This is a genomic window from Bacillus cereus group sp. BfR-BA-01355, from assembly GCF_022663675.1.
Classification (GTDB): domain Bacteria; phylum Bacillota; class Bacilli; order Bacillales; family Bacillaceae_G; genus Bacillus_A; species Bacillus_A thuringiensis_S.
In genome coordinates this window covers 57,672-100,742 of record NZ_JAKUFY010000005.1, presented here as the reverse complement: position 1 = coordinate 100,742, position 43,071 = coordinate 57,672, and the positions used below count along the sequence as shown (strand labels likewise).

Here is a 43,071-nt window from a genome sequence, read left to right as displayed (position 1 = left end):
TGTTACATAAAAGCCAACCCAATTAACGCGATCTAAAAATTGGTTTAATAATGCGGACGCATTTGATAAGTTTGCGACTACGTTTGATTCGCCAGTTAATAACGCATCCAGTTGTTTAATTACTGTCTCATATTGCTGCACGCGAGATCCTGCATAACTTTCTTTAGTAAACATGGAAACAGCTCCTTTTTTATCGAGATGTGTAAAATATTAGCAAAATACGATGTATTTCACATGACTTTGTCGATAGAAAATTAAAGGAATTTGTCTTAAAAGTCAAGAAATTTAAACTATAGCTGTTCATTGAGAGGAAGTGAGCGCATGAAGCAGACGAAACAAAAAGTAATTGATGCGGCAATATCGTTGTTTAATACGAAAGGTTATGATGGAACGTCGGTGCGAGACATTGCAAAGCGAGCGGATGTGAATGTAGCGAATATTTCATATTATTTTGCTGGGAAGCAAGGTTTATTAGAACAGCTTATTACTGATTTTTTAGAAGGGTATATTCATGTGATTGAAATTTCGTTTGAACAGAGAGAGTATTTGTCGGCTAAAGATGTGATGGTGCAAATGGTGCGTGGGATGTTACGATATCAATTTGAAAATAGAGAACTAACACGTTTCTTCTACCGAGAGCTTTCGCTTGATACGACATTAATTCGTGAAGTGATGACCGTTTATTTTTCTAAAGAAAGATATTATATAGAGCAAATTATTAGGCAAGGACAAATAAAACAAGAATTTCAGAAAGTATCATTTACAATGTTTATGACGCAATTAAAAGGCATGATAAATATGCCGTTTTTATATCCACAATATATATCAGAAGTACTGCATTCTTTCCCGTCTGAGACATTTTTCATAGAAATGTACACGAAAGAGATTGAGCAATGGATGGAACAAGCATTATGTAAAGCGAATATGTACCGTGAATGGCCAAGAGCTGTTCATATGTGAAGAATCCCCACCTAACGAACTGAGGTGGGGAGTTTTATGTTTATTTTTCTTTGCCATAAATTGTTACATAATAGCGCGATAATTGTTAACGTTGCTCCAGCGATTTCAATTTTATCGACTGTATAACCTCGAAAGATAGAACCGATCAGTGCAAGAATAGGAACTAAATTCATAAATAATATGCCGTTAATAGATGAAATATAGCGATTTCCCATATTCCAGCAAAATACAGCGATAACTCCTGCGATAATCGACATATAAAAGAGCTCAAAACGAACGCTCACAACTTTACGCAGTGACGGCATAGTAACTATATTTGTGTACGTTAAGAAAGTAACAATAACGATGAGTGAAATGGAGCCAAATAAACAAGTTAATGTCGTGTACCTAAGTGGTGACCAGGATTGAAAACGAGCACCTCCGTTTGTATAAATGACCCAGCAAGTAACGCCGCATAGCATTAATATGTTTGTCGATAAGTGGCTTGCAGCTCCAAATAATAAGTGAATATTTCCTTTTGAAATGACAAGCATAACACCAAGTAATGCAACGAACATACAAAGAAATGTGTAGTTTTGTGGGCGACGATTTTTCGTTACCCATTGCAGTGATAAGGCGATCAGTGGCATAAGAGACTGAATCATAGCTGCATGAATTGCTCCGGAAGGTCCAGCAAGTTGTTGTCCGTAGAAAACGAGAAAACCATATCCTGCGAAACCGACTGTCCCGTAAAAGAACAGAGAAAGTGTTCTTTTTTCTAAGCGGAGTGAAGTCTTCCCTTCAGTAATTAATAGCAAAATAAGAAAAATAATAGCTGCTGATCCATAGCGAATCGTTGTGAAGAAGAACGGATCGATAAATTGCAGAGCATTTGCCATTACAGGAAACATAAATCCCCAGGCAGTGACGGCGAGTAAGCATAGAAAGGATCCGAGTAGCATTTGTTTTTTGTTCAAGAGTATCTTTCCCCTTTGCATTTCGTTATAGTAAGTTGATGAAATAAGTATAAAGAGTAATTGTTTATAGGAGGAAATATCGATTTCTTATAACGGTTATAACTTTTTGTTAGAGGTGTGTACGATGGATTTGGAGACAGTACGATCGTTTATCGAAGTGAAGCATACGCGAAGTTTATCAAAGGCAAGTAAAATTTTACATATATCTCAACCAGCGCTTAGTAAGCAAATTCAAAAGTTAGAAGCGGATTTAGAGGTTACTTTACTTAAGCGTTCTGCGCAAGGAGTGGAGTTAACGGAGGCAGGAGAGTTATTTATAAAAAGAATGCTACCGATTTTGGAACAAATAAATGAAGTGAAAACAGAAATGAGGGGGTATCAAGAGAACCGAAAGTTTTCAATTGGTATACTACCGAGTTTAGCAGAGCATTACATATTAGAATGTAAAGATGTATTAGGTGATGAGTTCGAAGTAGAGTGGCAAATTGGACATACGGAAGTATTAAGAGATTTATTTAAAGCGCGGGAGATTGACGCGATGTTCATCGATTCCGTAGTAGAAGGTGCTACGTATATAAAAGAAGTGCAACAAGAGAAAATTGTTTGTGCCGTTTCAAATAATCATCCGTATAAAGAGAAGAAAGCCATTCAAATAGAAGAGCTGCAAAATGAAAAATTAATTGTATATCCAGAAATATGCGATGTAAGGAAAATGATTATGAACATGTTTCATGAGATAGGTGTAAAGCCAACTATAGCTGTGGAAACATCTTACGCACAACCGATGCTTACAATGGTAAAAGCCGGACTTGGTATCACGTTACTTCCAGAAAGGGCAGTAGAGCAGTCTGTAAGGCAGGGAAATGTACATGTAATTTCTGTTGAACCACCACTCATGCGGAAAATTTATTTCGTATCTCATACGAAAGATTGTTTGTTATTACAATCATTTGAGGATAGGTATTGAGGTAGGCGGAATATTGAGAAAGATTACAATCGCATTGAAAGAAACATGAAATTTTAAAAAAAACTAGGTCAAAAACAAGCCATTACATGGTATGATTAGTACATTGTTAGTTGTTAAATATAGGGGAATTCCCTTTTTATACATAATGCCTTCCATTTCATAAACGGAACGGACAAAAAAAGAGATATAACTAGGAGGCTTTTTTGCATGGATTCTATCCTGACGATCGTTATCATTGTAGTAAGCTCTATTCTAGTGCTGCTCATGATAGAGCTTGTGATAAGAAATCGTTCATATAAAGATATTGAAGCACTGGAGCAGTGGAAACAAGAGATAAAAGATAAACCTGTGGCAGATGAACTAAAACGGGTAAAAGATTTAAACATGACGGGTCAAACAGAAGAACTGTTTGGTAAATGGCGTGAAGAATGGGATGAAATTGTATCAACAACCCTTCCGAAAGCGGACAAAGATTTAGCGCAAGCGCGAAAATTCGCCTCGCAATTCTCCTTCCGAAAAGCAAAGCATGCGATGAACGAATCCATAAGTGGTTTAGATGACGCTGATAATCGTATTACAGGTGTTTTAAATGAATTACAGCAATTGTTAGAAAGCCATGAGAAAAATAGCTCGGAAATTGAAGGATTACGTGATACATATCGTAGTATGAAAAAGAGTGTTCTTGCTCATAGACATATGTATGGAGCAGCAGAGCAGAAAATCGAAGAGATGCTAGACGCTGAATCTAATAAATTTAAAAGCTTTGAAGAAGCAACAGATAATGGTGACTACTTAAAAGCGAGAGAAATTGTTATTAGTTTAGAAGAAGGTTTAGCAAGTTTAGAAATCATTATTCACCAAATTCCAGATTTATTAGTAGAATGTCAAGCGACGCTACCAGTTCAACTGGAAGATTTATTACAGGGTCATAATGATATGGTAAGACAAGGTTATGTATTAGAGTATTTGGAAATCCCTAAAGAAGTTCGTGATATGACGACACAACTAAACACATGTTTAATGGATATACAGGAGCTTCATATAACAGAAGCGGCTGAAAAAGTGGAAGACTTAAAAACTCGTTTAGATGGTTTCTATGATCAACTTGAGCAAGAGGTACATGCGAGACATTATGTGGAGCAAAAAACACTTTCTGTTTATGAAGACTTAGAAGAAATGCGTATCGAAACGATTGAAACGAAAACAGAAACACAACTTGTTAAACAAAGCTATCAATTGCAAGATAAGGATATTGAGTCTCAAAAAGTAATTGAAAAGCAAATGCACATTTTAACGAAACGTTTTGAAATGCTACAATTACGCGTTGCTGAACAAGATATTGCCTTCTCTATTATTCGTGAGGAATTAGAAGAGGTTTATGAGCAATGTGAAACGTTAAAAATACTTCATGCAGAATATAAAGAAATGCTGCAAACGATGCGTAAAGAAGAATTTGAAGCGCGTGAGAAGTTACAAGAAATGCGAAATACTATTTTCGAAACGAAACGCTTTATGCAAAAGTCGAATTTGCCAGGTCTTCCAGAGAGTATTATGGAAGATTTAAAAAGAGGGCAAATGGCAATGCAAGCTGTATATGAACAATTAGAAGTGAAGCCGTTAAATATGAACGCTGTAAATAGCAGTTTAGAAGAAGCATACACAACTGTGAACGGTGTAGCTGAAATGACAGAAGAGTTAATTGGACAAGCGTATTTAGTTGAAAAATTAATTCAATACGGTAACCGTTACCGCAGTCATGATGAGAGCCTTGCAGAAAGCTTAAATTATGCGGAGAAATTATTCCGTGAATATCAATACGATGCAGCTTTAGAACAAGCGGCTTCTGTACTAGAGCAACTTGAACCTGGTGTTGTTCAAAAAATAGCTGAATATGTAGACAATGAACAAACCCTTTCATAAAGGGTTTGTTTTTTTGTGTAATTTTGCAGGCGATGTTGCTATAATGAATAGCGGAATACAGTAAGGTTATTCGTTTCAAAATAAAGTGAAACTGTAATCAGTGGGGGGGATTCATCCTCCACTGATTACTAGTTGAACCAATCGGGCATTTACGGGCAGTTGATCTCCTACCTAACTTCTTTGCTCTAGTTGAACTTTGAGGTGAGAGCCTTACTGCCCGTTAATGCGGGGTAAAGTGAAACTGTAATCAGTGGGGGGATCTCACTAATTATTATTATTCACTAATCGGGATAAAACGGAACCTTTGCGTAGTCTTAGCGTAATGACACGTATTTATGATATGATTATATGATGTGATAGCGCTGAAAGGGGAAGAACCATGATCTATTTTGATAATAGTGCGACGACGAAGCCATATCCAGAAGCCCTTCAATCGTACGTGACGGTTGCTGGGAAATATTTTGGTAATCCTTCTTCTATTCATTCGCTTGGAGGAGAGGCAGAGCGTCTATTAACACAATCAAGAACGATTGCAGCGCAGCTTCTTCACGTTAAACCTTCTGAAATTATTTTCACATCAGGTGGAACGGAAGGAAACAACCTTGCGATTAAAGGTATAGCAATGAGGAATCGTTCGCGCGGCAAACATATCATTACAACAAATATTGAACACGCGTCTGTGTTTGAGGCATATAAGCAATTAGAAGAACTCGGATTTGATGTAACATATTTACCGGTTAACGAGCACGGTGTTGTATCGGTAGAGGATGTAAAACGAGCAATTCGTGAAGACACGATTCTTGTATCAATTATTCATGTGAACAACGAAACTGGAGCAATTCAGCCCGTTGCTGAAATTGGAACTTTATTATCGAATCATCCGAAAATAAGATTCCATGTAGATCATGTACAAGGGATAGGAAAAGTACCGCTTGATTTATATGCTTCTCATATTGATCTTTGCTCAATATCTGGACATAAATTCCACAGTGTAAAAGGAACGGGTCTTCTTTATATACGTGATGGCGTAAGATTAGATCCGATTTTATCAGGTGGTCAACAAGAGCTTAAGTATCGCTCTGGTACAGAGAATTTACCTGGCATTGTAGCGATGGTGAAAGCACTTCGCATGACAATGGAACAAGTGAAAGAAAAGGTAGCTCATTTGCAAGGTTTACAAGCGGAGCTTGTCAGCTTCTTTAAAGAGATGGAAGATGTGACGATTAATACATCGCTTGCATATGCAGCACCGCACATTTTAAATGTATCATTTGTTGGTTTAAAACCAGAAGTAGTCGTTCATGCTTTAGAAGAACACGGTGTATATGTGTCAACGAAATCAGCTTGTTCTTCAAAAGCAAATGAAGTAAGCAGAGTGTTAGTGTCGATGGGAGTGCCGCATGCAGCAGCTGCAAGCGCTATTCGTATTAGTTTGGCACCAGATAACACGATGGAAGAAGTAAAACAATTTGAAGGTATTGTAAAAGAGACAATGCCAAAATTATATGAAGTGATGAGGTAAAGAAATATGATGACATATGAATATATTTTAGTGCGTTACGGAGAAATGACGACAAAAGGTAAGAACCGTTCTAAATTTGTAAGCACATTAAAAGATAACGTGAAGTTCAAACTGAAAAAGTTCCCAAACATTAAAATTGATGCAACGCATGACCGTATGTACATCCAGTTAAACGGTGAAGATCATGAGGCAATCTCTGAAAGATTGAAAGACGTATTTGGTATTCATAAGTTTAACTTAGCGATGAAAGTACCATCAGAATTAGAAGACATTAAAAAAGGTGCATTAGCAGCTTTCTTACAAGTAAAAGATGATGTGAAAACATTTAAAATTACAGTGCATCGTTCTGATAAGCGCTTCCCAATGAAGACGATGGAGTTACTTCCAGAAATCGGTGGGCACATTTTAGAAAATACAGAGGATATAACAGTAGATGTTCATAATCCAGATGTGAATGTACGTATAGAAATTCGCAGTGGTTATAGTTATATTATGTGTGGTGAGCACATGGGAGCTGGCGGTTTACCAGTTGGCGTTGGTGGAAAAGTAATGGTACTTCTTTCTGGTGGTATTGATAGCCCGGTAGCAGCGTACTTAACGATGAAACGCGGCGTATCTGTGGAAGCAGTTCACTTCCATAGCCCACCTTTCACAAGTGAGCGTGCAAAACAAAAAGTAATCGATTTAGCACAAGGGTTAACGAAATACTGTAAACGTGTAACGCTGCACCTTGTTCCGTTTACAGAAGTGCAAAAAACGATTAATAAAGAAATCCCATCTAGCTATTCAATGACGGTTATGCGCCGTATGATGATGCGTATTACAGAGCAGATTGCTGAGGAGCGTAACGCACTTGCAATTACGACTGGTGAAAGTCTTGGACAAGTAGCAAGCCAAACATTAGATAGCATGCATACGATTAACGAAGTAACAAACTACCCAGTTATTCGTCCGCTTATTACGATGGATAAATTAGAAATTATTAAAATTGCTGAAGAAATCGGCACGTATGATATTTCAATTCGTCCATACGAAGATTGCTGTACAGTATTCACACCAGCTAGCCCGGCGACGAAGCCGAAGCGTGAAAAAGCAAATCGATTTGAAGCGAAATACGATTTCACACCGTTAATCGAAGAAGCTGTAGCGAACAAAGAAACAATGGTATTACAAACGGTTGAAGTAGTGGCGGAAGAAGAAAAATTTGAAGAACTTTTCTAAAACCATAAATTACCATATCTAAAACGTGTATGAAGTCATGTTGTTTATCACACTCTATACTCACAAGGAGGTGATACAACATGTCACGTAGCACAAATAAATTAGCGGTTCCTGGTGCTGAATCAGCATTAGACCAAATGAAATACGAAATCGCTCAAGAGTTTGGTGTTCAACTTGGAGCTGATGCAACAGCTCGCGCTAACGGTTCTGTTGGTGGTGAAATCACTAAACGTCTAGTTTCACTAGCTGAGCAACAATTAGGCGGTTACCAAAAATAATCCCATATGATGGCTTAGAAAGAGCGGGTTCTCTCGCTCTTTCTTTTTGTTGTTCATATTAGTATAAATTCATTTCGACAAAAGCATAAAAAAATTGTCAAAAGAAGAGGGTTCAAAATTTACTGAAAATTCTTTATTATATAAGGGAGGCATAAAGAAAAAGGAGGATGTTTATGAAGAGAGAGGAATTGTTGGCACCACCATCTTATAATTTAGTTTCAGAAATAGAGAAATATACAGACGATAAAGAGAAGCTTGCTTTAATTTGGCAAGATGATAAAGGGAATAGACGAGAAGTTACATATTTTGAATTAATGCAAGGTGCAAATAAAATTGGAAACGCTTTTATAAAAAGTGGCTTACAAAAAGGGGACAAGCTCCTTATTATGATGCCGCGTTTAATTGAAGCGTACATGACGTATATCGCTGCGATTAAAGCAGGATTTGTCGTAATTCCAAGTTCGGAAATGTTGCGTAAAAAAGATATCGAATATCGAATTGGACATGGCGAAGTAAAAGCGATAGTAAGCTATGAGCCGTACATTGGACAGTTTGATGATATAGAAGCAATGGAATCTCTTCAAAAATTCGTCCTGAGCGAGCAGTCAGTAGACGGATGGATCAATTTAAAAACAGCATTAGAAACAGAAAGTGACATGTTAGAAATGGCGAAAACAGATAAAGAAGATATGGTCTTTTTATCTTACACGTCAGGGACGACAGGAAACCCGAAAGGTGTCGTTCATACTCACGCGTGGGCATACGCTCATTTACGTACAAGCGCCCCGAATTGGCTCGGAATTGAAGAGAATGATGTTGTATGGGCAACGGCTAGTCCAGGGTGGCAAAAGTGGATTTGGAGCCCGTTTTTAGCAACTCTCGGTTCAGGGGCAACAGGATTTGTGTACAACGGCAAGTTTGAACCGAAAACGTATTTAAATTTATTAGACGATAATAAGGTGAATGTGCTTTGTTGTACACCGACTGAGTATAGATTAATGGCAAAGGTAGAAGATTTAAGCCAGTACAATTTAGAGGCGTTACATAGCGCTGTATCCGCAGGTGAGCCGTTAAATAGAGAAGTTATTGGAACGTTCCAAAAGCACTTTGATATTACAGTAAGAGACGGCTATGGGCAAACGGAAAATACACTACTTGTTGGTGTAATGAAAGGGATGGATATTAGACCAGGATCAATGGGGAAACCAACGCCAGGTAACCACGTCGATATCGTAAATGAGGAAGGTATTCCAGTTAAAGTAGGCGAAGTTGGTGATATTGCAGTTCACATTGAAACGCCGGCACTCTTTAAACAATATTATAAAGACGATGAGCGTACAGCGATGCAATTCCGCGGTGATTATTATATTACAGGTGATAAAGCGAAGAAAGATGAAGATGGCTACTTCTGGTTTGAAGGGCGTGGTGATGATATCATTATTAGCTCTGGTTATACAATCGGGCCGTTTGAAGTAGAGGATGCGCTTGTAAAACATCCTTACGTAAGAGAATGTGCGGTTGTCGCAAGTCCTGATGAAATTCGCGGAAGTGTCGTGAAGGCATTTATCGTATTAAGAGAGAATATAGAAAAGAACGAAGAAACATTAATTCCAACACTCCAACAACACGTCAAAGAACTCACTGCACCATATAAATACCCTCGCAAAATTGAATTTGTAGATGAACTACCAAAAACGATTTCTGGAAAAATTCGCCGTATTGAACTTAGAAGACAAGAGATGGAGATTCCGTCAAAATAATTTTGAAAACAGTGAAGTAAATAGTTGAATGAAATGCAAAACAATGATAATATAAAAACGAACACAAGTTCGATTTTATAAACTTAAAAAAGAGGTGTCCGTATGATTTTAGGTATTAATCCGTACTTAGTTTTAGATGGTAGTGGGCAAGAAGCTGTACAGTTTTATAAAGAGGTTTTAGATGCAAAAGTAGAAGTCATGCAAACTTTTGGTGACATGCCTGAAAATCCAGAATACCCGATTCCAGCTGAAGCGAAAGAGCGCGTTTTACACGCTACTTTAAAAGTTGGTAATACGGATCTTATGATTTCTGATACATTCCCAGGTCAAGGGCATGCAATCGGATCTCAAGTAACAATCGCAATTCAAATTAGTAATGCAGAAAAAGCAAAAGAAGTATTCGATAAGTTACAAGAAGGTGGAGAGGTTATCATGCCACTTCAAGAAACGTTCTGGAGCCCAGCATACGGACAAGTAAAAGATAAATTTAATATTGAATGGCAAGTTACAACGTCTACTACTGAACAAAAGTAATTTTTAGAAAAGCACCATGTTTTGAAATGGTGCTTTTTTTTATACAATAAAATAAAGGAGATGGGATATATGAGAGAAATTTGGTATGGCGGCACCATTTACACAATGCGAGAAAAGAATGAAAAAGTAGAAGCTATTTATGTTGAAAATGGCATAATCGTTGATGCTGGGAGTAAGGAAGAATTAGAAAGTAGATATTCAAACGTTAAGTTGCAGGACCTAAAAGGAAAAACAATGATTCCGGGTCTCGTTGATAGCCATATGCATCTTATTGGGCATGGGGAGAGATTACTCCGTCTAGATTTATCAAATTGTACATCTTATGGTGAAGTGCTTACTCTTGTTCAGAAGCGAGTGGAAGAAGCACCAAAGGGATCTTGGGTTATTGGAGAAGGATGGAATGAAAATAACTTTACAGATACGAAAGATGTTCATGCGCGTGATTTAGATGAAATTTCGAAAGAACATCCCATTTTATTAAAGCGAGTTTGTCGTCACGTTACATGGGTGAATTCATACATATTGCAAGAAGCGAACATAACAGAAGCGACGCAAAATCCAAAAGGCGGGAAAATTGGCAGGGATTCATCAAATAAGTTAACAGGACTTTTATATGAACAAGGGCAAGAATTAATTAAACACGTTCAGCCAGAAATTGATGAAGCTTATTTACAAAGAGCTCTGCAAACAGCGATTAAAGATTGTTGGCAATATGGACTTGTTGGCGGGCATACGGAAGATTTAAATTACTATGGTGGCTTTAGAAAAACGCATAATGCGTTTTCTCACGTTATAAAAGAAATGCCATTTAAAGCACATTTGCTCGTTCATCATGAAGTAGCACAAGAACGAAAAGAATATGAAAATGAACATTATATTGAATTTGGGGCAATGAAAATTTTTTCTGACGGTTCTTTTGGCGGAAGAACAGCATTATTAAGTGAACCGTATGAAGATGCGAAGGAAACGAATGGGGTTGCAATTTTCTCACGTGAAGAACTTGCAGAATTAGTGAAGAAAGCACGAGACTTACATATGCCAGTTGCGATTCATACTATCGGTGACTTATCGCTTGAATATGTCATTAATGCACTCGAATTATATCCACCAGCAAAAGGGTTACGTGACCGTATTATTCATTGTCAGCTTGCTCGTGAAGAGTTGATTGAAAGAATGAAAAACTTGTCGGCTATTATCGATATACAGCCGGTCTTTCTTTCCTCAGATTTCCCGTCAGTCATTGAAAAACTAGGCGAGCGTCGTCTTCGTTATGCATACGCTTGGAAGACGTTACTGGAAGCAGGATTACGCTGCAACGGTGGGTCTGACGCACCAATTGAACAAGTGAATCCATTTTTAGGCATATATAGCGCTGTTACACGTAGAAGTTTTATTGACGATGTATGCTATATGCCTGAGGAAAGATTAACGGTATATGAGGCTGTTTCTCTATTTACAACAGGAAGTGCCTATGCAATCGGAAAAGAAGCGAAGCGGGGGCAAATTATAAAAGGATATGAAGCAGACTTTACGATATTAGACCGTAATATTTTTGAAATTGAGGCAGAAGAAATGAAAGAAGTACAAGCAGAAATGACCGTAATAGATGGCAGGGTAGTCTATAGAAAAGATGCGTAAAATATATCGACTTACCGACAAAAACTGACAAGAATAATGGCCGGATAGTAAGAGATTATGGTTCGCGTCAATCGGGGTAAATAAACAACCGCAGAATTATGGAATTCCATAATTCTGCGGTTATTTTAATTCTATAAAAACGTTCTTTGTACTTTTTCCCAGAAAGAGTTGTTTTTTAATTTAACTGTTTTAATTTGTTTATCGCTTAAGCGTACAACAGCTTTTTCCACTTGTTTAATGCTAAGCGCTTCGTTATCCATGCCGATAACAGGATAATCGTTACCGTCTGGTCTTAGTTTTAAAGTTAATGTACGTTCGTGATTTAAAATGAACGGTGAACCGAGCGTACGGTAAGTGTTGTTGTTTAAAGATGCTAGTTCGCTTACTTGGAAACATGGAATAAGTGGGTCAACAACTGCACCATGCAATGATTTATTGTAAGCTGTACTTCCTGTTGGGGTAGAAACTACTAAACCGTCCCCTCTAAATGTTTCGAAGTATAAATCATCAACGTGAACATCTACAACGAATGTTTTAATAATGCTAGAACGTAATGAGAACTCATTTAAACAATAGAAAGATGTACCATGATCTACATCTACCTGAATTGTTGGATATTTGCGCACTTCAATTTCATTTTTTGTAATTTCTTGAAGGGCTGTATCAATGTGATCAATGTGAAAATCGCAGTAGAACGAAGTTTCATCTTTCGTAGAAATCCCTGCGTATAAGCAATCTTCTCTAAAACCAGTTTTACGAACGGCTTGTAAGAAGGTTGCATCATCTCCAACACTGACGATAGCGTTTGCATTTTTTGGATGATCTAATATGGTAAATCCATTCTCTTCTAAAATACGATAGATTGGTTTCATTTTTTCAACGAGCGTTGCTTTGTCATCACCATAAAAGAAAAATAAATTGCGACGATCTGCCATTATGTATCCCTCCACTGCAGTTAAATTTTCTGTTTTTCGTGCTGCATATCATTAGAGTCCGTTCCCTGATGATATGTTCAAATAATATATTTCGATATAAATTGTCAAAATACCTTTTTATTTTTAGAAAAATTTTTATATTCAATCTTATAAAACTCTGTTTAACGATGAATAAACTTGTCGATAATGGGTATGGAGTGAAAGGATGATACGTATGAAGTGGCTCGTAATTGGAATAATAATTCTTCTCCTTTTTATTTTGCTTATACTATTGTCGAAAATATCGCTTAAGGTGACATTTTTATATTCAGAAATGGAAAAGCAATGTTTATTTCAAGTGAAAATATGGATGATTCGATATACATTTGATGTGTTGGAAAGAATTGAAAAACAGCAGAAAAAGACAGGACAGAAAATCGAAAAAGCCGAAGAGGACGGCGGACTAGATAATAAAATTATGGCGCAACTTGACAGTATTGGGGAACTGATAAAAAGGCTTCAAAAAGTTCATACTATCGTTAAAGATTTTCTCAAACGAGTGAAAATCAATGGTTGGAAATGGCATACGCAAATTGGAGCAGGCGACGCAGCTAGTACTGGAATTGTCACTGGATATGCATGGGGGACAAAAGGTATGGCTGCTGGAGTTGTCGGACAATATATGCATATTGTCGATGTACCAGAATTTGAAATTACTCCTGTTTTTCAAGGGAAGGGATTTGCATCAAGATGCGAGTTAACAGCATCTTTTCGTATATTCCGCACTATAAAAACAGCGATGAAATTGCTCATATTTATGAGGCAGCAAAAATCTGGTATGACAGAAAAATCTGTTCAAGCATAGGGGGGATATAGAATGGACCATCCAATTCAAGGTTTAATGACAACAGCAATGCAGCATTTAAAACAAATGACTGATGTAAATACAATTGTTGGTGACCCAATTAAAGCGGCAGATGGAAGTGTAATTCTTACTGTTTCGAAAGTAAGTTTCGGATTTGCTGCTGGTGGAAGTGAATTTGGTAGAGTAGAACATTCAGGCCGTCATCCATTTGGCGGGGGAAGTGGTGGAGGAGTTTCTATTAATCCTGTTGCCTTTCTTGTTATAAACGGAGATGGTGTGAAAGTATTGCACTTAGATAAACAAACACACGTCATCGATAAAATAATTGAATTAGCGCCACAAGCTGTTGATAAAGTGAAAGAAATGATGGATAAACGAAAAGAAGATGATCCTGAATTTCAAATTTAACGAATAAAGAAGCTAATCAATAGGTTAGCTTCTTTTATTTTTTTGTAAATAAAGCGATTTTATTTGCATTATCGATAGGGACAAACTATCATTTACATTGTACATATTTTGTTTAAATAAGGGAGGATTTTCAAGTGGCAAACGTAACTTTTAAAGGTAATCCAATGACTTTAGTTGGAACAGAAGTTAAAGTTGGCGATCAAGCGCCAAACTTCCAAGTATTAGCAAACGACTTATCTCCAGTAAGTTTAGAAACATACAAAGGCGAAGTAAAATTAATTAGTGTTGTACCTTCAATCGACACAGGTGTGTGTGATGCACAAACACGTCGTTTTAACCAAGATGCAGCAGGTATTGAAAACGCGAGAGTATTAACAATTAGCGCTGATTTACCATTCGCTCAAAAACGCTGGTGTGCAGCAAACGGTTTAGAAAATGTTGTAACACTTTCTGACCACCGTGACCTTTCATTCGGTGAAGCTTACGGCTTAGTAATGAAAGAACTTCGTTTACTTGCTCGTGCAGTATTCGTAGTAGATAGCAATGACAAAGTAGTTTACGTAGAATACGTAGGCGAAGGTACAAGCCATCCAAACTATGAAGCAGCATTAGAAGCAGCTAAATCTGCAAAGTAATGTGAAGGAAATGACCTCTTATAAAGAGGTCGTTTTTTCTCATATATCGCTGCGTAATGTTGCCGATATATGAGAAAAAACGTTATATCATATATAACTTGAGAGGGAGCTCTTTACAGGAGGTCGCTTTTTCTTTTTGGAAAAAATCACTTTGTGGTATGATATAAGTTATGTGTAAAAGAGAGAAGGAGGAATGTACGTGAGTCAGACAGTGGAAACATTATTTTCTATTTTTGATTCTTCTGCGGTAGTTTTACGTAAAGAATTAGATGTGACATATTTAGAGGCGCTTGTAGAAACAGGTGATAACTTGTTTGAGGGAGCGATTTTACAAGAGGAATTATCCGAATCGGCAATTGAAAGGCTGAATCGTGAATATAGTACGTTTAATGAAGAAACATATAAAGGTGAAGAAATTCGTAAAGCATTTCAGTTAGCCATCTTAAAAGGAATGAAAGAAGGCGTACAAGCGAATCATGAAATGACGCCTGATGCAGTTGGGATGTTCATGAGTTACTTATTCCATAAATTTATGCAAGGTCAAAACGAAATTACAGTTTTAGATCCTGCAATTGGAACAGGAAATTTAATGACTACAGTGTTTAATAGCGCCAAAGAAGGACTAACAATGAGTGGATTTGGTGTAGAAGTGGATGAAGTGCTAATTAAACTTGCTTTAGTAAATGCAAATTTACAGAAGCATGCAATCGAATTCTTCCATCAAGATGGACTAGCACCACTTTATATCGATCCAGTTGATGCAGTCGTTTCAGACTTACCGATTGGTTACTATCCAAACGAAATCGGTGCCAGTGAATATAAATTAAAAGCAGATGAAGGAATGTCGTATGCTCATCACTTATTTATTGAACAAAGTGTGAAACATACGAAAGAGGGCGGGTACTTATTCTTCTTAGTACCAAACTTCATTTTTGAAAGTGACCAGGCACCAAAATTACATGCATTTATTAAAGAAACATGCTTTATTCAAGGGTTATTACAGCTTCCTGTTTCCATGTTTAAAAACGAGAAAAATGCAAAAAGTATATTTGTTCTCCAAAAGAAAGGCTCTAATGTAACAATGCCAAAACAGGCGTTATTAGTGGAGTTGCCTAAATTCTCTAACATGAAGGCGATGGAGAACATTATGGATCAATTAAATACTTGGTTTGCAACACATAAATAAAGCTGGGTATATGTAACAGAGTTAGTGATTCATGTAGTACAGTTTTATATAATATGTCATATTTTTAAATATATACTAGATTTAACTGAATTTTTTTGAAATCTGTAATATATATTTTTTCTTGGTGTTACAATTTTTTCACTTGAAATATATGTCGGACGATGTTTAAATTAAAATCGTGAGTATAAAATTTGCTAATGATGAAACGTTTTCATATTTAGTAAATTTGATTAGATAAAATCGAGCGGTTTGTGGAAACATCCACACAACTACCAAGAGAAAAAGGGGCGAAAGACTAGATGTCAAAAATCATCGCGATTAACGCAGGAAGCTCTTCCTTAAAATTCCAATTATTTGAAATGCCAAGTGAAACAGTATTAACAAAAGGTTTAGTAGAACGTATCGGTTTAGAAGATAGTATCTTCACTATTACTGTAGATGGCGAAAAACAAAAAGAAATTACAAACATCCCAGATCAAGCAGTAGCAGTTAATATGCTTCTTAAAAAATTAACTGAAAACGGAATCGTTAAATCTCTAGATGAGATTGGCGGTATCGGTCACCGTGTTGTTCACGGCGGCGAAAAATTTGCTGACTCTGTTTTAATTACTGATGAAGTATTAGCTGATATCGAAGAATTAAGCGATTTAGCACCACTTCATAACCCAGCAAACGTTGTTGGTATTAAAGCATTCCGAGAAGTATTACCAAACGTACCAGCAGTAGCAGTATTCGATACAGCATTCCACCAAACAATGCCGGAATCTGCATTCCTATACAGCTTACCATATGAGTACTATGAAAAATTCGGCATCCGTAAATACGGTTTCCACGGAACTTCTCATAAATATGTAACTGAGCGTGCGGCTGAATTATTAGGTCGTCCAATTGAAAGCTTAAGCTTACTTTCTTGTCACTTAGGTAACGGTGCAAGTATCGCAGCAGTAGAAGGCGGTAAATCTATCGATACTTCTATGGGCTTCACTCCACTTGCTGGTGTAACAATGGGTACACGTTCTGGTAACCTTGACCCTGCGTTAATTCCATACATCATGGAAAAAACAGGCCAAACAGTAGAAGAAGTAGTTAACGTATTAAACAAGAAGAGTGGTATGTTAGGTCTTACTGGTTACTCTAGTGACCTACGTGACATCATTGCGAAAGAAGAAGAAGGCGACCACCGTGCGAAAGTAGCACTTGATGTATTCGTAAGCCGTATCCACAAATACATCGGTTCTTACACAGCTCGTATGAAAGGTGTAGACGCAATCATCTTTACAGCTGGTGTAGGTGAAAACAGTGCGATTATTCGTGAGCGCGTATTAGAAGGCCTTGAGTACATGGGCGTATACTTCGATGTAAAACGTAATAACGTATTCGGTGAAGAAGCATTCATCAGCTTCCCACACTCTCCAGTAAAAATTATCGTAATTCCAACTGACGAAGAAGTTATGATTGCTCGTGACGTACTACGTCTTGGAGATATTGGTTAATATATAAAAAGAAAGACGAGATCCTATAGGATTTCGTCTTTTTTCTTTTGGATGTATTTTAAAATTCCATCCGGATATAATATTTTTTCTTTCTGAATGAATGCCTTAATAGGAATCCATTTCGCATACGTTACTGCTTGCTCATCTTGTATATTTAATATTTCCATTTCATATAGTGAGGTGTCTAATAAACGCAAAGAATATAGTTGAATGATTTCATGACCAATGCCCCCATCTAGATGAAAGACATTTTCTAAGCAACCTAAATAATTGGTGATTTCTATCTCCGTATGAAGCTCTTCTTTAAACTCCCGAATAACAGTATGTGCTGATTTTTCACCAAGTTCAATGGAACCGCCAAGAGGACGATAATATGTTTCGCCTTCTGTATAATATTCTTGTACGAGAAGGCGATCTTGATGTACAGCAAGACCGAAAGCTTTTGCACGTGGATACATAATAGAATCACTCCTTATTTGTTTTGTATAAGGAAGATTATAATGTATGGTGTGATAAAAGTATTCTGTATTTAAGTGTGCGGTCTAACTGTAATTCCATCAAATAAGTCTTTCCAAAATGCTTCATTGTATTGGTATACATCCATAATCGGGCATTTCATAACGCAAGTATGTTGTAATCCCCAATCTTCTTGAGTGATAGTTGGTATATCGGCAGGAATTAGTAACAGGACAGAGAATGTATGTGTAATTATTTGAGATGAAATTTGTTCTAGGGAACATGCTTCTTCGTATGTTCCTCCAGTTCGAATAAATAATATGGATTCTGCCGTTTCAATTGTAGTTAGAAAACGATTAGTTCGATGTTCGTAGTTTAACTTAATTTCTGTATAAGAAGGCCAAGTAGTTGGTGTGTTTACATCTGTTTTAAAGTCATGACAGGAGTCAATTTCATAAAGGTTGCCCCTTCATCTTAATTTTGCATCATCATCCCAAAATGAGATGAAGGATAAATTTTCTTAATTTAAAAAGCGGTCAAATCGATTTTGGAATAATAAATTTACTTTCGCTAATGAAGGACTTAGCATAAAATCAATAACGCCAAAAAATGGTGATAATTCTAATTGATATAATGCCCAAGTAGGCCAGCAGTTTTTTCCTAAGCTGAATTCTGCGTTATAATTTTGTTTTAGATTGGATAGATTCATGTGAAGCATCTCATCCTTTTTGCTATTATTTTATGTCACTCATAAAGGGTATATAAAAAGAGATATACAAGCATATTTGTAAAGAATAAGCAGAAATATGTTACAATAGAAAAAAATCGAACGAGGTGGTTGTTACGATGCGATCGAAGCGAGAACAAGCCATTTTAGACAATATAAAAGAATGGGAAGCGCAATTAGTTGAGCAAGAAGCGACCGATTTTCAAAAAGTGTTTGATAAATGGTTACATACTACAGTTGCGAAATTACCTGAGAAAAAGCGAAAAGAATTCTTCACGAAAGCAGATGGATGGCTCTTTCATTTGCATGCATTTATTCAAAGTTCACAAGCACAGTTAGATGCACGTAATCGGATTTTAGGAACATCGAGATTATTTGATGAATCGATTGAACAGCTTGAAGATTTGAAAGCATTATCTATTGATCAGTTAACATACATAGCAGAGCAGCAAACAGCACGTCATCGTCTATATTCGTTTGTGCAAGGCGGGGCGACAGGTGCTGGAGGTTTATTATTATTAACGGCAGATTTTCCGGTTATGATCGCGTTAAATGTGAAGGCAGTCCAACTTATTGCAACATCATTTGGGCATGATGTGAACAAGCCTTATGAAATGATGCTTGCGTTAAAGGTGTTTCATGCGTCATTACTACCAGGAAGACTTCAGCAATACGCATGGTACAATTTATTGCAAGAGCTGGAGCAAGAAGATTCGTTCTTTTATGAAGGAGACGAAGCAGTGTTGCAAACAGCTTCTACTGAAGTTGTGTTAAAACAAATTTTGAAGACATTTTCGATTTATGCTCTTCGTCGTAAATTATTCCAAGGTATTCCGGTAATTGGAATGGCAATTGGATCTACAGTGAACTATCGTTTAACAAGAAACGTTACTGAATTTGCAAATAGATTTTATCAAGTGCGCCATATAGTCGAGAAAGAAAAAAGAGCATAAAAAAAGCGAGAGGCCGAAGCCTTTCGCTTTTTTAATTTGTTGCATGTTTTTTGGACATTGGAACAGATACTGGCTGCTTTTCTGCTGTTTTTTCTGTTTTTGGATAATAAATTAAATCCAATGTTTTTGCCTGTACGGCAATCGAAAGAATAGTAAAAGCAATTTCTGTCCAATTTAAATAATATAATGAAAGCGCAAGAACAATCGCGTCAAAGACGAAGAAAATTTGCCCAATTGTAAAACGAGTTCGTTTACTTAATACAATTGTTAAAATATCGTCTCCACCGGTTGCACCGCCAAATCGCAATATAAAACCGAGTCCAATACCAGCTAACGCACCGCCAACTATTGCAGCTATAAATAAATTATTTGATAAATCTACCGTAAATGGAGAATAATTTTCCATTAAGGAATAAAATAATCCGAATGAAATAGAACCTAAGAATGAATAGCCAACCATTTTTCTACCCAAAAATGAAGCACACAGTAAAATAATTGGGATATCCATTAATACAGTTGAAATAGATGGTGAAATATCATAAAAGTTTTGAATGAATAGTGCAATTCCTACAAAGCCACCTTCTGTTAAGTGGTTTTGGAAGTGAATGTGATATAGCGCTGCTGCTAAAATAAATGAACCGATTAAAACCATAAAAATTTCTTTAATAATTTGCCGACTTTGGATGTTCCTCATCGTTATTCCTTCTTTCCGTAGTTAGTAGTCCTTTTTGTGTTGTAAACTAACTACGAGCTCACATGTAGCTTTCAGTTAGTTTACGAAAAAACTAACTACGCTATATGTCGCTGAAGAAATAACGAATAATCCTCTCGTCCATCAATTCTCCCTACCTTCGTTTTAGTTTAAGTCTTAAAACGACTAAACAAAACGTGGAGTAGGATTCGTCATTTAGCAATCCTGCTCTTCTTTGTTTTGTTTAGTTAGTAACAATTAAGTCCTAAACAAAACGCTATGTGTAAGAAGAGTCTTTTTTTTGCCAAATTATCCTTCGGGCAATCATAATTTCCCCACTCTCGTATTTTTTTCGCTAGACTAAAGTATCTGAGCTGAAAAATACGCTACGTGTATGATTCGTCAATACGATGCCACATGCTCCTTCGAGCGATCATGATATCAAAATCCCTTCCTTCAAGATTTATACTATTATATCATACTTTTAAAAAATGTATGCGGATGGAAACCGACAATAAACGGAGGGAATCTACAAAAAATGTTATGTTTAAATATTTTTGTAGCAAAGCCTAAGTTATTTCAGAGGATTGGACAGTTTGTAACGGTTTGTCCAATAAGCAAGAAAAAAAGGGTTTTATTCCGTTGTGTTCTTTTCATCACTTTTATCTTTAAAAAACGCATCCCAACTAATTACACTTAAAAAAGTTAAAGCGATAATAACGAAAGCACGCATAAGCTTTAGACCTCCTTTTGTACATAGTATATGAATCATTCGATTCGAAATGTGTCATTTTTTTACAACTCTTAACTATTATGAGAGTATATTAATATAGATAGATGAAGGGGAGAGTGAAGATATGCTAAAAGACATGTTCAAAAGAAAAGAATTAATATGCGTTTCATGTCAGAAAAAAATTCAATATGAAGAAGAACTTGTTGCTTTTGTAAAGTTGCCGAAAGAAAGAAGTATATTAGTTGGTCCATTTGATGTGTGTTTGGCGAAAACAGCACAAGAGATATATTGTAAATCATGTTACGACAAAAAAGCATGACCCAAAGTAATTGAGGGGCATGCTTTTTTCATTGGTGTGCTTTCCCCTCAGATACATTTTGAGTGAGTCGATACCAAAGCCAAAGGTCATTAATGATGGAAGCAAGATCGGCAATTTCTGAATTTAGTTTACAAGAAACTTCGAAGTCTTCTTCGTTATTTAAATGATGTTGTTTTGTATTAATATAGTGCTCAAGTTCTTTTATACGATCAGGAATTTTCCCGCGAATTTGTTCCCATTTTAGTAAAATAGCATGCTGCATTTTTTCGGGGATATCTTCCCAATCTTCTTGTAAATGCGGAATTTCAATTCCTAGATGATTATCGTATAAGAAATACTTTTCCATAAGTTCACCCCCGTTTTCCTGCTTATATTGTACAGAAAAACAGAAAAAAGTTCGACGAAATTGTTTGAAAAAATTTGAAAATGACTCTTGATACATTTTGTAAAAGGTGTTAAAGTTTGAATTATTATAAAAGAAAATGAATATTTATTCTTTAGGGGGATGCAAAATGGAGAAGAAAAAAGTTGTATTAGCATATTCCGGAGGTCTTGATACTTCCGTTGCAATTAAATGGTTACAAGAGAAGAATTATGATGTTATCGCACTTTGTTTAGATTTAGGGGAAGGAAAAGACTTAGGGTTTGTGAAAGAAAAGGCACTTTCAGTTGGTGCAATTAAATCATATATGGTGGATGTCCAAGAAGAATTTGCGAATGAATATGCATTGATGGCGATGCAAGCACACACATTATACGAAGGGAAATACCCTCTTGTCTCTGCATTATCTCGTCCGCTTATTGCGAAGAAATTAGTAGAAATCGCAGAACAAGAAGGTGCAACTGCAGTTGCACATGGATGTACAGGAAAGGGAAATGACCAAGTTCGTTTTGAAGTTTCTATCCAAGCATTAAATCCTTACTTAGAAGTGATTGCGCCTGTACGTGAATGGAAGTGGTCACGTGAAGAAGAAATTGCATATGCAAAAGAAAACGATGTACCAATTCCGATTCATTTAGATAGCCCGTTTTCAATCGATCAAAACTTATGGGGACGCAGCAACGAATGTGGAATTTTAGAAGATCCATGGGCAGCACCACCAGAAGAGGCATATGAGATGACATTAGCATTAGAAGATACACCGAATAAACCAGAGTTTGTAGAAATCGGATTTGAAGCAGGTGTACCGACGACTTTGAATGGTACTGCATATTCACTTGCAGAATTAATTAAAACGTTAAATGCACTTGCTGGAAAACATGGCGTTGGACGTATCGATCACGTAGAAAATCGTCTTGTCGGTATTAAATCTCGTGAAGTATACGAATGCCCAGCAGCAATGACGTTAATCACTGCACATAAAGAGTTGGAAGATTTAACACACGTAAAAGAAGTAGCGCATTTTAAACCAGTGATTGAACAGAAAATAACAGAACTTATTTATAACGGTTTATGGTTCTCTCCTTTAAAACAAGCGCTTCATGCATTTTTACAAGAAACGCAAAAGAATGTAACAGGTACAGTGCGTGTAAAATTATTTAAAGGTCATGCGATTGTAGAAGGACGTAAATCTGAATACTCTTTATACGATGAAAAATTAGCAACATATACTGCTCAAGATGAATTTAATCATGATGCAGCAGTTGGATTTATTTCATTATTTGGTTTACCGACGAAAGTATACAGCCAAGTGAATCAAAAGAAGGTGGAAGCGTGAGCAAACTTTGGGGCGGACGTTTTACGGAAGAAGCGGAAGCGTGGGTTGAAGAGTTTGGAGCATCCATCTCCTTCGATCAACAATTAGTAAATCAAGATATAAAAGGGAGTATTGCACACGTAACGATGCTAGCAAAGCAAGGCATCGTTACGAAAGAAGAGGCAGAGAAAATAAAGATAGGTCTTCAATATTTATTAGAAGAGGCGAAACAAAAAAAATTACATTTTTCGATTGAAGCTGAAGATATTCATTTAAATATTGAAAAGATGTTAATTGAAAAAATCGGTGAAGTAGGAGGGAAACTTCATACAGGCCGAAGTCGTAACGATCAAGTGGCGACAGATATGCATTTGTATTTAAAAGAAAAGGTAGAACATATTATAAAGGCTACAAAACAATTGCAAATTGTTCTTGTTCACCAAGCAGAAAATAATATTGAAACTATTATGCCGGGCTATACGCACTTGCAGCGTGCCCAGCCGATTTCATTTGCTCATCATATTCTTGCTTACTTTTGGATGTTAGAGCGTGATGTGAATCGTTATGAAGATTCATTAAAGCGTATTAATATCTCCCCATTAGGAGCAGGAGCGCTAGCTGGGACGACATTCCCGATCGACCGAGAATATAGTGCGGGACTTCTTGGATTTAATGGGATATATGAAAATAGTTTAGATGCGGTAAGTGATCGTGATTTCATACTGGAGTTTTTAAGTAATTCATCTATGCTCATGATGCACTTATCACGTTTTTGTGAAGAACTTATTTTATGGAGTAGCCAAGAGTTTCAATTTATTGAAATGAGCGATCAATATGCGACGGGAAGCAGCATTATGCCGCAAAAGAAAAATCCGGATATGGCGGAACTAATCCGTGGTAAAACAGGCAGAGTATACGGTAATTTATTCAGTTTACTTACAGTAATGAAAGGATTACCACTCGCTTACAATAAAGACTTACAAGAAGATAAAGAAGGAATGTTTGATACAGTTAAAACAGTAGAAGGTTGCCTTCATATTATGGCGGGCATGCTTGAAACGATGACTGTAAACAAAGAAAAAATGGGGCAAGCTGTGACGCAAGATTTCTCCAACGCAACAGAAATTGCCGACTACTTAGCAAACAAAGGACTACCATTCCGTCAAGCTCATGAAATTGTAGGGAAGTTAGTGCTACACTGCACACAAAAAGGAATTTATTTATTAGATGTCCCGCTTGAAACATATAAAGAAATGAGCTCTTTATTTGAAGAAGATTTGTATGAAGTTCTTTCACCATATGAGGCTGTAAAGCGTCGTAATAGTGCTGGTGGGACAGGGTTTGAACAAATCAAAAACGCTTTGGAAAAGGCGAAGGGGTTAACGAAAGAAGTTATTAAGAATTGAGTTGGGAAGTACGCCAGTCTAGTAAAGTCTGGCGTACTTTATTTTTTACTAGCATTTAAGTTACAATGTGGTAAAAAATAACAATTTAGGGGAAGTGTATGAAAAAAATAGTGTTTATCATTGTACTGGTAATTAGTTTAATTGCAAATGCTAAAGTGTTTCTTTTGGACAAATATATGTATGTTGGTGAAAAAGAAAAGCGAGAAGAAGCGATTATCGCAACGATGTGGCATTTGCAAGATAAAGGATATAAAGAAAGTGATATTGCATACATAAAACCGGCCTTTTATAGCAAAATGGATTCGTATGGAATGAATGTGCAGTTTAAAGATGAACCAAATGAATCATATACATATAGAGTTTTAAAAGATGCGAAAACAAATAAACTAACTGTACACCAAGATAGCAATGAGCAAGGTGGTATGGGCGGGAAGCATCAAGAGCTTAAATAAAGAAAGAAAACGACTGATGGCATTCGCCTGCAGTCGTTTTTCTTTTAATCATACTTATGTCGATCTTCTGTAATTCGAATATACTCAATATCCATCAAATCACGAAGCAATGCACCATTACTTAGTTCAACGCCATGTTTTTCTTTAAAATGAGTGCGAATTGTATCTAGCATTTCAATTTCTTTTCCGTTTACGTCTAAAATAATGCGTTCAGAATCATCCATATAGCATCCTCCTTTTTTACACATATATATTTTGTCCGTCTATTTCTAAAAAATGTATGTTAACGTAATGTTAGGAAATAAGAAAGGGATGAAAAATGAGACGTATTTATCCCGCATTAACGGGCAGTAAGACCCCCACCTCAAAATTTAGCGAGAGCAAAGAAGTTAGGTGGGGATCAACTGCCCGTAAAAGCCCGATTGGTTCAACTAATAATCAGTGGGGGATGGACAAAACCCCCCACTGATTAAAGTTTCACTTTATTTTATAGGGCTAATTTTGTACACGCTAATTGTATTGTATGTTGCATTCCCAAACGTATTTTCATTTGGAAATGTAGAAACAGTACACGTTGCGATATTTATTTTTTCTCTATTTCTAGTAGATTGCTGTATTTCAATATGGCTTTCGAAAAGAAAACATGTACAAGATAAAAAAGAAATGGAACGGAAAAAGAGAAAACGTTCATTTTGGATGATGACGTACTGTTTGTCTTTAGTGCTTACTGCTGCTTTTTTTAGTGAGCATATTCCATTAGAAAGATTAAATATTGGGTTTGGAGCGTTCGTATTCGCATACTATTTTTTTATGCACTTTCTTCCTTATATGAAAGAAAAGCGAGGAGAAGAGGAAGACCCGCTTGTAGAAGAAGCGAAAGAACAAGAGCATAAGAGAATAGAAGGGGATATAAAGAAACTTGGAGAACAAAAATGGTATTTAAAATCAAAAATCATATATGTTCTTTGTTTCATTACGCCGCCAATTGGCTATTTGTCCGTCTTCTTACTTCGTAAAAAAATGACAGAAGATGCAAAGCAAGCATACTTAACGGTTGCGACGATTATGATGGCATTATGGTCTTTGAAGTTTCTTCCTCCCTATGTATTAGCAATTACTGTTGTTATTGTGGCTTGTCTTGTATTTATAGTGAAATATGTGAAATGAAAAACACCAAGCCCATTTGGACTTGGTGTTTTATCTATAAATTAAAGATCACCTTGCTCCTCATCACCACGAACAACAAGGACATCGCATTTCGCATAGCGAATAATATGTTCAGAGACGCTACCGATTAGGAAGCGTTCAACAGCATTTAAACCAGTCGCACCACACATAATTAAATCTACTTTATGGTTTGGAGCGATTTCTTTTGAAATTTTAGATTTAGGGTTACCAAATTCTAATACAGTTTCAATTTTTTCAAGACCAGCTTCAAGCGCAGTTTTTTTGTAGTCTTCTAATAAGTCTTCTGCAAATAGATTTGCACGTTCAGCAATTGCGCGGCTATAAGCCTCTACTGCTGAGTACGCTTTTACATCAACGATATGAGCGATTGTTAATGTTGCATTGTTGCGCTTTGCGACTTGAATTGCTTTTTTAAAGGCTTTTTCTGCTTCTTTAGAACCATCCACCGCGATTAAAATATTTGTATATGTATTATTCATAGTAAATTCCTCCCAATCTGTTTTATAACTGTTTACAACTTAATTATAAAACAAATTTTGGTAACGTGCTTGCCAGAAACGTTACAGAATTTTGAAAACTCTGTTTCAATTCATTTTAGTTGTAATTGGAGCGAGAACTTGTTACATATGAAGTATAGCAATTTAAAAGGAGGCATGTTTGTGAGACACGCGCTCATTACAGCCGGTACGAAAGGTTTAGGAAAGCAAGTAACAGAAAAGTTATTGGCTAATGGATATTCAGTAACAGTAACGTATCATAGCGATATCACGGCTATGGAAAAGTTGAAAGAAACATATAAAAATATGGAAGAGCGTCTACAATTCGTGCAAGCGGATGTCACGAAAAAGGGAGATTTACATAAAATGGTAGAAGAAGCGATAAGCCGTTTTGGCAAAATTGATTTCTTAATTAATAATGCTGGTCCATATGTATTTGAACGAAAAAAGTTAGTTGATTATGAAGAAGATGAATGGAATGAAATGATTCAGGGAAATTTAACAGCGGTATTTCATTTATTAAAACTTGTCGTTCCGGTCATGAGAAAACAGAGCTTTGGCCGTATTATTAATTACGGATTTCAAGGGGCGGATAGTGCACCGGGATGGATTTATCGTTCAGCTTTTGCAGCGGCCAAAGTAGGACTTGTTTCATTAACGAAAACAGTTGCTTATGAAGAAGCGGAGTATGGTATTACTGCGAACATGGTATGTCCTGGTGATATTATAGGCGATATGAAAGAGGCAACTATTCAAGAAGCACGTCAGCTGAAAGAGCATAACACACCGATTGGTAGATCTGGAACAGGTGAAGATATTGCAAGAACCATTTCGTTTTTATGTGAGGACGATTCCGATATGATTACCGGTACAATTATTGAAGTGACTGGTGCAGTGGATGTTATTCATAGACATCGATAGAATAAAATAAGATGAAGTTTCAAATAATTGGACAGTTTATCCATTGTGCTGAGAGGTGCGGATAATACTGTCTTTTAATATAAAATTAAATCTATCGGAAAACTTGTATTATTTTTTGTCAAATATTGAGATATTATGTTAAAATATAAGAGCGTAGAAAGCGCTTTAAAAAATGATTCAGGGGTCATTTCATAACTCAAGGGGGAACTAATCATGCGTATCGGTATTCCAACAGAAATTAAAAACAATGAAAACCGTGTGGCAATGACGCCAGCGGGAGCAGTACATTTAGTACAAAATGGTCATGAAGTTTTTGTTCAAAAAGGAGCAGGTTTAGGATCTGGTTTTACGGATGAAGAATACGTACAAGCTGGTGCGAAACTTGTAGAAACTGCTGAAGAAGCATGGAATCAAGATATGGTTATGAAGGTAAAAGAGCCAGTAGCAAGTGAATACGGCTATTTCCGTGAAGGTTTAATTTTATTCACATACTTACACTTAGCTCCAGAACCAGAATTAACGAAAGCATTAATCGATAACAAAGTTGCATCAATCGCATACGAAACAGTACAATTAGACAATCGTTCTTTACCATTACTTGCACCTATGAGTGAAGTAGCTGGTCGTATGTCCGCACAAATCGGTGCACAATTCCTTGAGAAAAACAAAGGCGGTAAAGGTATTTTACTTGCAGGCGTTCCAGGGGTAAAACGCGGCAAAGTAACAATCATCGGCGGTGGTCAAGCTGGTACAAACGCAGCTAAGATTGCAGTAGGTTTAGGTGCGGATGTAACAATCATCGACTTAAGTGCAGAACGTCTTCGTCAACTAGATGACATTTTCGGTAACCAAGTAAAAACGTTAATGTCTAATCCATACAACATTGCAGAAGCTGTAAAAGAATCTGACCTTGTGATTGGTGCGGTATTAATTCCAGGTGCAAAAGCGCCAAAACTTGTAACAGAAGAAATGATTCAATCAATGGAACCAGGTTCTGTCGTTGTAGATATCGCGATTGACCAAGGTGGTATTTTCGAAACAACTGATCGTATTACAACTCACGACAACCCAACTTACGAAAAACATGGCGTTGTTCATTATGCAGTTGCTAATATGCCAGGTGCGGTTCCACGTACGTCAACTCTTGCATTAACAAACGTAACAGTACCATATGCAGTACAAATTGCGAACAAAGGCTATAAAGATGCTTGCCTAGGCAACACTGCACTATTAAAAGGTATTAACACATTAGATGGTTATGTAACATTCGAAGCAGTTGCAGAAGCTCATGGCTTACAATACGCTGATGCGAAAGAGCTACTTGAAAAAGCTCCTGCTTTATCATAATAGAAATACATTTGAGACCTTCCTTTTCGTGAGGAGGGTCTTTTTTATATGGGGAAATAACATGTGAATAATTGTTATTTATCCCGCATTAACGGGCAGTAAGACCCCCACCCAAAAATTCAGCGGAAGCAAAGAAGTTAGGTGGGGGATGAATAAAACCCCCACTGATCAAAGTTTCACTTTATTGGTGTAAATCGATTTTTATTATGATAATTTAGAATTGTATAATAAAAAAAGAGGGGATTCTATGGGGAGCAAAAAGAGAAAGCGAAAGCAAGCTAAAAGACAAAAGTACATAAAGAAAAAACAGGAGCAGAACATACCTTTTTCACAAAAAGTAGTCATTACGATAGAGAAATCATTTCGGTATATTTGTATGGCTCTGTATGTAATTTTGTGTATGTATTCATTTGGAGTGTTTTACAGTTTTGAGATAACTCCTAATATTATTGAGAGTATTTTAGTATTTATCCTTGTTGCAATAGAATTAGTCTTATTCGTTATATTTTTTGATACAGTATGGCCTAGTCATGAAAGTAAAAAAGATAGAAAAAGAAGCAAAAAATCTTCATACACTTCAAGCACATCAAGTGGATTCGGTCACTACAGTAGTAGTGATTGTAGTAGCTCAAGTGATGGTGGAGGAGATTGCGGAGGTGGTGGAGATTAAGTTAATTTTTCAGAAGAACGACTAATGAAAGGATGAGACGAAAGATGGAAACTGTGAACTTAATAGAATTAACAAAAGACATTCAAGATCAACATAAAAACTTCGTCGTTTCAAATATAAACAGTCATTGTTTACGAATCGCTGTATTTACTGGTGAATATGATTGGCACTATCATTCTAATTCGGATGAATTATTTATTGTGCTAGAGGGAGAATTACTTATTGATTTTGAAAATGGAGAAACAGCGGTTTTAAAGCCAAATGATTCTATTTTAATTCCAGCATGTACGATTCATAGAACGAGAGCATTAAAGAGAACGGTAAATCTTTGTTTTGAACATATAGAGGCTGATACGATTAAGGTGGAGCAATTATGAAAAAATTATCTGTAGCTGAGTATGGAAAAGTTCTTCCGGTTTTAGAAGGTAATACAAGAACGACGACGTTTGCTTATGCCGTATGTGATCAAATGATAGATGGTGAGGTTTTTGTAAACGGGCAATTAACAGCAGGATTAATTATTACAGCTAACGGTATCTATTATTTATTTGGTGATACGGATGATCAAAATTATAACGAAGAGTTATTTTCATATTTAAAAACGGCTATTGAAAAAACAGAGAAGAGATTTACACTGTTCACTTCGAGCGAAGAATGGGAAATGATGATAGAAGAGCGTTTTAGTAATGTACTTCGGAACATCCCGCGAATGAAATTTCAAAGCGTAACCTTTGAAGAGAGTCAACGAGATTTTAACAAAAATACATATGAAGTGAAGCGTATTGATAGAAGAGATATAGAGCGCAGCATTGAATTTAAAGAGGAGTACTACAAAGAGTATTGGGGATCAAAAGAAACGTTTTTGAACAGTGGTTTTGGATTTTGTATAGAACAAGATGGGATAATTGTAGCTGAATGCGTCTCAATATTTAGCGGGAATGGTTTTGCTGAAATAGATATTGCAACACATGGAGCGCATCAAGGGAAAGGATTAGCTCAAGCTGTTGCAACAAGGTTCATTGAACATTGCATGCAAAATGACATTATACCGAGCTGGGATTGTTATGTAGACAATATTCCTTCGCGAAAATTAGCTAGTAAATTAAGTTTTTATCATCCAATAGAATATAGTTTGTTTGTACGTAAGAAAACGGGGGAATAAAAATGAATGTAGAATTAACAAGATTTAAAGTTAAGCCTGGTAAGAGTCATCGAGTAGATGAATGGATGCAGCTTCTTAATGACAATTTGAAAGAAGTGCTTTTGACATTAAACGACGAAAAAATGTACGTTGAGACAATTTTCCGGGAAATAAGAGATGGAGAAGAGTACTTATATTGGTATTCTGTGCAAGGAGAAGGTGGTATTTTTGTCGAAAATTCGCATCATGAAATTGATAAAAAGCACTTAGCATTTTGGTATGAATGTATCGATGAAGAAGCACCGTCTATTGATATGAAAACAGAAGTTGTTATGATTCAAGATGTTGTGAAGGAAGCGATGAAATAATAGAATAGTATTTCAGAGAAGCGCATCAAAATGGATGTGCTTTTTATTATGAAACAATTTATAAAAGCTGCATTTGGATGTCTTTAAGTGAAAATAAAGAGGGATACTGAGAATATTTTAGGATAAACTATAAAGTGAAACTTTAATCAGTGTGGGGTTCATCCCCCATCTAACTTCTTGCTTCCGCTGAATTTTGATGTGAGGTCTTACTGCCCGTTAATGCGGGATAAAGAAATAAAAAACACCAAACCAAAAGACTTACCAATATACGGTATAGTCGTAACAGGAAAAACAGAGGATTTACAAATTTTACAAGGGTCACCGTATATTAAGACTGCTGTAAGAGGTGTAACAGTTGAGAAATATTGATCACAAGTAATTAATGTGAATAATCAGAAAATTTATGCTATAATATGGGAAAAGGAGGTTTATATGAGGCAAATACATGGAGCAATTTATATTTACATAACAATGTTTTTCGTGGCGATATCCTATGGGTTGGGGCACGTGTATTCGCATCCTATACTAACTTTTTTAAGTGGAGCATGTATGGCGTTTGCGCTTCTTGTCCACCTTTTCTCAGTTTGGATCGTGAAATTTCAATTAAATATTAGTGAAATAGAAGAAGGCACTTTTTGAGTGGCCTTCTTTTTTAATAATATTTTGGAAGCTCTTGTAGCAATTTTTCAATTTCGAATTCGGTTTCTTCACATATAGAAAGTGTGCGTAGTCTGAAAAATAAGCTACGTAAGAAAGATTTTGTATTTCCATATAAAAACTCGTACGATTCAATAGGTAGTGCTTGTTTTTGGACCAGTAATTGAGCTACTAAGTCACGAAGGGCTAATATGAGTATTTCTTCTTTTAGGCCATTTTGCAGCATTGCGACAATCGGATAAACGAGACGCTCGTCTTCTTCATATTTGTAGTGAATAGAATGGACACAAACTTTGTTTAACAAAGTTTTTAATATCTCTTCGTAATGTAAAGTTTCTAGTTTAGGACTATGAACAAGCGCCTCAAATGTATCGGAAGCATGTGCGATACTATGTGCCCAGCCGTGGTCTTGCACATATCCGCGGAAATCATGTTCATTGTTCATATATAGAATTAATTGATCTTTTACAGTTAAAATATCATTCTGTGATAAGAAATTATGAGTTGTATCTGCATCTATAATGAGCGCAATTAATAAGGTCGTAAATGCACGAGTAAATACAGCATCTTCATCATCTGAATGAATCTTATACAATAAATATTTTTCACCGATGCTTTCTAATAATAGTTTCTGTAATTGTGTGTGTGAAAGGTAGCGATTTTTGATGAGATGATAAAAAGTAGAGTAGATGAGTTTGTCCCTTAAGTAGCTATCAGTAACACCGATATGTTCAAGCATACTGGAACTTAAAGAATCAATATGAAGTGTGTTATCTATGATGTAATTATTATTACGAATTTTTTCTAACTGTTGTTGTAACATATAAACCCCTTGTTTTAGAAAATTCTGTATTTTTATAATATAATAAGAGGAAGAAATAGACAATAAATAAGTGCATTTGAATGGAGGGGGCATTATGAAGAGAGCATTATTCTTTTTTATTAGTATTTTCTTTTTAGGGAGTTGTTCGATTTGGTATGTTACTTTTTCTAGCGAGAGCAAAAGTTGGACGGGACAATATAAGGGCCATATTAAGGACGACAGTGAAGATGGAGTGTTTACGTTTCAGTACAAAGGCGGAGATGGGAATACAGAATTTAAAAATTTAGAGATTGCTATTAATGGAGCCTTTAGCACAATGACACAAACGTCAGAAAATCATAAAGGAGCAAAGATTGAAATGAAATCATCTTGTGTAAGTTGTGCGCCTTTATCTAAAGATGAACCGATAGAGGTTTTGATTAAATGGGATGATAAGTATGAGGAGAAGATGGTGTTAAATTTGAAATAGCCTAGAGTAAGGAGTTAAAAATGAATAGGCATATGAAAAAATTAATGTTTATAAGTGTATTTCTAATCATATTATCAGCGTGCACTACAAAACAAGTAGAGGTAAAAAAAGTACCTAAAGAAGGGTATATCATATTAAGAAATGATACGGTGTTTTTTGCCGATGATAAAACGTTTGAAACAAAAGTAGAGTTGCAACATTATATAGAACAACAAATGAATAAAGAGCATCCATCACATATAGTCTTGAGCTTTAAGGACAAAGACACATATAAACAGTTAAAAACAGGGGATAAAATAAAAGTATGGTTTTCTCAAATACTTGAAAGTTATCCAGCAAAAATGATTGTAGAGAAATTTGAAATAGTAGAGAAATAGAAAAAGGCAGCAACCAAGCTGCCTTTTTTCTTATTTTACAAATTGTAATTCTTTCGGGAACTTCGTTAAAATTTCTGATCCGTCTTTTGTGATGTAAATATCATCTTCAATACGAACGCCACCTACGTTTGGTACGTAAATACCTGGCTCGATTGTGAAGACCATACCTTCTTTTAATGGAGACTCGTTGCCAGCTTTTACATCTGGATATTCGTGTACGCTAATTCCAAGTCCGTGACCAAGGCGGTGCGGGAAGAAGTCACCGTAACCTGCATCTGCGATAACAGAACGAGCAGCGTTGTCGATTGCGCCAAGTGTAACACCTGGTTTACATGCTTCAACTGCTTGTAGTTGTCCAGCAAGTACAGTGTTGTAAATGCGAGTTTGTTCTTCAGAAATCTCGCCGAATGCTACTGTACGTGTAATATCAGAGCAATAACCTTCAATGATTACACCTAAATCAAATAGTACGAAATCACCGCGCTTCATTTTGTTTGCGCCAGGAATACCGTGTGGAAGAGCAGAGTTTGCACCCGCTAATACCATCGTATCAAATGACATTTTATGTATGCCTTTTGTTTTTAATTCGTGTTCAATAATTGCTAATACTTCTAGCTCGCTACGGTTTTCTTTAATTGCATTTACACCAACTTCAACAGCGTAGTCCGCCATTTTAGCTGCTTCGCGTAAAATAGAAAGTTCTTTTTCATCTTTAATTAAACGAAGTTCGCGAACTTTTTCCTCAGCTGATTTGAAAGCTGCATTTGGGAATAATTTCGTTAATTCTTCGTAGCGCTCTACGTTTAAATGTTCTTTTTCAATTGCAACTGCATTTGCATTGATGCCGCGGTCTTTAATTGCTTTTGCAATCATATCCCATGGTCTGTCAGTATCAGTAAATCCGATAATTTCATGTGCCCAGCCAGCGTTACGTGCTTGACCTTCTTCCATTTTAGGACAAATTAAAATAGGTTCTTTTTCTTGGAATACAAACATACCAAGTAATCTTTCATGCGGTTCACAGTAGAAGTTCGTCATGTAGAAGACGTTCGGTGTAGAAGTTAAGAACGCAGCTTCTACGTTTTTTTCTTTTAGCCATTGCATTAAATTTTCTAATCTAGCATTCATCGATTGGCACCCCCGAGATATTTAATTACAAATATAACTTTAACTCGGAAGAAAGCGTTATGACAAGTAAATAGATGTTAGAAAAGACAGGGAATAGAGAAATCATGTAGAATAAAAAGTGAGAATGTGAATAGGGGAGGAATGTAATAATGAAAGTATCTTATCATGGACATTCAGTTGTGAAAATTGAGGCGAATGGAAAAGTTATTTTAATTGACCCGTTTTTAACAGGTAATCCGAAAACAGATTTAAAAGCTGAAGATGTAAAAGTGGATGCAATCCTTTTATCGCATGGACACGGTGATCATGTTGGAGATACAGTAGAACTTGCGAAGAAAAATAATGCAGTTGTTGTAGCGCCATTTGAACTAGCAACATTTTTAAGTTGGCAAGGTGTAAATACACATCCGATGCATATTGGTGGTTCACATGAATTTGACTTTGGAAAAGTGAAGTTTACACAAGCATTCCACGGCTCTAGTTATATTGATGAAGCAAATAAGACGATTACATATACAGGTATGCCAGCAGGTATTTTATTTACAGCAGAAGAGAAAACAGTGTACCACGCAGGAGATACTGCACTATTCTCTGATATGAAGTTAATTGGGGAATTAAATAAAGTTGATCTAGCATTTTTACCAATTGGTGATAATTTCACAATGGGACCAGAAGATGCTGTACTAGCGGCAAAATGGATTAATTCGAAAACTGTTGTACCGATGCATTACAATACGTTCCCAGTTATTGAACAAGATCCATATCAATTTGTAGAAAAGCTACAAAATTGTACAGGGAAAGTATTAGAAGCTGGAGAAAGTATTACACTATAGAAAAGAAATCCTTCATTTGAAAAGAAAAGTGAAGGGTTTTTTACGTGTGTAGGACAGCTTTTAATGCTTGTATTTGTTTTGGTGATTCTTTTCTTTTTGTACGTGGTTGTTCAGGTGTTTCATTCAATTCCATTGCAACTTTTTTCCCATCTACGAAAGCTAAAAATATAGCACCTACAACCTCTAAAAATTTTTTCATCATGTGTACGCTCCTTTGTTTTATTTCTTGTCTTCATTGTATAGGGAATCAAGTGGGCGAACTATCGAATGAGATGACAATAGCATTACATTGTTGTAATAGAATGACTGGTGGAATGTAAGGGTCATTTTGTTATAAAAAAAATAGTACAGGTATGCAAAGAGAGAGTGTAACAGTTTTGAAAATATAGTATACTGAAAGTACAACACATGAAGAATTTAGGGAAAAGAAAGTATGGTGAAACCATTTGGCTACCAAGCATAACCAAATTTTAGAACATATTAATAGCCTGCCAGTAGGCCATAAAATTTCTGTAAGACAAATTGCGAAAGATTTGAGTGTAAGTGAAGGGACAGCTTACCGTGCAATTAAAGATGCAGAAAATAAAGGATATGTTAGTACAATTGAACGTGTCGGAACAATTCGAATTGAACAAAAGAAGAAAGAAAATATCGAAAAACTGACATATGCAGAAGTCGTTAACATTGTCGACGGTCAAGTACTTGGAGGCAGAGAAGGACTACATAAAACATTAAATAAATTTGTAATCGGAGCTATGAAATTAGAAGCGATGATGCGCTATACAGAAGCTGGGAATTTACTCATTATTGGTAACCGTACGAATGCACATCAATTAGCGCTAGAAACTGGAGCCGCTGTATTAATTACGGGTGGATTTGATACGGAAGATCATGTGAAGAAATTAGCAGACGAATTAAAGCTGCCGATTATTTCAAGTAGCTACGATACATTTACGGTCGCAACGTTAATTAACCGTGCAATTTATGATCAACTGATTAAGAAAGAAATTGTACTTGTTGAGGATATTTTAACACCAATTGAAGAAACGTTATATTTAAAGCCACATGATACAGTACAGCAATGGCATGCATATAACGAAGAGACAATGCACGGAAGATATCCAATTGTCGATGAAAATAAAAAAGTGCTAGGAATCGTAACTTCAAAAGACATGATCGGTGTAGCGAAAGAAACACCAATTGATAAAGTAATGACAAAACACCCAATTACAGTGAATGGTAAAATGTCTGTCGCAGCTGCGGCACGTATGATGGTGTGGGAAGGAATTGAATTACTTCCTGTCGTTGAGGAAGGAAATAAACTGCAAGGTATCATTAGCCGTCAAGATGTACTTCAGGCACTGCAAATGATTCAACGTCAGCCACAAGTTGGAGAAACAATTGATGATATCGTAACGAATCAATTTATGACGCCAAAAGAAGCGAAAAATGAGCATCTATATCAATTTTCGGTGACGCCGCAAATGACGAATTCAATCGGAACGTTATCGTACGGTGTATTTGCAACAATTGTGACAGAAGCGACAAATCGCGTCATTCGTGCGCAAAAGAAAAGCGATTTAATTGTTGAAAACTTAACAATTTATTTCGTGAAGCCGGTTCAAATTGATAATGTTGTATCCGTTCATCCGAAAGTATTAGAAATCGGGCGTAAATTTGGTAAGGTCGATGTAGAGGTGCATCATGAAGGTAATGTCGTTGGAAAAGCATTACTTATGGTTCAGTTAATTGATAAATAAAAAGATGGAACAAATCGTTTTGATTTGTTCCATTTTTTTTTGTTGTTTTAAATTTGAAAGGCATGATTTTAGATGAGAGTTTTAGTGAAATATGTATGGGATGGAGTGGAAAAGTAACACGATAAAAGACAGAATAGTAATTTAATTTTGGTATATATTGTGTTATGATTATATTGTAAGAAAATGGATTTCTGGAAGGTGGTATACATTATGTCTTCAGCCGTACTCTTTTTTGGTAGTATCGCACTATTTTACTTTCTTGTAATGATACCGATCCAATATTTATATTTACAAGGTTTACATGAAAAAAAGGAAAAGACAGGATTATCTCAGCGAGAGCTATATGAAAAAATGTCTTTTGGAGAAGAACAATTACATTTTCACGTACAAGGTAACCCATTTAATATACCATCTGCGTTTGTTGCATATATGATTTTGAAAGTTAAGGGTCGTAAAAAAGCATCACAATATTGATGCTTTTTTTATGTTGCTTCATAGACTTCGGCTTCTTTAACTGCTAATGGTAAGAAGTGTTTGTATTGGCGAAACCCATTAAATACACTTGCACTACCAAATAGAACGAATAAAATACCAACGATAATACGAGCGGTTGAAAGTTCTAAAAAGAATTGGTTTACCCCGAAAAATAAAACGAATGAACCGAGTGCCATTGCGGATTTTCCTGAGAGCCAACCTTTTTCCATTGGGCGGTTTGTACGAAAGTATTTTGTTTTGTAAAAGAGGTACAACATAAATGAGACGATAATACAGAAGACTAATACTGGCATAATGAACACTCCCATCGCTTTGTGAAAAATAATAGAAAAGAAAAAGAAATATCTAAACTTTCTAACTTCTATTATAAAGCAATTGTTCGCATGTATGAAATACTTTCCGTTATAATGGAGGATAAAGTGAAGAAGTTGATTAAAAAGGAGATTATACATATGCATGAGCAAATTTTAGGAGCAATTAAAGAGTTTGATACAATTATTATTCATCGCCACGTGCGTCCGGACCCAGATGCATTAGGTTCACAGGGTGGCCTTGGTACAATTCTACAAGAATCGTTTCCAGAGAAAAATATTTATACGGTTGGGTACAATGAACCGTCGTTAGCGTACTTAAGAGTAATGGATGATATTGAAGATAGTGTATACGAAAATGCGCTTGTTATCGTTTGTGATACTGCGAATCAAGAACGTGTTGATGATCAACGCTATACAAAAGGGAAAATGTTAATTAAAATTGATCATCATCCAAATGAAGATCCATATGGAGATATTACGTGGGTAGATACGGCAGCGAGTTCTACAAGTGAAATGATTTATGAGTTTTACACGTATGGAAAAGATAAAGGATTAAAAATAACAAAAGAAGCAGCTCGCCTTATTTTAGCTGGAATTGTTGGGGACACAGGTCGTTTCTTATTCCCGAATACAACAGCAAAAACACTTCGTTACGTAAGTGAGCTTGTTGATATGGGTGTGAAATTCACAGATTTATACAATGAAATGTATAAGACAAAAGAAAAAATTGCTCGTTTAAACGGTTATATTTTACAAAACTTTACGATGGTAGAAGAAGGAGCAGCTTACATTAAATTAACGAAAGAAGTATTAGAAGAGTTTGATGTACTTTCTTCTGAAGCATCTGGTGTTGTTGGAGCACTTGGCAATATTGATGGATTAAAGGCGTGGGTTCTATTTTTAGAGGAAGACGACGTAATTCGTGTTCGTCTTCGTTCAAAAGGACCAGTTATAAACAAATTAGCAATGCAATATAACGGTGGAGGACACCCGATGGCTTCTGGTGCGAAGGCATCTTCTTGGGAAGAAGCGGCTCGTCTTTTTGCTGATTTACGTGAGATTTGTAAATAAGAGATTATATGTTAGAACGAAAAGAAGGAGCGGCGCTAAAGCCCTCCTTCTTTATTTTTCTTTCTCTATAGTAATGCTAATTTCAAGCACTGTATCAAAAGATATTGTATCGACTTTAAAACGGTATAGCCGATCGTAATGTTTGTACGTCTTGTTTTCGATTACCTTTTTGAGTAGGTCTTTATTTTTTGCGATACTTTGAATGTTTTTCGTTAAAAGATGCTGGAGATCATTATGGATAGATGTAGTCATATTTTCGAGTGTAAGATTGTCTAAATCGTATTTTTCTCGATTGATAAGTTTTATTTTAATCTCTTGAATGGTTAAGAGCCGTTTATTTTCAGTGTTCAATTTTTCTTGATCTTCGAGAAGGACGTGGAGTTTTGCTTCTTGTTTTTCTATAATTTCTCTTTGTTCTGCTATTTTACTAGCTTGTTCTTCTTGAAAAACACCGTATATGTACAAAAAAATAAACCAGCTCAACACGCCTCCAACAGCAGCACCAGCTAATACTAAGTACCATCTTTTTGCTGTATTGGCACTTGGTACTCTCATACATGTTCCTGCGTTAGCCATTTAATAATAATGAGACCTGTTTGCATACCACCAGTTGCGAAAAAAATAAGGAGAATTTGTTTTACGATATCTTTCATATCTCCGCCAAAGAAACTTCTTTCAAAGCTATAAAAGGTATCGAATGTTCCGCCGATTGCTGCAACGAGTGCCCAAATTCTTAAATTTTGGGCGAATTGATTAATGTAAGTTAGAGCTGGTTTTCCGATAAGAAACGCACCAAATCCACCAATTAATGAACCGCCAAGTATAACCCCAAAGGCAATAAAATAACTAATAATAAGCAGAGAGAAAAAAGTATGTTCTCTTACATCCATCGTCATTCCCCTTTCTTCTTCATATATATGGACAAAGTATAAGAAGTATGTTTTGATTTCCGCTTTCCTCATCACCTATAATAAAAGTAGTCAAATAGGTAAAGAGAGGGTACAACAGTGAAGTTTGTGCATTTACAATGTCAAACCGTTTTTAGTTTATTAAAAAGTGCTTGTAAAATTGATGAGCTTGTAGTCAGGGCGAAAGAACTTGGTTTCTCATCGCTGGCTATTACGGATGAAAATGTTATGTATGGCGTTATTCCGTTTTATAAAGCATGTAAGAAACATGGTATACAGCCTGTTATTGGATTAACCGCTTCTATTTTTAGTGAAGAAGAAGAAAGGTCTTATCCGCTTGTATTACTTGCTGAGAATGAAATAGGCTACCAAAATTTATTAAAGATTTCTAGCAGTATTATGACAAAGTCCAAAGAAGGTATTCCTAAGAAGTGGCTTGCGCATTATGCGAAAGGATTAATTGCTATTTCACCAGGTAAAGATGGCGAAATTGAGCAATTATTACTAGAAGACAATGAGAGTCAGGCTGAAGAAGTAGCTCGAACATATCAAAATATGTTCGGCCATTTTTATATGAGTTTGCAGCATCATGCAATTCAAGATGAGTTGCTTTTACAAGAGAAGCTACCTGAATTTATTAGTAGGGTTAATATTCCAGTCGTTGCAACAAACGATGTGCGTTATATCAATCAAAGTGACGCACTTGTTCACGAATGTTTACTATCTGTTGAAAGTGGAACGAAAATGACTGATCCAGATAGGCCGAGGCTGAAAACAGATCAATATTATTTAAAATCATCGGATGAAATGGAAGCACTATTTTCCCATGCGCCGGAAGCAATCCAAAATACAATAAAAATTGCAGAGCGTTGCCAAGTAGAAATACCGTTCCATGTAAATCAACTTCCGAAGTTTCCTGTTCCGTCTAACGAAACGAGTGATATATACTTGCGTCGTGTTTGTGAAGAAGGTTTGCGGAAACGATATGGTGCGCCGAAAGAAGTGCATATAAAGCGTTTGGATCATGAATTAAATGTTATTTCTCGTATGGGATTTAGTGATTATTTCCTCATCGTATGGGATTTTATGAAGTATGCACATGAAAATCATATTTTAACAGGACCAGGTCGTGGATCGGCAGCTGGTTCACTCGTCTCATACGTATTAGAAATTACAGATATTGATCCGATTGAATACAATCTATTATTTGAAAGGTTTTTAAATCCTGAACGTGTGACGCTTCCAGATATTGATATTGATTTTCCAGACGTAAGACGTGATGAGATGATTCGCTATGTGAAAGATAAATACGGTCAGCTTCGTGTTGCGCAAATTGTAACGTTTGGTACGCTTGCAGCAAAAGCAGCAATTAGAGACATTGCCCGCGTAATGGGGCTTCCGCCACGAGATATTGATATATTTTCAAAACTTATCCCATCAAAGCTCGGTATAACGTTAAAAGATGCATATGAAGAATCACAATCACTTCGTGAGTTTATACAAGGGAATCTTCTGCATGAGCGTGTGTTTGAAATCGCAAAACGTGTAGAAGGTTTACCACGTCATACGTCTATTCATGCGGCTGGCGTTATTATGAGTCAAGAACCGTTAACAGGCAGTGTAGCAATTCAAGAAGGACATAACGATGTTTATGTTACGCAATATCCAGCTGATGCGCTAGAAGAACTTGGGTTGCTTAAGATGGACTTTTTAGGGTTACGTAATTTAACGTTACTTGAAAATATTATAAAATTTATCGCGAACAAAACAGGGAAAGAAATCGATATAAGAAACTTACCTCTTCAAGATGAAAAGACGTTCCAATTATTAGGGAGAGGGGATACAACAGGTGTATTCCAGCTTGAGTCAGGTGGTATGCGAAATGTACTTCGCGGGTTAAAACCGAATGAGTTTGAAGATATCGTAGCTGTTAACTCGTTATACAGACCGGGGCCGATGGAACAGATACCGACCTTTATTGAATCGAAACATGGAAAAAGAAAAATTGAATATTTACATCCGGATTTAAAGCCAATTTTAGAAAGAACATACGGCGTCATTGTATACCAAGAACAAATTATGCAAATTGCATCGAAGTTAGCAGGGTTTTCGCTCGGAGAAGCAGATTTACTGCGCCGTGCAGTGAGTAAAAAAAATCGTGATATTTTAGATCAGGAACGTAAGCATTTTGTCCAAGGGTGTTTGCAAAATGGTTATGATGAGACGTCTGCTGAGAAAATTTATGATTTAATTGTAAGATTTGCGAATTACGGTTTTAACCGAAGTCACGCTGTAGCTTACAGTATGATCGGATATCAGCTTGCCTATTTGAAAGCGAACTATACGCTGGAATTTATGACGGCATTATTATCAAGCGCAATTGGAAATGAAGATAAAATTGTACAGTATATACGAGAAACGAAGCGGAAAGGCTTTCACGTTTTGCCGCCGTCTCTTCAGAGAAGTGGTTACAACTTCCAAATAGAAGGGAATGCGATACGTTACAGTTTACTTTCGATCCGAAATATTGGAATGGCTACAGTGACGGCATTATTAGAAGAACGAAAGAAAAAAATGTTCGAAGATTTGTTTGAATTTTGTCTCCGTATGCCGTCAAAGTTTGTGACGGAGCGCAATTTAGAAGCTTTCGTCTGGTCCGGATGTTTTGATGATTTTGGTGTTTCGAGAACGAATTTATGGAAAAGTATTAAAGGGGCATTAGAGTACGCGAATCTCGCACGTGATTTAGGAGATGCTGTTCCAAAATCAAAATACGTACAAGGAGAAGAGCTATCTTTTATTGAACAACTAAATAAAGAGAAGGAAGCACTTGGCTTTTATTTATCAAGTTATCCGACAGCGCAGTATGTAAAGTTAGCAAAAGAATTAGAAATTCCATCTCTCGCTCAGGCGATGCGACACAAGAAAAAAGTACAAAGAGCTATTGTGTATATAACAAGTGTGAGAGTGATTCGTACGAAAAAGTTTCAAAAGATGGCATTTATTACATTCTGTGATCAAAATGATGAAATGGAAGCAGTCCTCTTCCCAGAAACGTATATACATTTCTCGGACAAGTTACAAGAAGGAGCAATTGTTTTAGTTGACGGTACGATTGAGCTAAGAAATCATAAGCTGCAATGGATTGTAAATGGTCTATATCCGCTAGAGGAAATGGATGTTTATGAAGAAAAGAAAGACGCATCTGTTTACGTGAAATTGCCGTCTCAGTATGAGAAAAAGCTTTTAAATCAGGTTACGAAAATATTGTTCGACTATTCAGGTTTTGCGAAAGTACTAATTTATTATGAAAAGGAACATAAAATGGTACAATTATCTCGGAGTTTATCGATTCATCCAAGTGAAGAATGTTTAGGAGCACTTCGTGAAATTGTCGGGGAAGAAAATGTAGT

Annotated in this window: 48 protein-coding genes and 2 pseudogenes (1 of these 50 cut by a window edge); 35 read left to right on the top strand and 15 right to left on the bottom strand. The window is 36.2% G+C overall.

The genetic code is table 11. From position 1 onward, the window contains the following. The coding region (locus tag MR167_RS03315; protein ID WP_481746696.1) for a GAF domain-containing protein at nucleotides 1-174 on the bottom strand (174 nt) is incomplete at its 3' end. 147 nt (nucleotides 175-321) lie between these two features. Here MR167_RS03315 and refZ point away from each other — a divergent pair. Beyond that, a complete protein-coding gene (gene refZ, locus MR167_RS03310) occupies nucleotides 322-960 on the top strand; it encodes a forespore capture DNA-binding protein RefZ (protein ID WP_106103421.1) in 639 nt (212 codons plus the stop codon). A gap of 11 nt (nucleotides 961-971) precedes the next feature. Here the strand turns inward: refZ and MR167_RS03305 are convergent, their stop codons facing one another. After that, on the bottom strand, nucleotides 972-1,916 hold the full coding sequence (locus MR167_RS03305; RefSeq protein WP_001036055.1) for a DMT family transporter: 945 nt from the start codon (nucleotides 1,914-1,916) through the stop codon (nucleotides 972-974). Between the two features lie 124 nt (nucleotides 1,917-2,040). On the opposite strand from MR167_RS03305, the gene MR167_RS03300 reads away from it, so the two are divergent. The 8 genes from MR167_RS03300 to MR167_RS03265 all read left to right on the top strand — a co-directional run bounded on the left by MR167_RS03300 (nucleotide 2,041) and on the right by MR167_RS03265 (nucleotide 11,756). Further along, nucleotides 2,041-2,883 (top strand): LysR family transcriptional regulator, encoded by an 843-nt coding sequence (locus MR167_RS03300; RefSeq protein ID WP_142398818.1) that lies wholly within the window; start codon nucleotides 2,041-2,043, stop codon nucleotides 2,881-2,883. A gap of 207 nt (nucleotides 2,884-3,090) precedes the next feature. After that, nucleotides 3,091-4,803 carry a septation ring formation regulator EzrA gene (ezrA, locus tag MR167_RS03295; RefSeq protein WP_016077218.1) on the top strand — a complete coding sequence of 571 codons (1,713 nt, stop codon included), beginning with the start codon at nucleotides 3,091-3,093 and terminating at the stop codon, nucleotides 4,801-4,803. Nucleotides 4,804-5,182: 379 nt separating this feature from the next. Beyond that, complete coding sequence (locus MR167_RS03290; protein WP_000638973.1) at nucleotides 5,183-6,325, top strand: cysteine desulfurase family protein; 1,143 nt, start codon at nucleotides 5,183-5,185, stop codon at nucleotides 6,323-6,325. A gap of 6 nt (nucleotides 6,326-6,331) precedes the next feature. Continuing rightward, nucleotides 6,332-7,546, top strand: a complete 1,215-nt coding sequence (gene thiI, locus MR167_RS03285) for a tRNA uracil 4-sulfurtransferase ThiI (RefSeq protein ID WP_000989272.1) — start codon at nucleotides 6,332-6,334, stop codon at nucleotides 7,544-7,546. Between the two features lie 80 nt (nucleotides 7,547-7,626). Further along, complete coding sequence (locus tag MR167_RS03280; protein ID WP_000091640.1) at nucleotides 7,627-7,824, top strand: alpha/beta-type small acid-soluble spore protein; 198 nt, start codon at nucleotides 7,627-7,629, stop codon at nucleotides 7,822-7,824. 173 nt (nucleotides 7,825-7,997) lie between these two features. Then, entirely contained in the window at nucleotides 7,998-9,584 is a 1,587-nt protein-coding gene (gene mbcS, locus MR167_RS03275; RefSeq protein WP_106081826.1) for an acyl-CoA synthetase MbcS, read from the top strand. A gap of 102 nt (nucleotides 9,585-9,686) precedes the next feature. Further along, complete coding sequence (locus MR167_RS03270) at nucleotides 9,687-10,118, top strand: VOC family protein (RefSeq protein WP_000600368.1); 432 nt, start codon at nucleotides 9,687-9,689, stop codon at nucleotides 10,116-10,118. 69 nt (nucleotides 10,119-10,187) lie between these two features. Next, on the top strand, nucleotides 10,188-11,756 hold the full coding sequence (locus tag MR167_RS03265) for an amidohydrolase (protein ID WP_001207089.1): 1,569 nt from the start codon (nucleotides 10,188-10,190) through the stop codon (nucleotides 11,754-11,756). 131 nt (nucleotides 11,757-11,887) lie between these two features. Here MR167_RS03265 and MR167_RS03260 read toward each other — a convergent pair whose 3' ends face one another. After that, nucleotides 11,888-12,691, bottom strand: coding sequence for an NAD kinase (locus MR167_RS03260; RefSeq protein ID WP_000785183.1), 804 nt, complete (start codon nucleotides 12,689-12,691; stop codon nucleotides 11,888-11,890). Nucleotides 12,692-12,896: 205 nt separating this feature from the next. On the opposite strand from MR167_RS03260, the gene MR167_RS03255 reads away from it, so the two are divergent. The 5 genes from MR167_RS03255 (at nucleotide 12,897) to ackA (ending at nucleotide 17,257) form a co-directional block, all read left to right on the top strand. Further along, complete coding sequence (locus MR167_RS03255; RefSeq protein WP_000620652.1) at nucleotides 12,897-13,535, top strand: DUF2953 domain-containing protein; 639 nt, start codon at nucleotides 12,897-12,899, stop codon at nucleotides 13,533-13,535. 12 nt (nucleotides 13,536-13,547) lie between these two features. Then, the gene (gene ytfJ / locus MR167_RS03250; protein WP_000350007.1) at nucleotides 13,548-13,943 is read left to right on the top strand and encodes a GerW family sporulation protein; all 396 of its coding nucleotides are present in this window, start codon (nucleotides 13,548-13,550) and stop codon (nucleotides 13,941-13,943) included. Nucleotides 13,944-14,077: 134 nt separating this feature from the next. After that, nucleotides 14,078-14,578, top strand: a complete 501-nt coding sequence (gene tpx, locus MR167_RS03245) for a thiol peroxidase (RefSeq protein WP_000024531.1) — start codon at nucleotides 14,078-14,080, stop codon at nucleotides 14,576-14,578. A gap of 199 nt (nucleotides 14,579-14,777) precedes the next feature. Next, complete coding sequence (locus MR167_RS03240; RefSeq protein ID WP_000084365.1) at nucleotides 14,778-15,764, top strand: class I SAM-dependent methyltransferase; 987 nt, start codon at nucleotides 14,778-14,780, stop codon at nucleotides 15,762-15,764. A 299-nt stretch (nucleotides 15,765-16,063) separates the two neighbouring features. Next, nucleotides 16,064-17,257, top strand: a complete 1,194-nt coding sequence (ackA, locus tag MR167_RS03235) for an acetate kinase (protein WP_242313874.1) — start codon at nucleotides 16,064-16,066, stop codon at nucleotides 17,255-17,257. A gap of 23 nt (nucleotides 17,258-17,280) precedes the next feature. Here ackA and MR167_RS03230 read toward each other — a convergent pair whose 3' ends face one another. Further along, the gene (locus MR167_RS03230; RefSeq protein ID WP_000283505.1) at nucleotides 17,281-17,715 is read right to left on the bottom strand and encodes an NUDIX hydrolase; all 435 of its coding nucleotides are present in this window, start codon (nucleotides 17,713-17,715) and stop codon (nucleotides 17,281-17,283) included. A 71-nt stretch (nucleotides 17,716-17,786) separates the two neighbouring features. Continuing rightward, nucleotides 17,787-18,422, bottom strand: a pseudogene (locus MR167_RS03225) (DUF1796 family putative cysteine peptidase). 137 nt (nucleotides 18,423-18,559) lie between these two features. On the opposite strand from MR167_RS03225, the gene MR167_RS03220 reads away from it, so the two are divergent. Continuing rightward, a complete protein-coding gene (locus MR167_RS03220) occupies nucleotides 18,560-19,393 on the top strand; it encodes an EcsC family protein (protein WP_001256853.1) in 834 nt (277 codons plus the stop codon). 31 nt (nucleotides 19,394-19,424) lie between these two features. Here MR167_RS03220 and MR167_RS03215 read toward each other — a convergent pair whose 3' ends face one another. Then, nucleotides 19,425-20,087, bottom strand: a complete 663-nt coding sequence (locus MR167_RS03215; RefSeq protein ID WP_001244514.1) for a YitT family protein — start codon at nucleotides 20,085-20,087, stop codon at nucleotides 19,425-19,427. An 854-nt stretch (nucleotides 20,088-20,941) separates the two neighbouring features. Here MR167_RS03215 and MR167_RS03210 point away from each other — a divergent pair. Further along, complete coding sequence (locus MR167_RS03210; protein WP_000910278.1) at nucleotides 20,942-21,136, top strand: hypothetical protein; 195 nt, start codon at nucleotides 20,942-20,944, stop codon at nucleotides 21,134-21,136. A 28-nt stretch (nucleotides 21,137-21,164) separates the two neighbouring features. On the opposite strand, the gene MR167_RS03205 is transcribed toward MR167_RS03210, so the two are convergent. After that, a complete protein-coding gene (locus tag MR167_RS03205; protein WP_000417222.1) occupies nucleotides 21,165-21,482 on the bottom strand; it encodes a hypothetical protein in 318 nt (105 codons plus the stop codon). 166 nt (nucleotides 21,483-21,648) lie between these two features. Here MR167_RS03205 and MR167_RS03200 point away from each other — a divergent pair, with 166 nt between their 5' ends. The 3 genes from MR167_RS03200 (at nucleotide 21,649) to MR167_RS03190 (ending at nucleotide 24,691) form a co-directional block, all read left to right on the top strand. Further along, nucleotides 21,649-22,854, top strand: coding sequence for an argininosuccinate synthase (locus tag MR167_RS03200; RefSeq protein WP_000412339.1), 1,206 nt, complete (start codon nucleotides 21,649-21,651; stop codon nucleotides 22,852-22,854). Further along, nucleotides 22,851-24,239: an argininosuccinate lyase gene (gene argH / locus MR167_RS03195; protein ID WP_106081825.1), complete on the top strand. Its 1,389-nt coding sequence runs from the start codon at nucleotides 22,851-22,853 to the stop codon at nucleotides 24,237-24,239. Before MR167_RS03200 ends, argH begins: the two co-directional genes overlap by 4 nt. A 98-nt stretch (nucleotides 24,240-24,337) precedes the next feature. Next, a complete protein-coding gene (locus tag MR167_RS03190) occupies nucleotides 24,338-24,691 on the top strand; it encodes a DUF3139 domain-containing protein (RefSeq protein ID WP_000724673.1) in 354 nt (117 codons plus the stop codon). Between the two features lie 44 nt (nucleotides 24,692-24,735). Here MR167_RS03190 and MR167_RS03185 read toward each other — a convergent pair whose 3' ends face one another. Beyond that, on the bottom strand, nucleotides 24,736-24,915 hold the full coding sequence (locus MR167_RS03185; RefSeq protein ID WP_000342760.1) for a hypothetical protein: 180 nt from the start codon (nucleotides 24,913-24,915) through the stop codon (nucleotides 24,736-24,738). A gap of 244 nt (nucleotides 24,916-25,159) precedes the next feature. Here MR167_RS03185 and MR167_RS03180 point away from each other — a divergent pair, with 244 nt between their 5' ends. Then, nucleotides 25,160-25,858, top strand: coding sequence for a hypothetical protein (locus tag MR167_RS03180; protein WP_106081839.1), 699 nt, complete (start codon nucleotides 25,160-25,162; stop codon nucleotides 25,856-25,858). 41 nt (nucleotides 25,859-25,899) lie between these two features. On the opposite strand, the gene MR167_RS03175 is transcribed toward MR167_RS03180, so the two are convergent. After that, nucleotides 25,900-26,358, bottom strand: a complete 459-nt coding sequence (locus MR167_RS03175; RefSeq protein WP_001066672.1) for a universal stress protein — start codon at nucleotides 26,356-26,358, stop codon at nucleotides 25,900-25,902. A 147-nt stretch (nucleotides 26,359-26,505) separates the two neighbouring features. Between MR167_RS03175 and MR167_RS03170 the strand changes: the two genes are divergently transcribed. The 8 genes and pseudogenes from MR167_RS03170 (at nucleotide 26,506) to MR167_RS03135 (ending at nucleotide 31,462) form a co-directional block, all read left to right on the top strand. Further along, nucleotides 26,506-27,297 (top strand): SDR family oxidoreductase, encoded by a 792-nt coding sequence (locus MR167_RS03170; protein ID WP_242313876.1) that lies wholly within the window; start codon nucleotides 26,506-26,508, stop codon nucleotides 27,295-27,297. Nucleotides 27,298-27,510: 213 nt separating this feature from the next. Further along, entirely contained in the window at nucleotides 27,511-28,644 is a 1,134-nt protein-coding gene (gene ald / locus MR167_RS03165; protein WP_001219402.1) for an alanine dehydrogenase, read from the top strand. 247 nt (nucleotides 28,645-28,891) lie between these two features. Next, entirely contained in the window at nucleotides 28,892-29,314 is a 423-nt protein-coding gene (locus MR167_RS03160) for a hypothetical protein (RefSeq protein ID WP_106081824.1), read from the top strand. Nucleotides 29,315-29,358: 44 nt separating this feature from the next. Continuing rightward, a complete protein-coding gene (locus tag MR167_RS03155) occupies nucleotides 29,359-29,691 on the top strand; it encodes a cupin domain-containing protein (protein WP_000450936.1) in 333 nt (110 codons plus the stop codon). Further along, on the top strand, nucleotides 29,688-30,476 hold the full coding sequence (locus MR167_RS03150) for a GNAT family N-acetyltransferase (RefSeq protein ID WP_242313872.1): 789 nt from the start codon (nucleotides 29,688-29,690) through the stop codon (nucleotides 30,474-30,476). The genes MR167_RS03155 and MR167_RS03150 overlap by 4 nt, the downstream gene beginning before the upstream one ends. 2 nt (nucleotides 30,477-30,478) lie before the next feature. Continuing rightward, entirely contained in the window at nucleotides 30,479-30,823 is a 345-nt protein-coding gene (locus tag MR167_RS03145) for a DUF6176 family protein (RefSeq protein ID WP_001100204.1), read from the top strand. A gap of 228 nt (nucleotides 30,824-31,051) precedes the next feature. Then, nucleotides 31,052-31,192 (top strand): annotated as a pseudogene (locus MR167_RS03140) (anti sigma factor C-terminal domain-containing protein); the annotation flags it as partial. A gap of 63 nt (nucleotides 31,193-31,255) precedes the next feature. Next, nucleotides 31,256-31,462 (top strand): hypothetical protein, encoded by a 207-nt coding sequence (locus MR167_RS03135; protein WP_001248905.1) that lies wholly within the window; start codon nucleotides 31,256-31,258, stop codon nucleotides 31,460-31,462. Between the two features lie 13 nt (nucleotides 31,463-31,475). On the opposite strand, the gene MR167_RS03130 is transcribed toward MR167_RS03135, so the two are convergent. Then, the gene (locus tag MR167_RS03130; RefSeq protein ID WP_098015316.1) at nucleotides 31,476-32,303 is read right to left on the bottom strand and encodes a DUF2785 domain-containing protein; all 828 of its coding nucleotides are present in this window, start codon (nucleotides 32,301-32,303) and stop codon (nucleotides 31,476-31,478) included. Nucleotides 32,304-32,397: 94 nt separating this feature from the next. Here MR167_RS03130 and MR167_RS03125 point away from each other — a divergent pair, with 94 nt between their 5' ends. Both MR167_RS03125 and MR167_RS03120 read left to right on the top strand, forming a co-directional pair. After that, nucleotides 32,398-32,772, top strand: coding sequence for a hypothetical protein (locus MR167_RS03125; RefSeq protein ID WP_063675814.1), 375 nt, complete (start codon nucleotides 32,398-32,400; stop codon nucleotides 32,770-32,772). Between the two features lie 20 nt (nucleotides 32,773-32,792). Next, nucleotides 32,793-33,149, top strand: a complete 357-nt coding sequence (locus MR167_RS03120) for a DUF3221 domain-containing protein (RefSeq protein WP_106081821.1) — start codon at nucleotides 32,793-32,795, stop codon at nucleotides 33,147-33,149. Between the two features lie 30 nt (nucleotides 33,150-33,179). On the opposite strand, the gene pepQ is transcribed toward MR167_RS03120, so the two are convergent. Then, nucleotides 33,180-34,277, bottom strand: coding sequence for a Xaa-Pro dipeptidase (gene pepQ / locus MR167_RS03115; protein ID WP_000994053.1), 1,098 nt, complete (start codon nucleotides 34,275-34,277; stop codon nucleotides 33,180-33,182). A gap of 149 nt (nucleotides 34,278-34,426) precedes the next feature. On the opposite strand from pepQ, the gene MR167_RS03110 reads away from it, so the two are divergent. Beyond that, the gene (locus MR167_RS03110; protein ID WP_000868923.1) at nucleotides 34,427-35,110 is read left to right on the top strand and encodes a metal-dependent hydrolase; all 684 of its coding nucleotides are present in this window, start codon (nucleotides 34,427-34,429) and stop codon (nucleotides 35,108-35,110) included. A gap of 40 nt (nucleotides 35,111-35,150) precedes the next feature. On the opposite strand, the gene MR167_RS03105 is transcribed toward MR167_RS03110, so the two are convergent. Continuing rightward, nucleotides 35,151-35,312, bottom strand: a complete 162-nt coding sequence (locus MR167_RS03105) for a hypothetical protein (protein ID WP_000976014.1) — start codon at nucleotides 35,310-35,312, stop codon at nucleotides 35,151-35,153. A 244-nt stretch (nucleotides 35,313-35,556) separates the two neighbouring features. Between MR167_RS03105 and MR167_RS03100 the strand changes: the two genes are divergently transcribed. Then, nucleotides 35,557-36,870 carry a CBS domain-containing protein gene (locus MR167_RS03100; RefSeq protein WP_000201579.1) on the top strand — a complete coding sequence of 438 codons (1,314 nt, stop codon included), beginning with the start codon at nucleotides 35,557-35,559 and terminating at the stop codon, nucleotides 36,868-36,870. A gap of 210 nt (nucleotides 36,871-37,080) precedes the next feature. Further along, on the top strand, nucleotides 37,081-37,344 hold the full coding sequence (locus MR167_RS03095) for a DUF3949 domain-containing protein (RefSeq protein ID WP_000093045.1): 264 nt from the start codon (nucleotides 37,081-37,083) through the stop codon (nucleotides 37,342-37,344). 8 nt (nucleotides 37,345-37,352) lie between these two features. Here the strand turns inward: MR167_RS03095 and MR167_RS03090 are convergent, their stop codons facing one another. Next, nucleotides 37,353-37,658, bottom strand: coding sequence for a YtpI family protein (locus MR167_RS03090; RefSeq protein ID WP_001144782.1), 306 nt, complete (start codon nucleotides 37,656-37,658; stop codon nucleotides 37,353-37,355). Between the two features lie 159 nt (nucleotides 37,659-37,817). Between MR167_RS03090 and MR167_RS03085 the strand changes: the two genes are divergently transcribed. Continuing rightward, on the top strand, nucleotides 37,818-38,750 hold the full coding sequence (locus tag MR167_RS03085) for a DHH family phosphoesterase (protein WP_242313870.1): 933 nt from the start codon (nucleotides 37,818-37,820) through the stop codon (nucleotides 38,748-38,750). A gap of 51 nt (nucleotides 38,751-38,801) precedes the next feature. Here MR167_RS03085 and ytrI read toward each other — a convergent pair whose 3' ends face one another. Together ytrI and MR167_RS03075 are read right to left on the bottom strand one after the other, a co-directional pair. After that, the gene (gene ytrI / locus MR167_RS03080; protein ID WP_001265736.1) at nucleotides 38,802-39,305 is read right to left on the bottom strand and encodes a sporulation membrane protein YtrI; all 504 of its coding nucleotides are present in this window, start codon (nucleotides 39,303-39,305) and stop codon (nucleotides 38,802-38,804) included. Further along, the gene (locus MR167_RS03075) at nucleotides 39,302-39,715 is read right to left on the bottom strand and encodes a YtrH family sporulation protein (RefSeq protein ID WP_002005839.1); all 414 of its coding nucleotides are present in this window, start codon (nucleotides 39,713-39,715) and stop codon (nucleotides 39,302-39,304) included. The genes ytrI and MR167_RS03075 overlap by 4 nt, the downstream gene beginning before the upstream one ends. Before the next feature lie 42 nt (nucleotides 39,716-39,757). Here MR167_RS03075 and dnaE point away from each other — a divergent pair, with 42 nt between their 5' ends. After that, nucleotides 39,758-43,071, top strand: partial view of a DNA polymerase III subunit alpha gene (gene dnaE / locus MR167_RS03070; RefSeq protein WP_000673721.1) — the 5' portion only. The gene runs 13 nt beyond the window's last position; the window shows 3,314 of its 3,327 coding nt (coding positions 1-3,314); the start codon lies at nucleotides 39,758-39,760; its stop codon lies off the right edge, out of view.

Bases quoted from the DNA above. Each gene is read 5' to 3' on its own strand.
- refZ (WP_106103421.1), top strand. From the start codon at position 322: ATGAAGCAGACGAAACAAAAAGTAATTGATGCGGCAATATCGTTGTTT.
- MR167_RS03300 (WP_142398818.1), top strand. From the start codon at position 2,041: ATGGATTTGGAGACAGTACGATCGTTTATCGAAGTGAAGCATACGCGA.
- ezrA (WP_016077218.1), top strand. From the start codon at position 3,091: ATGGATTCTATCCTGACGATCGTTATCATTGTAGTAAGCTCTATTCTA.
- MR167_RS03290 (WP_000638973.1), top strand. From the start codon at position 5,183: ATGATCTATTTTGATAATAGTGCGACGACGAAGCCATATCCAGAAGCC.
- thiI (WP_000989272.1), top strand. From the start codon at position 6,332: ATGATGACATATGAATATATTTTAGTGCGTTACGGAGAAATGACGACA.
- MR167_RS03280 (WP_000091640.1), top strand. From the start codon at position 7,627: ATGTCACGTAGCACAAATAAATTAGCGGTTCCTGGTGCTGAATCAGCA.
- mbcS (WP_106081826.1), top strand. From the start codon at position 7,998: ATGAAGAGAGAGGAATTGTTGGCACCACCATCTTATAATTTAGTTTCA.
- MR167_RS03270 (WP_000600368.1), top strand. From the start codon at position 9,687: ATGATTTTAGGTATTAATCCGTACTTAGTTTTAGATGGTAGTGGGCAA.
- MR167_RS03265 (WP_001207089.1), top strand. From the start codon at position 10,188: ATGAGAGAAATTTGGTATGGCGGCACCATTTACACAATGCGAGAAAAG.
- MR167_RS03260 (WP_000785183.1), bottom strand. From the start codon at position 12,691: ATGGCAGATCGTCGCAATTTATTTTTCTTTTATGGTGATGACAAAGCA.
- MR167_RS03255 (WP_000620652.1), top strand. From the start codon at position 12,897: ATGATACGTATGAAGTGGCTCGTAATTGGAATAATAATTCTTCTCCTT.
- ytfJ (WP_000350007.1), top strand. From the start codon at position 13,548: ATGGACCATCCAATTCAAGGTTTAATGACAACAGCAATGCAGCATTTA.
- ackA (WP_242313874.1), top strand. From the start codon at position 16,064: ATGTCAAAAATCATCGCGATTAACGCAGGAAGCTCTTCCTTAAAATTC.
- MR167_RS03230 (WP_000283505.1), bottom strand. From the start codon at position 17,715: ATGTATCCACGTGCAAAAGCTTTCGGTCTTGCTGTACATCAAGATCGC.
- MR167_RS03220 (WP_001256853.1), top strand. From the start codon at position 18,560: ATGCGATCGAAGCGAGAACAAGCCATTTTAGACAATATAAAAGAATGG.
- MR167_RS03215 (WP_001244514.1), bottom strand. From the start codon at position 20,087: ATGAGGAACATCCAAAGTCGGCAAATTATTAAAGAAATTTTTATGGTT.
- MR167_RS03210 (WP_000910278.1), top strand. From the start codon at position 20,942: ATGCTAAAAGACATGTTCAAAAGAAAAGAATTAATATGCGTTTCATGT.
- MR167_RS03205 (WP_000417222.1), bottom strand. From the start codon at position 21,482: ATGGAAAAGTATTTCTTATACGATAATCATCTAGGAATTGAAATTCCG.
- MR167_RS03200 (WP_000412339.1), top strand. From the start codon at position 21,649: ATGGAGAAGAAAAAAGTTGTATTAGCATATTCCGGAGGTCTTGATACT.
- MR167_RS03190 (WP_000724673.1), top strand. From the start codon at position 24,338: ATGAAAAAAATAGTGTTTATCATTGTACTGGTAATTAGTTTAATTGCA.
- MR167_RS03185 (WP_000342760.1), bottom strand. From the start codon at position 24,915: ATGGATGATTCTGAACGCATTATTTTAGACGTAAACGGAAAAGAAATT.
- MR167_RS03175 (WP_001066672.1), bottom strand. From the start codon at position 26,358: ATGAATAATACATATACAAATATTTTAATCGCGGTGGATGGTTCTAAA.
- MR167_RS03170 (WP_242313876.1), top strand. From the start codon at position 26,506: ATGAAGTATAGCAATTTAAAAGGAGGCATGTTTGTGAGACACGCGCTC.
- ald (WP_001219402.1), top strand. From the start codon at position 27,511: ATGCGTATCGGTATTCCAACAGAAATTAAAAACAATGAAAACCGTGTG.
- MR167_RS03160 (WP_106081824.1), top strand. From the start codon at position 28,892: ATGGGGAGCAAAAAGAGAAAGCGAAAGCAAGCTAAAAGACAAAAGTAC.
- MR167_RS03155 (WP_000450936.1), top strand. From the start codon at position 29,359: ATGGAAACTGTGAACTTAATAGAATTAACAAAAGACATTCAAGATCAA.
- MR167_RS03150 (WP_242313872.1), top strand. From the start codon at position 29,688: ATGAAAAAATTATCTGTAGCTGAGTATGGAAAAGTTCTTCCGGTTTTA.
- MR167_RS03145 (WP_001100204.1), top strand. From the start codon at position 30,479: ATGAATGTAGAATTAACAAGATTTAAAGTTAAGCCTGGTAAGAGTCAT.
- MR167_RS03135 (WP_001248905.1), top strand. From the start codon at position 31,256: ATGAGGCAAATACATGGAGCAATTTATATTTACATAACAATGTTTTTC.
- MR167_RS03130 (WP_098015316.1), bottom strand. From the start codon at position 32,303: ATGTTACAACAACAGTTAGAAAAAATTCGTAATAATAATTACATCATA.
- MR167_RS03125 (WP_063675814.1), top strand. From the start codon at position 32,398: ATGAAGAGAGCATTATTCTTTTTTATTAGTATTTTCTTTTTAGGGAGT.
- MR167_RS03120 (WP_106081821.1), top strand. From the start codon at position 32,793: ATGAATAGGCATATGAAAAAATTAATGTTTATAAGTGTATTTCTAATC.
- pepQ (WP_000994053.1), bottom strand. From the start codon at position 34,277: ATGAATGCTAGATTAGAAAATTTAATGCAATGGCTAAAAGAAAAAAAC.
- MR167_RS03110 (WP_000868923.1), top strand. From the start codon at position 34,427: ATGAAAGTATCTTATCATGGACATTCAGTTGTGAAAATTGAGGCGAAT.
- MR167_RS03105 (WP_000976014.1), bottom strand. From the start codon at position 35,312: ATGATGAAAAAATTTTTAGAGGTTGTAGGTGCTATATTTTTAGCTTTC.
- MR167_RS03095 (WP_000093045.1), top strand. From the start codon at position 37,081: ATGTCTTCAGCCGTACTCTTTTTTGGTAGTATCGCACTATTTTACTTT.
- MR167_RS03090 (WP_001144782.1), bottom strand. From the start codon at position 37,658: ATGCCAGTATTAGTCTTCTGTATTATCGTCTCATTTATGTTGTACCTC.
- MR167_RS03085 (WP_242313870.1), top strand. From the start codon at position 37,818: ATGCATGAGCAAATTTTAGGAGCAATTAAAGAGTTTGATACAATTATT.
- ytrI (WP_001265736.1), bottom strand. From the start codon at position 39,305: ATGAGAGTACCAAGTGCCAATACAGCAAAAAGATGGTACTTAGTATTA.